This window comes from Nitratireductor sp. XY-223, from assembly GCF_004959855.1.
Taxonomy (GTDB): Bacteria; Pseudomonadota; Alphaproteobacteria; order Rhizobiales; family Rhizobiaceae; genus Hoeflea_A.
In genome coordinates this window covers 168037-224539 of sequence record NZ_SPNT01000007.1, presented here as the reverse complement: position 1 = coordinate 224539, position 56503 = coordinate 168037, and the positions used below count along the sequence as shown (strand labels likewise).

The 56503-nt window shown below is 63.1% G+C and carries 57 protein-coding genes (2 of these 57 running past the window's edge); 41 read left to right on the top strand and 16 right to left on the bottom strand.

What is annotated here, in order from left to right; genetic code table 11:
• From E4M07_RS21880 to E4M07_RS21870, 3 genes are all read left to right on the top strand, one after another.
• Window positions 1-408 carry the 3' portion of an SIS domain-containing protein gene (locus tag E4M07_RS21880; RefSeq protein ID WP_136660525.1) on the top strand. Its footprint begins 360 nt before the window's first position, so 408 of the gene's 768 nt are visible here — the last part of the coding sequence; its start codon lies beyond the left edge, outside the window; it ends in the stop codon at window positions 406-408.
• Window positions 409-420: 12 nt separating this feature from the next.
• On the top strand, window positions 421-1866 hold the full coding sequence (locus tag E4M07_RS21875; RefSeq protein WP_136660524.1) for an aldehyde dehydrogenase family protein: 1446 nt from the start codon (window positions 421-423) through the stop codon (window positions 1864-1866).
• A gap of 146 nt (window positions 1867-2012) precedes the next feature.
• Window positions 2013-2792, top strand: a complete 780-nt coding sequence (locus E4M07_RS21870) for an IclR family transcriptional regulator (protein WP_169054339.1) — start codon at window positions 2013-2015, stop codon at window positions 2790-2792.
• Window positions 2793-2795: 3 nt separating this feature from the next.
• Here E4M07_RS21870 and E4M07_RS21865 read toward each other — a convergent pair whose 3' ends face one another.
• Together E4M07_RS21865 and E4M07_RS21860 are read right to left on the bottom strand one after the other, a co-directional pair.
• Complete coding sequence (locus E4M07_RS21865) at window positions 2796-3860, bottom strand: Gfo/Idh/MocA family oxidoreductase (RefSeq protein WP_136660522.1); 1065 nt, start codon at window positions 3858-3860, stop codon at window positions 2796-2798.
• Window positions 3857-4309: a MaoC/PaaZ C-terminal domain-containing protein gene (locus tag E4M07_RS21860; RefSeq protein WP_136660589.1), complete on the bottom strand. Its 453-nt coding sequence runs from the start codon at window positions 4307-4309 to the stop codon at window positions 3857-3859. The genes E4M07_RS21865 and E4M07_RS21860 overlap by 4 nt, the downstream gene beginning before the upstream one ends.
• 131 nt (window positions 4310-4440) lie before the next feature.
• Here E4M07_RS21860 and E4M07_RS21855 point away from each other — a divergent pair, with 131 nt between their 5' ends.
• The 16 genes from E4M07_RS21855 (at window position 4441) to E4M07_RS21780 (ending at window position 18913) form a co-directional block, all read left to right on the top strand.
• The gene (locus tag E4M07_RS21855; protein ID WP_136660521.1) at window positions 4441-5016 is read left to right on the top strand and encodes a MaoC family dehydratase; all 576 of its coding nucleotides are present in this window, start codon (window positions 4441-4443) and stop codon (window positions 5014-5016) included.
• Window positions 5009-6148: an ABC transporter substrate-binding protein gene (locus E4M07_RS21850; protein ID WP_136660520.1), complete on the top strand. Its 1140-nt coding sequence runs from the start codon at window positions 5009-5011 to the stop codon at window positions 6146-6148. Before E4M07_RS21855 ends, E4M07_RS21850 begins: the two co-directional genes overlap by 8 nt.
• Entirely contained in the window at window positions 6145-7365 is a 1221-nt protein-coding gene (locus E4M07_RS21845) for a CaiB/BaiF CoA-transferase family protein (RefSeq protein ID WP_206057343.1), read from the top strand. Before E4M07_RS21850 ends, E4M07_RS21845 begins: the two co-directional genes overlap by 4 nt.
• 32 nt (window positions 7366-7397) lie before the next feature.
• Window positions 7398-8729, top strand: coding sequence for a sugar ABC transporter substrate-binding protein (locus E4M07_RS21840; protein WP_136660519.1), 1332 nt, complete (start codon window positions 7398-7400; stop codon window positions 8727-8729).
• Window positions 8730-8799: 70 nt separating this feature from the next.
• Complete coding sequence (locus E4M07_RS21835) at window positions 8800-9723, top strand: sugar ABC transporter permease (RefSeq protein ID WP_136660518.1); 924 nt, start codon at window positions 8800-8802, stop codon at window positions 9721-9723.
• On the top strand, window positions 9723-10580 hold the full coding sequence (locus tag E4M07_RS21830) for a carbohydrate ABC transporter permease (protein WP_136660517.1): 858 nt from the start codon (window positions 9723-9725) through the stop codon (window positions 10578-10580). The genes E4M07_RS21835 and E4M07_RS21830 overlap by 1 nt, the downstream gene beginning before the upstream one ends.
• Window positions 10581-10583: 3 nt before the next feature.
• A complete protein-coding gene (gene ugpC, locus E4M07_RS21825) occupies window positions 10584-11678 on the top strand; it encodes a sn-glycerol-3-phosphate ABC transporter ATP-binding protein UgpC (protein ID WP_136660516.1) in 1095 nt (364 codons plus the stop codon).
• On the top strand, window positions 11678-12790 hold the full coding sequence (locus E4M07_RS21820) for a mandelate racemase/muconate lactonizing enzyme family protein (RefSeq protein ID WP_136660515.1): 1113 nt from the start codon (window positions 11678-11680) through the stop codon (window positions 12788-12790). The genes ugpC and E4M07_RS21820 overlap by 1 nt, the downstream gene beginning before the upstream one ends.
• A 3-nt stretch (window positions 12791-12793) precedes the next feature.
• Complete coding sequence (locus E4M07_RS21815; protein ID WP_136660514.1) at window positions 12794-13123, top strand: L-rhamnose mutarotase; 330 nt, start codon at window positions 12794-12796, stop codon at window positions 13121-13123.
• On the top strand, window positions 13116-13766 hold the full coding sequence (locus E4M07_RS21810; RefSeq protein WP_136660513.1) for an RraA family protein: 651 nt from the start codon (window positions 13116-13118) through the stop codon (window positions 13764-13766). Before E4M07_RS21815 ends, E4M07_RS21810 begins: the two co-directional genes overlap by 8 nt.
• Before the next feature lie 2 nt (window positions 13767-13768).
• Entirely contained in the window at window positions 13769-14881 is a 1113-nt protein-coding gene (locus E4M07_RS21805; protein WP_136660512.1) for an enolase C-terminal domain-like protein, read from the top strand.
• A 4-nt stretch (window positions 14882-14885) separates the two neighbouring features.
• Window positions 14886-15248: a UxaA family hydrolase gene (locus E4M07_RS21800; protein ID WP_136660511.1), complete on the top strand. Its 363-nt coding sequence runs from the start codon at window positions 14886-14888 to the stop codon at window positions 15246-15248.
• Window positions 15245-16435 (top strand): UxaA family hydrolase, encoded by a 1191-nt coding sequence (locus E4M07_RS21795; RefSeq protein WP_136660510.1) that lies wholly within the window; start codon window positions 15245-15247, stop codon window positions 16433-16435. The genes E4M07_RS21800 and E4M07_RS21795 overlap by 4 nt, the downstream gene beginning before the upstream one ends.
• A 9-nt stretch (window positions 16436-16444) precedes the next feature.
• A complete protein-coding gene (locus E4M07_RS21790; protein WP_136660509.1) occupies window positions 16445-17182 on the top strand; it encodes an SDR family oxidoreductase in 738 nt (245 codons plus the stop codon).
• A gap of 12 nt (window positions 17183-17194) precedes the next feature.
• On the top strand, window positions 17195-18040 hold the full coding sequence (locus E4M07_RS21785; protein ID WP_136660508.1) for a fumarylacetoacetate hydrolase family protein: 846 nt from the start codon (window positions 17195-17197) through the stop codon (window positions 18038-18040).
• Between the two features lie 27 nt (window positions 18041-18067).
• Window positions 18068-18913 (top strand): amidohydrolase, encoded by an 846-nt coding sequence (locus E4M07_RS21780; protein ID WP_136660507.1) that lies wholly within the window; start codon window positions 18068-18070, stop codon window positions 18911-18913.
• A gap of 39 nt (window positions 18914-18952) precedes the next feature.
• On the opposite strand, the gene E4M07_RS21775 is transcribed toward E4M07_RS21780, so the two are convergent.
• Window positions 18953-19984, bottom strand: coding sequence for a LacI family DNA-binding transcriptional regulator (locus E4M07_RS21775; protein WP_136660506.1), 1032 nt, complete (start codon window positions 19982-19984; stop codon window positions 18953-18955).
• Between the two features lie 214 nt (window positions 19985-20198).
• On the opposite strand from E4M07_RS21775, the gene E4M07_RS21770 reads away from it, so the two are divergent.
• The 9 genes from E4M07_RS21770 (at window position 20199) to E4M07_RS21730 (ending at window position 29542) form a co-directional block, all read left to right on the top strand.
• Window positions 20199-20987, top strand: a complete 789-nt coding sequence (locus E4M07_RS21770; protein WP_136660505.1) for an SDR family oxidoreductase — start codon at window positions 20199-20201, stop codon at window positions 20985-20987.
• A 16-nt stretch (window positions 20988-21003) separates the two neighbouring features.
• A complete protein-coding gene (locus E4M07_RS21765) occupies window positions 21004-21879 on the top strand; it encodes a MurR/RpiR family transcriptional regulator (RefSeq protein ID WP_136660504.1) in 876 nt (291 codons plus the stop codon).
• 138 nt (window positions 21880-22017) lie between these two features.
• Complete coding sequence (locus E4M07_RS21760; protein ID WP_246660548.1) at window positions 22018-22746, top strand: SDR family oxidoreductase; 729 nt, start codon at window positions 22018-22020, stop codon at window positions 22744-22746.
• Window positions 22747-22782: 36 nt separating this feature from the next.
• Window positions 22783-23952 carry a Gfo/Idh/MocA family oxidoreductase gene (locus tag E4M07_RS21755; protein WP_136660502.1) on the top strand — a complete coding sequence of 390 codons (1170 nt, stop codon included), beginning with the start codon at window positions 22783-22785 and terminating at the stop codon, window positions 23950-23952.
• Between the two features lie 28 nt (window positions 23953-23980).
• The gene (locus E4M07_RS21750) at window positions 23981-24895 is read left to right on the top strand and encodes a sugar phosphate isomerase/epimerase (protein WP_136660501.1); all 915 of its coding nucleotides are present in this window, start codon (window positions 23981-23983) and stop codon (window positions 24893-24895) included.
• 53 nt (window positions 24896-24948) lie between these two features.
• Window positions 24949-25974 carry an ABC transporter substrate-binding protein gene (locus E4M07_RS21745; protein WP_136660500.1) on the top strand — a complete coding sequence of 342 codons (1026 nt, stop codon included), beginning with the start codon at window positions 24949-24951 and terminating at the stop codon, window positions 25972-25974.
• Window positions 25975-26028: 54 nt separating this feature from the next.
• Window positions 26029-27594: a sugar ABC transporter ATP-binding protein gene (locus tag E4M07_RS21740; protein ID WP_348640531.1), complete on the top strand. Its 1566-nt coding sequence runs from the start codon at window positions 26029-26031 to the stop codon at window positions 27592-27594.
• Window positions 27591-28565 carry an ABC transporter permease gene (locus tag E4M07_RS21735; protein ID WP_136660499.1) on the top strand — a complete coding sequence of 325 codons (975 nt, stop codon included), beginning with the start codon at window positions 27591-27593 and terminating at the stop codon, window positions 28563-28565. Before E4M07_RS21740 ends, E4M07_RS21735 begins: the two co-directional genes overlap by 4 nt.
• Complete coding sequence (locus E4M07_RS21730; protein ID WP_136660498.1) at window positions 28562-29542, top strand: ABC transporter permease; 981 nt, start codon at window positions 28562-28564, stop codon at window positions 29540-29542. Before E4M07_RS21735 ends, E4M07_RS21730 begins: the two co-directional genes overlap by 4 nt.
• Before the next feature lie 3 nt (window positions 29543-29545).
• On the opposite strand, the gene E4M07_RS21725 is transcribed toward E4M07_RS21730, so the two are convergent.
• Window positions 29546-30643 carry a hypothetical protein gene (locus E4M07_RS21725; protein ID WP_136660497.1) on the bottom strand — a complete coding sequence of 366 codons (1098 nt, stop codon included), beginning with the start codon at window positions 30641-30643 and terminating at the stop codon, window positions 29546-29548.
• The gene (locus E4M07_RS21720; protein WP_246660547.1) at window positions 30640-31656 is read right to left on the bottom strand and encodes a LacI family DNA-binding transcriptional regulator; all 1017 of its coding nucleotides are present in this window, start codon (window positions 31654-31656) and stop codon (window positions 30640-30642) included. Before E4M07_RS21720 ends, E4M07_RS21725 begins: the two co-directional genes overlap by 4 nt.
• Before the next feature lie 213 nt (window positions 31657-31869).
• Here E4M07_RS21720 and E4M07_RS21715 point away from each other — a divergent pair, with 213 nt between their 5' ends.
• From E4M07_RS21715 to E4M07_RS21690, 6 genes are read left to right on the top strand one after another with little or no spacing between them, the layout of a single operon-like run.
• Complete coding sequence (locus E4M07_RS21715; protein ID WP_136660496.1) at window positions 31870-32949, top strand: fatty acid desaturase family protein; 1080 nt, start codon at window positions 31870-31872, stop codon at window positions 32947-32949.
• 30 nt (window positions 32950-32979) lie between these two features.
• Entirely contained in the window at window positions 32980-33297 is a 318-nt protein-coding gene (locus E4M07_RS21710) for a MocE family 2Fe-2S type ferredoxin (protein ID WP_136660495.1), read from the top strand.
• 3 nt (window positions 33298-33300) lie between these two features.
• Entirely contained in the window at window positions 33301-34521 is a 1221-nt protein-coding gene (locus tag E4M07_RS21705; protein ID WP_136660494.1) for an FAD-dependent oxidoreductase, read from the top strand.
• Between the two features lie 10 nt (window positions 34522-34531).
• Entirely contained in the window at window positions 34532-35338 is an 807-nt protein-coding gene (locus E4M07_RS21700) for a 3-methyl-2-oxobutanoate hydroxymethyltransferase (protein WP_136660493.1), read from the top strand.
• Window positions 35339-35371: 33 nt separating this feature from the next.
• Window positions 35372-36448, top strand: coding sequence for a Gfo/Idh/MocA family oxidoreductase (locus tag E4M07_RS21695; protein ID WP_136660492.1), 1077 nt, complete (start codon window positions 35372-35374; stop codon window positions 36446-36448).
• 8 nt (window positions 36449-36456) lie between these two features.
• A complete protein-coding gene (locus tag E4M07_RS21690) occupies window positions 36457-37560 on the top strand; it encodes a Gfo/Idh/MocA family oxidoreductase (protein ID WP_136660491.1) in 1104 nt (367 codons plus the stop codon).
• A gap of 11 nt (window positions 37561-37571) precedes the next feature.
• On the opposite strand, the gene E4M07_RS21685 is transcribed toward E4M07_RS21690, so the two are convergent.
• The 5 genes from E4M07_RS21685 to E4M07_RS21665 all read right to left on the bottom strand — a co-directional run bounded on the left by E4M07_RS21685 (window position 37572) and on the right by E4M07_RS21665 (window position 42853).
• Window positions 37572-39164 (bottom strand): ATP-dependent DNA ligase, encoded by a 1593-nt coding sequence (locus tag E4M07_RS21685; RefSeq protein WP_136660490.1) that lies wholly within the window; start codon window positions 39162-39164, stop codon window positions 37572-37574.
• Complete coding sequence (locus E4M07_RS21680) at window positions 39161-40180, bottom strand: ligase-associated DNA damage response exonuclease (RefSeq protein ID WP_136660489.1); 1020 nt, start codon at window positions 40178-40180, stop codon at window positions 39161-39163. Before E4M07_RS21680 ends, E4M07_RS21685 begins: the two co-directional genes overlap by 4 nt.
• A gap of 163 nt (window positions 40181-40343) precedes the next feature.
• On the bottom strand, window positions 40344-41384 hold the full coding sequence (locus E4M07_RS30020; protein WP_136660488.1) for a cupin domain-containing protein: 1041 nt from the start codon (window positions 41382-41384) through the stop codon (window positions 40344-40346).
• 88 nt (window positions 41385-41472) lie between these two features.
• The gene (locus E4M07_RS21670) at window positions 41473-42180 is read right to left on the bottom strand and encodes a type 1 glutamine amidotransferase (protein WP_136660487.1); all 708 of its coding nucleotides are present in this window, start codon (window positions 42178-42180) and stop codon (window positions 41473-41475) included.
• A gap of 7 nt (window positions 42181-42187) precedes the next feature.
• Window positions 42188-42853, bottom strand: a complete 666-nt coding sequence (locus E4M07_RS21665; RefSeq protein WP_169054338.1) for a GntR family transcriptional regulator — start codon at window positions 42851-42853, stop codon at window positions 42188-42190.
• 164 nt (window positions 42854-43017) lie between these two features.
• Between E4M07_RS21665 and E4M07_RS21660 the strand changes: the two genes are divergently transcribed.
• From E4M07_RS21660 to E4M07_RS21650, 3 genes are read left to right on the top strand one after another with little or no spacing between them, the layout of a single operon-like run.
• Entirely contained in the window at window positions 43018-43962 is a 945-nt protein-coding gene (locus E4M07_RS21660; RefSeq protein WP_136660485.1) for a glutamine amidotransferase, read from the top strand.
• On the top strand, window positions 43959-44651 hold the full coding sequence (locus E4M07_RS21655) for a glutamate synthase (protein ID WP_169054337.1): 693 nt from the start codon (window positions 43959-43961) through the stop codon (window positions 44649-44651). The genes E4M07_RS21660 and E4M07_RS21655 overlap by 4 nt, the downstream gene beginning before the upstream one ends.
• Window positions 44636-46057, top strand: coding sequence for an FMN-binding glutamate synthase family protein (locus E4M07_RS21650; protein WP_246660546.1), 1422 nt, complete (start codon window positions 44636-44638; stop codon window positions 46055-46057). Before E4M07_RS21655 ends, E4M07_RS21650 begins: the two co-directional genes overlap by 16 nt.
• Window positions 46058-46239: 182 nt before the next feature.
• On the opposite strand, the gene E4M07_RS21645 is transcribed toward E4M07_RS21650, so the two are convergent.
• A complete protein-coding gene (locus E4M07_RS21645; RefSeq protein WP_136660483.1) occupies window positions 46240-48519 on the bottom strand; it encodes a hypothetical protein in 2280 nt (759 codons plus the stop codon).
• A 198-nt stretch (window positions 48520-48717) separates the two neighbouring features.
• Between E4M07_RS21645 and E4M07_RS21640 the strand changes: the two genes are divergently transcribed.
• Both E4M07_RS21640 and E4M07_RS21635 read left to right on the top strand, forming a co-directional pair.
• Window positions 48718-49203, top strand: coding sequence for an NAD(P)H-dependent oxidoreductase (locus E4M07_RS21640; RefSeq protein WP_136660482.1), 486 nt, complete (start codon window positions 48718-48720; stop codon window positions 49201-49203).
• A gap of 35 nt (window positions 49204-49238) precedes the next feature.
• Window positions 49239-49940 carry a glutathione S-transferase gene (locus E4M07_RS21635; protein WP_136660481.1) on the top strand — a complete coding sequence of 234 codons (702 nt, stop codon included), beginning with the start codon at window positions 49239-49241 and terminating at the stop codon, window positions 49938-49940.
• On the opposite strand, the gene E4M07_RS21630 is transcribed toward E4M07_RS21635, so the two are convergent.
• The 5 genes from E4M07_RS21630 to E4M07_RS21610 form a co-directional block, all read right to left on the bottom strand.
• Window positions 49937-51091 (bottom strand): ATP-dependent 6-phosphofructokinase, encoded by a 1155-nt coding sequence (locus tag E4M07_RS21630; protein ID WP_136660480.1) that lies wholly within the window; start codon window positions 51089-51091, stop codon window positions 49937-49939. The two genes, E4M07_RS21635 and E4M07_RS21630, sit on opposite strands and share 4 nt — an antisense overlap.
• 95 nt (window positions 51092-51186) lie before the next feature.
• Complete coding sequence (locus E4M07_RS21625) at window positions 51187-52062, bottom strand: SMP-30/gluconolactonase/LRE family protein (RefSeq protein ID WP_136660479.1); 876 nt, start codon at window positions 52060-52062, stop codon at window positions 51187-51189.
• A gap of 9 nt (window positions 52063-52071) precedes the next feature.
• Entirely contained in the window at window positions 52072-53247 is a 1176-nt protein-coding gene (locus tag E4M07_RS21620) for an enolase C-terminal domain-like protein (RefSeq protein WP_136660478.1), read from the bottom strand.
• A 16-nt stretch (window positions 53248-53263) separates the two neighbouring features.
• A complete protein-coding gene (locus E4M07_RS21615) occupies window positions 53264-54025 on the bottom strand; it encodes an SDR family NAD(P)-dependent oxidoreductase (RefSeq protein ID WP_136660477.1) in 762 nt (253 codons plus the stop codon).
• A complete protein-coding gene (locus E4M07_RS21610; protein ID WP_136660476.1) occupies window positions 54022-54804 on the bottom strand; it encodes an SDR family oxidoreductase in 783 nt (260 codons plus the stop codon). The genes E4M07_RS21615 and E4M07_RS21610 overlap by 4 nt, the downstream gene beginning before the upstream one ends.
• A gap of 182 nt (window positions 54805-54986) precedes the next feature.
• Here E4M07_RS21610 and E4M07_RS21605 point away from each other — a divergent pair, with 182 nt between their 5' ends.
• Window positions 54987-55967, top strand: a complete 981-nt coding sequence (locus tag E4M07_RS21605; RefSeq protein WP_206057341.1) for a substrate-binding domain-containing protein — start codon at window positions 54987-54989, stop codon at window positions 55965-55967.
• A gap of 50 nt (window positions 55968-56017) precedes the next feature.
• Window positions 56018-56503, top strand: partial view of an ABC transporter permease gene (locus E4M07_RS21600; protein WP_246660545.1) — the 5' portion only. It continues 519 nt past the right edge of the window; 486 of the gene's 1005 nt are visible here — the first part of the coding sequence; its start codon is at window positions 56018-56020; the stop codon falls past the right edge of the window.

Genomic DNA, 56503 nt, shown 5'->3' with positions numbered 1-56503 from the left:
TCCCATTCCGGCCTCAATGCGGTGACGCTCGACATCGCGGTCGGGGCCAAGGCGCACGGCATGAAGCTCATCGGCGTGACCTCCGTGCCGCATTCCTCGTCGACGCCGTCGCGCCACTCCTGCGGCAAGCGGCTGTTCGAGCTGGCGGATGTCGTGATCGACACCGGCGTGCCGATGGGTGACGCCGGCATTTCCATCGATGGCCTGAAATACCGGGTCGGCGCGACGTCCACCTCGATCGCCATCGCCGTCGGACAGGCGATCAATGCCGCAACCGCCGAGATCATGGTCAAACGGGGCTGCGAGCCTTTCGTCATGGTCAGTCCCAACACGGCCGAGAAGGCCGAGGCGGACCAACAGAACGACCGCAATTACGCGGAGCTCTGGCGACGCCTGAAAATGCGCTAGGACGCTTTCATCATGGATCGTGGTTTGTTCATCGACGGCGCATGGCGCTTTCCCGAGGCCCTGGAGCGTTTCGACATAACCGATCCGGCCTCAGGGGAACCGGTTGGCTCGACGCTTCTAGCCGATGCGGAAACCGTCGACTACGCCGTCGCCGCGGCCGAGACGGCGGCTCCTGTCATGGCAGGACTACGGGCCGAGGAACGGGCCGCCATTCTTGAAAGGGCCGCAGACCTCATCGAAACGCGTGTCGAGGATATGGCGGTGCTCCTGACCCGCGAGCAGGGCAAGCCGGTTGCGGACAACCGCAAGGAAATTCTGTTCGGCGCGAAGGTGCTTCGCTACTATGCGGCCGAGGCGCTGCGCATCGGCGGTTCGCTGCGGCCGGCCATGGCAGCGGAGATCAAGAACATCGTCTCGTATCACCCCGTCGGCGTGGCCGCGGCGATCGTTCCGTGGAACTACCCGGTCGACCTCTATTGCTGGAAGGCGGGTCCCGCCATCGCTGCCGGTTGTCCGCTTATCGTCAAGTCGCCGCCCGAGACGCCGCTGGCGATCGGCATGCTGGTCGACTGTCTCAACGAGGCCGGGGTGCCGGACGGTGCGCTCGCCGATCTGCCCGGGCACGGACCGGTCGCCGGCGCGGCCCTTGCCCGCCATCCAAGGGTTCGCGTCATCTCTGCGACCGCGTCGATACCCGCCGGCCAGGACATCATGCGCAATGCAGCCGGGAACCTGAAGAAACTGTGCCTGGAACTGGGTGGCAACGCGCCGCTCGTCGTCATGGCGGACGCCGATCTCGAGGCGGCGGCCCGGGCCGCGCACCGGCGCGCCTTCTCCAACATGGGACAGATCTGCATCACCGTGAACCGCATCCTGGTGGACCGGCGCGTGCACAATGAATTCGTCGCGATCCTTGCGGATCTCGCCGAGGGCACGCAGCTCGGCCACGGTGTCGATGCGGGGGTCGAATACGGGCCGGTCCTCAACCAGTCCGTCATCGCCCGTGTGGAAGCGCATCAGCGCGACGCCGTCGACAAGGGCGCGCGGCTTGCTGCTGGAGGCAAGCGCCCGGCCGGCGAGACCTATGACAGCGGTTTCTTCTATAGGCCCACGGTCATCGACGATGCGCCGGCCGACAGCCTGCCGATGACGAGCGAGACCTACGGCCCGCTGGCCGCCGTTGCCGCGTTCGACACGGATGCGCAGATGATCGCCATGGCCAACAGCCTCGAATACGGGCTGGCGGCCTATCTCTACGGCGCGGACCTTGAACGGCTCTGGGGCGTTGCCGACCGGCTGGAGTTCGGCGGCGTCGGCATAAATGTCAACGATGTCAGCGAGCTGCAGGCGCCGTTCGGCGGCTGGAAGATGAGCGGCATCGGCCGTGAACTCGGCCCCGAGGGACTGGACGCCTATCTCGAGCCGAAACTCGTCAAGATGCGCGTGCGGCGTGCCTGACGGCCGCTGAACGTGTGACAGGGCCACCATCTTCGCCGTCGCGCCGGATTGGCTGTTTCGCGATGCGTATCCCTTGATCCTGCCGGAGTTAGCCTAGACAATAGCGACTCAGACAAACGGGTATGCATGCCGGCACGGACGCAGCAATGGATAAGGCCGTCAAAAAACAGAACTATTCGGCTCCGGCACTGGAGAAGGGGCTCGATATCATCGAGCTTTTGTCGGACCAGGAGACGGGGCTCAGCCAATCGGAAATCGCCCGTGCGCTCGGCCGTTCGGTGAGCGAGATCTTCCGCATGCTGGTCGTCCTGATGGAGCGAGGCTACGTTGCGCAGGAGCCGCTCAGCGACCGCTACGTGCTGACGACATTCCTGTTTGAGATCTCCCACCGCATCCCGAAAATCCGGCGCCTTACGGCCTTTGCGGGCCCGTTGATGCGGGCGATGGTCAATACCGTCAAGCAGTCTTCCCATCTGGCGATTCTGACGTCCGACAGCGTGCTGGTCGTCGGCCAGGTGGATTCGCCCGGCAACAACAATATGACCGTGCGCCTCGGTGCCAAGATCGATCTCTGGTCGGCATCGTCCGGGCGGGTCATCCTGGCCTATCTTCCCGCGGAGGAGGTGGACGAGTATTTCAGCGCCGTTCCGCTGCCGGCCGGCATGAGCGAAAAAGTGGTGCGCGGGGATCTGAAGAAGATAAACGAGCAGGGACACGAGGTGCGCGACAGCTTCGTCGTGCGCGGTGTCGTCAACGTTTCGGCGCCGGTGATCGACCATTCCGGCCGTGCCGTTGCGGCGCTGACGATCCCGCATATCGAGAAATACCACGACACGCTGACTTTCGAGGACTGCCGCCAGGAACTGGTCCGCACGGCGGCGGAACTCACGAAGAGCCTCGGCGGCGGGGCGTTCGTTCCCGAATAGTGGTCAATCGAGCAGCAGCGGTGTCGGCGCCGCCTGCGTGGCCTGGAAACAGGCCTCGACAAGCGCCATTGTCTCGTAGGCGTCCTCGACCGAAGCGAACAGCGCGCTGTCTTCACCCGCGTCGAAGCGCTGCACGTTGCGCATGGTGCCCATGAACGCATCGATGAACCAGCTTCCCTCGAGCGGCACCTGCTGCCAGTCGCCGCCGTTGGGGCAGTACCAGAACTCGTCCTCCTCGCCGTTCGGATAGTCGAAACAGACGCCGAGCTTGACCATCAGGGTCCCCTCGGTTCCCTCGATGCGGAACCAGGCCGACTGGAACTTGCGGCCGCCCTGGTGGTTATGGTTGATCGACATCAGGCCGCGCAGCCTGTCGCCGTAATCGAGGATGACGGAGGTTCGGGTCTGGGCAAAATCCTCGGCCCGCGGATCGCCGATGCTGCGGGCAAAGACGCCCTGTGGATTGCCGGCCAGGGCGCGGATCGTGTCGAGATAGTGGATGGAATGCACGGCGATTTCCACCCGTTCCATCGGAATGAGAAACGGGAACAGTGTCCACGGCGTGAAGATGTTCAGATGGACCTCGATCTCCAGCAGGTCGCCGATCAGCCCTTTGCGGATCGCATCCCTCGCGGCCATCATCATCGGCGAAAAGCGCAATTGGAAATTGATCGCGGCCTTGAGTTGCCTGTCGCGGCAGATCTGCCGGATAGCGCGCGCCTGGTCCTGATCGGCGCCCATGGGCTTTTGGATGAGCACCGCCGCGCCGTCGGGAAGCCCGGGCAGGATGTCGGCGATCACGTGGGGCGGCGTTGCGATGTCGTAGACCGCATTCGTGCCGTTGGCCGCCACGGCGTCCGACAAGGTGGCGTAAACGGCCGGAATGGCGTAGTCGCTTGCGAGCGCTTCGGCCCGGGCCGGATCGACATCCGTAACGCCGCTGACCGACAGTCCGGCCTTGGCGTAGGCGGGCAGGTGGGCATCGCGGATGATGCCGCCTGCGCCGATGATGACGATCGGCTTCGGCGCCGACGGGGCCGGCCAGGACTGGTTCAACTCGGCGATCATTTGTCATCCTCCCGCTTTTCCACGAGCAAAACATGCTCGCAGTACATTACCGTCGTTCCATCCTGCTTTCTGGTTTCGCAGACTTCCACCACTTTGCCATATCCCGGACGTTTCGGATCGTCGGTTTTGGAGCCGATCGACACCGTGGTCCGGATCGTATCGCCGGCATAGACAGGCGTTGGAAAGCGCAGGCGCTCGTACCCGTAGGTGAAGGCACGCGGATTGATCTGCGTTGCCGTCAGGCCGATGCCGATGGCGAAGGTCATTGTCCCGTGCGCCACGCGCTGGCCGAAGGGTTGTGTCTTGCAGAATTCGGCATCCATGTGATGCGGAAAGAAATCGCCGCTGTGTCCGGCATGGAAGACGATATCGGCCTCGGTGATCGTCCGCGCAAACGTCGTCCTTGAGTCACCGACGGCGTAGTCTTCAAAGTACTGTTCCTTTTCCATTTTTCCTCCGGTCGGCAGCAACAGGGAAGCGGGATCGCTTGTGAATGGGTATTTTATATATAGAAAAGAGTTTGACAAATAAAATTTATCGTGGATCATAAAGAGACACAACGAAAGACCGGGGAGGGGAAATGGCTGAGATTGGTATTCATGCGCGGGCCCTGCCAGGACTTCCCAAGGACCACTGCGATATCCCGGTCTGGAATGCCGAGAACTGGTACTTCGAGGACTTCGAGGTCGGCGACAAGATCCGCTCGATCCGGCGCACGATCTCCGAAGGCGAGGCGATGCTTTTCAATTCGCTGGTGCTCGACATGCATCCCTATGTCGGCGACCAGGGCTTTGCCGAGAAGGAGGGCGTTTTCGGGAAACGGCTGGTGGCCGGCGCGCAGGTTTTCTCCTACGGGCTGGGCCTGGCCGCGACCAATTGCCTGAACTCGTTTTCCTACGGCTACGACCGGCTCCGCTTCATCGCCCCGGTCTTCATCGGTGACACCATCTACACGATCCGCGAGAACCTCTCGAAAGAGGTCAAGAACGAGGAGATGGGCAAGGTGCGCGTCAGCTACTCGGTCTTCAAGGGCGATGGCGAGATCGTGCTTTACTGCGAACATCTCATGACCGCGCTCTACCGCGATCCGGCGGCCTTTGCCGACGAAGCCGCCAGCCTTGCAGAGAAGAAGAAACAGGTCACCGCCAATGGGTGAGGCAATCCAGCTTCGCGGCATGACCTGGGACCACAGCCGCGGATACGATCCGATGGTTGCGACGTCGCGGGAATTTGCGGCGATGCATCCTGGCGTCTCGATAACCTGGGAAAAGCGCTCGCTTCAGGCATTTGCGGACCGTCCGATCGAAGCGATGGCCGGCGAATACGACTTGATGGTCATCGATCATCCGCATGTGGGCGAGGTCGCCCGTGGCGGAAATCTGCTGGCGCTCGACACGCTCGGCAGGGCAGGGGAACTCGAAGCCCTGGCGGCCCGCTCGGTCGGCGCCTCGCACCGTTCCTACGCGTTCGACGGGCACCAGTGGGCGCTGGCGATCGACGCCGCCACGCCGGTCGCCGCCTATCGATCGGACCAGCTGGGCACGGCGCCGACGCGATGGAACGAGGTTGTGGAACTCGCCCATGGCGGCCGGGTCGCCTTCGCGCTCATTCCGATCAACGCGTTGATGACCTTCTTCGGCCTTGCCCGGAATATGGACTTTGCCGTCGCGGAGGACCCCGATGTTCTCATCGAACGGGAACACGGCGAGCAGGTACTCGAACTGATGCGAGAAATCGTCGGCCTGATGGACCCGCGCTGCCTGTCGCTCGATCCCATCGGCATACTCGAATGGATGGGCCGCACCTCGGACGGGCCGATCTACGCGCCTTTCGGCTACGGCTACACCAATTACAGCCGCCGCGGCTACTGCCGCTTTCCCATCACATTCACGGATGCCCCCGGTATCGGCGACAACGGCCCGCGCGGCACGGTGATCGGCGGTACGGGCATCGCCGTTTCCTCCGTGTCCGCCAACGGAGAAACCGCTGCCGACTACGCGTTCTGGATCGCCGGCGCACAGTGCCAGACCGGCCTTTACTTCGCCTCCGGCGGGCAACCGGCCAACGCGGCTGCCTGGGAGGATGACGGCTGCAATGCAGCCGCCCGCGATTTCTTCCGCAACACCCGCAAGACCCTTGAGGCAGCGTGGCTGCGCCCGCGTTATGACGGCTATATGCGCCTGCAGGATCATGCCGGGGACATCGTTCATGAATGCCTGCGCGGCGATATCGACGTCCGCACCGCGCTCGACCGCCTGCAGGCAGCCTATCTGGAGAGCCGGTCATGAGAGACCTGCCGCAGGCCGACCGGCCGCTCAACGGATTGACCGTGGTCGATTTCAGCCAGTTCCTTTCCGGGCCGGTGTGTTCCCTGAAACTGGCGGACCTGGGTGCCCGTGTCATCAAGGTGGAGCGGCCGGGTGTCGGCGACCTGTGCCGCTACCTCTATCTCACGGATACCGACATCGACGGGGACAACACGCTCTTTCACGCGATCAACCGGAACAAGGAGAGCGTGACGGCGGACCTGCGCAACGAGGACGACCGGCAAAAGCTGGTTGACCTATTGAAATCGGCGGACGTGATGATCCAGAATTTCCGGCCAGGTGTGATCGAGCGGCAGGGTTTCGGCTACGAGGATGTACGCAAGATCAATCCCGCCATAATCTACGGATCGATCTCCGGCTACGGCGAAGACGGCCCCTGGAAGGACCTGCCCGGTCAGGACCTCTTGGCCCAGGCGCGGTCCGGGCTCTTGTGGCTGACCGGCAGCCGCGACGATCCGCCGATGCCCATGGGGCTTGCGGTCGCCGACATGATGGCGGGCAATGCTCTCGCCCAAGGTGTGCTGGCGGCCCTGGTCGGGCGCGGAATAACCGGCAAGGGCGCCAAGGTGGAAACCAGCCTCTTCGAGGCGATGATCGATTTCCAGTTCGAGGTGCTCACCACCCATCTCAACGACGGCAACAGGCCGCCCGAACGCAGCGGCTTCAACGGGGCGCACGCCTATCTCGGCGCACCCTACGGAGTCTACGAAACGGCCGACGGTTATCTCGCCCTAGCCATGACCCCGTCGCTGAAAGCCCTGGCAGAGCTCATCGGTGTCGACGGCCTCGAGCACCACTTCGACGACAAGAATGCGCTCCTGACCCATCGCGACGAGATCAAGAGGTCCATCGCAGAGCGCCTGAAGCTCAAGACGACGGCCGACTGGCTGGCCGTCCTGCAGCCGGCGGACATCTGGTGTTCGGAGGTTCTCGACTGGCGGGACATGCTTGAGAGCGAGGCCTACCGCACGCTCGATCTGGAACAGACCATCCGGCGCAACGCGAGTCTGGAGCTGACTGCGGTGCGCTCACCGATACGCATCAACGCCGCCACCCTGAAATCGCCTGTGGCCGCACCGGTTCTCGGGCAGCACAACGACACGGTCTTCGAGGCGGGACCGGTCCTGGCGGACAGCGAAACCGGCGGCGGCAGAACGTCCGCCGGAAAACAAAACTGACGGGTTCAAACGATCGTACCAAGGAGGAAACGATGACAAAGGCAGGATTGAAACTACTGGCCGCGGCCACGGCTCTACCGTTGCTGATGGCCGGCGCCGTCAACGCCGAGGATATCGATTACGGCAATTTCGACGGCTACACGCTGCGCGTCAAGCTGATCGGCGGCGCCCAGTACGAGCCGCTCTACGCCGAGATCGAGAAGTGGGAGGAAATGACCGGTGCCAAGGTCGATGTCCTGTCGCGCAAGAACCACTTCGAACTCGACCGCGAGATCAAGCAGGACATAGCCGCCGGAACGCTCGACTGGTGCGTCGGCTCCAATCACCCCAGCTTCGCGCCGCAATACGGAACCATCTATATCGACCTCAACGGTGTTATTCCGAAGGAGACGCTTTCCGAGTTCCAGGAGCTTGCGCTGGCAAACTCGACCGTCGACGGGCGCCTCGTGCAACTGCCGCGGCATTCGGACATCTCCAATCTCTACTACAAGAAGTCTCTCTATGCGGACCAGGGCAACAAGGACCGCTTCAAGGAGAAACACGGCTACGATCTCGCGCCGCCCGAGACCTGGGAACAGTTCAAGGACCAGGCCATTTTCTTCGCCAACGCGCCGGAATTCTTCGGCACGCAATATGTCGGCAAGGACGAGGCGATCACCGGCCGCTTCTATGAGTTGCTGATCGCGGAAGGCGGCCAGCTCTTCGACGAGAACTGGAACCCGACCTTCAACTCCGAAGCGGGCGTGCGCGCGGTCCAGTGGTTCAAGGACCTTTATGACGCAAAGGCCGTGCCGGCCGGTGTCCTCAACTATCTCTGGGACGACACGGGGCTGGGTTTTGCATCGGGCACCGTCGCGCTCAATCTCGATTGGGCGGGCTGGGCCTCCTTCTTCAACGATCCGGCGAATTCCAAGGTCGCCGGGGATATCGGCCTGGTGCGGGCGCCGGTCGGATCCGGAGGCAAGCGCAGCGGATGGTCCGGCAGCCACACGTTCTCGATCACCGAGACCTGCGACAACAAGGAAGCCGCGGCCTCATTCGTTTCTTTCCTGACCTCGCATGAGCGGCAGATGATCGAAGCCCGCAAGGGCCTGCTGCCGACCCGCGGGAAGGTCTGGGAGGAGGCCATTGCTGAGTTCGACGGAGCCGGCAACGACTTCATGGTGACGGTCTTCGAGACCTACTCGCAATCGATGTCGGAAGACGCCTTCACACCGCCGCTCATTCCCCAGTGGATCGAAGTGTCGAACGAAGTCTGGCCGCGCCTGCAGGCCGCCATCCTCGGTGAGATGTCACCGCAGGAAGCACTCGACGAAGCCGCTGAATCGGCGCGTGAGATTATGGAAGATGCGGGCTATCTTTAATGTCCTCCCAGTCGGATGGCGGCCTCTCGGCCGCCATTCGGCACCAACCTCCGAGCCGACGGGAAGGACGATGGCAAAGATAGAAAAACGACTTCCCTTCTGGCAGCGCGAGAGTTTCACGCCGTTCGTTCTGCTCTTTCCGGCCATCCTCACGCTTGTGCTGGTCGTTTTGCTGCCGCTGCTCTTTTCACTCTACACAAGCTTTACCGGCTACCGGCTGATCCGACCGGACAGCCTCTATAACTTTGTCGGTTTCCGGAATTACGAGCGCATTTTCACCGATTGGGACTTCTGGGTCGCTTTCGGCCGAACGGTCCTGTTCCTGACCATTGCCCTGAACCTTGAATTCCTGTTCGGCCTCGGCATTGCGCTGCTGATCAACAGGATCACCTGGGGACAGCGCACCCTGCGCACGATCATGATGTTCCCGATGATGTTTTCGCCGATCCTCGTCGGCTACCAGTTCAAGTTCATCTTCAACGACAATATCGGCGTCTTGAACAACGCGCTGCAGTCGCTCGGACTGAGCGACGGCGCCATTCCCTGGCTGGTCGACAAGCACCTGGCCATGGGGTCGATCATCGTCGCCGAGGTGTGGATGAGCACGTCGATCTTCGCCATTCTTCTGCTCGCCGGGCTCTTCGCCATGCCGCGCGACCCGCTCGAGGCGGCCAAGGTCGACGGCTGCAACCCGTGGCAGGTGTTCCGCCATATAACGCTGCCCTTCCTGATGCCGTTCGCCTTCATCGCCATGACGATCCGCTCGCTCGACGTGGCGCGCGCCTATGACATCGTCGATGTCATGACCGGGGGCGGGCCGGCGGGGCGCACCGAACTCTTGTGGACGCTGATCGCCCGCGTCGGCTACGACAACTCGCGCATGGGACAGGCCAATGCCATGGCCTACGTGTCGATCCTGCTGTCGATCGCATTCACCTACTATTTCTTCAGGAAGCTGATCGCCGCGCGCCGCTACATGGGGGGAGCCAACTGATGAGTTCCGCCCTCAAGAAAAGGATCGGCAAGGCCGTTACATGGGCGCTGACGTTCCTGCTCATGCTGATCATCTGCATGCCCGGCCTGTGGGTCGTGCTGACCGGCTTCCGTCCGAACCGCGAGGTTCTCGCCAAGCCGGCAGTCTGGATCCCGGAGGAGCTCAGCCTCAACAATTTCGCCCAGATATTCGGTTTCGGCGCCGAGCAGGTGGCGATACCGGTGCCGGCCTATTTCACCAATTCCCTGATCATCGCGCTGACCAGCACGGCCATCGCCATTCTGATCGGCATGTCCGGCGGCTACGCCTTCGCCCGCTTCCGCTTCCGCTTCAAGGACGGCATTTTCCTCGGCCTGATGCTGTCGCGCACGGTGCCGGGCATCGCCCTGTCGCTGCCGGTCTTCATGATCTGGAGCCGGATCGGGCTCATCGACACCAAGCCGGGGCTGATCATCGTCTATGTAGCGCTCAACATCCCGTTCACGATCTGGCTGATCGACGGCTTTTTCCGCCAGATCCCCAAGGAAATGTCGGAGGCCGCACAGGTCGACGGCTGCACGCGCTGGCAGGCTTTCTGGAAGATCGAATTCCCCCTGGCGCGCTCCGGCATCGCCTCCGCCGCGATCTTCGCATTCCTCACCTCGTGGAACGAATATGCACTTGCAAGTCAGCTGACCCGTTCGACGGACAGCAAGACGCTGCCGGTCGGCCTGATGGATTTCACCGCGCAGTTCACGATCGACTGGGCCGGCATGTCGGCAATGGCCGTGATCATCATCGTACCGGCGCTGATCCTGACTTTCATTGTGCAGAAGCATCTCATAAGCGGCCTGACATTCGGCGGCGTGAAGGGATAATTGATGGCTGAAATCAAGCTACAGAACGTTGTCAAGAAATACGGCCAGCTCGAGGTCGTGCACGGCATCGGCCTCGACATTGCGCACAACGAATTCGTCGTGCTCGTCGGCCCGTCCGGTTGCGGAAAGTCGACCACGTTGCGGATGATCGCGGGCCTTGAGGAGATTTCCGACGGAACGATCTCCATCGGCCCGCAGGTGGTCAACGAGCTGCCGCCGCGCAAGCGCAACATCTCGATGGTGTTCCAGAACTACGCGCTCTACCCGCATATGAGCGTACGGGAGAATCTCGGTTTCGGCCTTAAAATCGCCAAGCAGCCGGAAGCGGTGGTCGCCGACCGGGTCCGCGAAGCCGCCGAGATTCTCGGCCTGGAGGAACTGCTCGAACGCACGCCGGCGGAACTCTCCGGCGGACAGCGCCAGCGCGTTGCCATGGGCCGCGCCATCGTCCGCCACCCCGAGGCCTTCCTGTTCGACGAACCGCTTTCCAATCTCGACGCGAAACTGCGGGTGCAGATGCGCACCGAGATCAAGAAGCTGCACCAGAGGGTCAAGACGACGGTGGTTTACGTCACCCACGACCAGGTCGAGGCGATGACCCTTGCCGATCGTATCGTCGTCATGAAGGACGGCTGGATCGAACAGGTCGGAACCCCCATGGAGGTGTTCAACCATCCGCTCAACACGTTCGTCGCCAGCTTCATCGGATCGCCGCCGATGAACCTCATCGACGCGCAGATCACGGGCGACAAAATCAGGCTGTCCGACGGCACGCACCTGCCGGTCCCCGAGCGGCTGGAAAACCATGTGCGCGAAGGACAGGAGGTCGTTTTCGGCCTGCGCCCCGACGATCTGACGCCCCAGGGGCACGGCATCGCGGAAAACGGCCACAGGGCGTCTGTGGAGCTAACCGTCGAACTTGCCGAACTGCTCGGAACGGAAACGATCCTCTACACCCGCATCAACGGCAGCGAGGTGCTCGGCAAGATGTTCGATCCGCGCGACGTTTCGCCGGGTGAGCGGATGACGTTCAACATCTCCCTCGACAAGGTCCATCTCTTCGACGCGCAGACGCAGAAATCCGTGAGGCTCGGCTGATGGCGCGGATCGAAAGGGCAGAACTAGTCATGGTCGACCTGGCGCCGAAGGTGGTTCGCAAGGATGCGATCCAGACCTTTGTCAGCCAGGAAACGCCGATCCTGACCATCACCGATGCCGACGGGGCCACTGGGACGGGCTATTGCTACACGATCGGCACCGGCGGCGGCGCGGTAATGAGCCTGCTCGGCGAAACCCTGCTGCCCGCGCTGATCGGGCGCGAGGCGGAGGAGATCGAGGCGATCTGGCGCGATCTTCTGTTCCTGACACATGCGACCGCGGTCGGCGCCGTCACGTCGCTCGCTCTCGCAGCCATCGACACGGCGCTGTGGGACCTGCGCTGCAAACGGGCATCGCAACCGCTATGGCGGATGGCCGGCGGTGCACAGCATTCGGTGCCGCTTTATTCGACCGAGGGCGGCTGGCTCCAACTGGCGACCGAAGCGCTGGTGGAGGACGCCATCGCCATGCGCGAGCAGGGTTTCAGTGGCTCCAAGTTCAAGGTCGGCAAACCGTCGGCCGCACAAGATCGCGCGCGCCTGACGGCGGTGCGCGAGGCGGTGGGCGAGGAGTACCGGATACTGACGGATGCCAACCAGTGCTTCTCGTTGTCGGAGGCGATGCGCCGCGCCGACATGCTGGCCGAACTCGATATCGGCTGGTTCGAGGAGCCGTTGCCGGCCGACGATATCGGCGCCCACGCCGCCCTTGCGGGCCGCTCGCGCGTGCCGATCGCCGTCGGCGAGAGCCTCTACTCGGTCAGCCAGTTCAAGGACTATCTGCAACAGGGCGCCTGCTCGATCGTCCAGGTCGATGTCGCACGGGTCGGCGGCATAACGCCCTGGTTGAAGGTGGCCCACCTGGCGGAGGCATACAACGTGTCGGTCTGCCCGCATTTCCTGATGGAACTGCATGTCAGCCTGGTCTGCGCCGTGCCCAATGCACCGATCCTGGAATATATCCCCCAGCTCGACGAGATCACCGTTTCCCGCATCGAGATCAAGGGCGGACGGGCAAGCCCGCCTTCGGCCCCGGGGATCGGGATCGACTGGGACTGGCCGGCGATTGCGGCGATGGCCGCGGGCGAGAAGCGCGTTTACACCGGAGGATAGACGATGCAGAGAATGGGAATGGTCATCGGATTGAACGCCGACCGGATCGACGAGTACAAGCGCCTTCATGCTGCCGTCTGGCCGGAAATCCTCGCAAAGATCAGCGAATGCAACATCACCAACTATTCGATATTCCTGAAGGAGCCGGAAAACCTGCTGTTCGGCTACTGGGAATATACCGGAAGCGATTTCGAGGCCGATGCCGCGCGCATGGCAGCCGATCCGAAGACCCAGGAATGGTGGGACGTGTGCATGCCGTGCCAGGTGCCGCTGGAGACGCGCAAGGACGGTGAATGGTGGGCGATGATGGAGGAAGTGTTCCATCATGACTGACCCGCGCATCGAAAAATACAGGCAGTGCTATACCGGCGTCATCCATGACGTGATGCGGGCGAACGGGCTGCGCAATTTCACGCTGCCGCCGCGCATTGCGCCGCTGCAGCCCGAGATGACGCTGTGCGGTCCCGCCTTCACCATCGAAGGAAGGATGGACGACACCGCGGACCCGCATGAAACCCTGCTGGCGTGGACCGGTTTGCTGTCGAAATGCAGAACCGGTCACATCTGGACGGCACAGCCGAACACCCATCTGGTCGCGCAAATGGGCGAATTGTCGGCCGAAACCCTGCACGGGAAGGGCGTTCTCGGCTGCGTCCTGGACGGTGCGCAGCGCGACGCCAATTTCATTCTGAAGCTCGGCTTCCCCTGTTGGCGCACGCACCACACGCCGCGCGACATCGTCGGCACCTGGCTGCCGAAGGCCATCGATGTGGAGATCATGTTCGACGATGTGCTCATCCGCCCCGGCGACTGGCTGCATGGCGACCGGGACGGCATGGTGCGCATACCGGTCGAGCATCTGGACGAAGTCCTCGAACAGTCCGTCGAAGCGATGCAGACGGAAAACCTCGTCAGGAAGGCAATCCTCGACGGTGTCGATCCCCAGCAGGCCTATCTGCGCCACGGGAAGTTCTGACCATGAGGATCACCGGCCTCGACCTCCGCTGTTGTCGTTTCGAGCAGGCAGTCATCGCGCGTGAGGCCACGCGTGACGGCATTGCCCATGAGGGGCTGGAATTCCTGGTATTCACCGTGAAAACGGATGAAGGGCCTTCCGCGTCCATGTTCGGCTTTGCCGGGCGCTCGGCGCTGGGTTCCGGTCATCTGGCCGCCGCGTCCCTGCGGCCGTTCGTGACCGGGCGAAACGCCCTGGATCGCGAGGCCATGTGGCATGACTGGCGCACGGCCGACCGCTGGTGGCACCATCTGCCGATCTACCTTTACGGTCCCCTCGACTGCTGCCTCTGGCTGCTGGGATCGATGGCGGCCGAGCAGCCGCTGTGGCGCTATATCGGCGGCGCGCGCGGCGAAATCCCGGTCTATGCCTCGTCCCTGGTGCTTGCCGATGCCGCCGCCTATCAGGAAGAGGCGCGCACCGTTCGCGATGCCGGCTTGCGTGCCTACAAGATCCATCCGCCCGGACGTTCGCTCGAGGAGGACATCGAGATACACCGGGCGGTCCGGGAGGCGGTCGGACCCGGATTCGCGCTGATGTCCGATCCGGTGGCGGCTTATACGCTCGAGGAGGCAGTCCGGTTCGGCCGCGAGCTGGAAGCGCTCGGCTATCTCTGGCTCGAAGAACCCCTGCCGGACGAGAATTTCAGTGCCCTGCGGGAACTGACGCGTCGTCTCGACCTGCCGGTGGTGGGAACGGAAGTCATCGCCAAGCATCCTTATTCCGTGGCCGAGTGCATCTCCTCGCGCGTGGTCGACGCGGTGCGCGCCGACGTGTCCTGGACCGGCGGTATCACCGGCGCCCTGAAAACGGCGCGCCTCGCCGAGGCCTTTCACATGAACTGCGAACTGCACACGACGATTTTCCACCCGCTGGAAATGGTCAATCTGCATCTGTGCGGCGCGGTGCGCAACAACAGCTATTTCGAGTTGCTGTGGCCGATCCCGCAGTTCGAATTCGGGTTGGCCGAGCCGCTGCCGGTCGAGGACGGAATGGCGCGCATGCCGACGGAACCCGGCCTTGGCGTTGCGCTTGACTGGGACTTTATCGACAATTGCACGATTGCACGGCTGTAGACGAATGGGCAGGATTGAAACGGTTACGGATCGGCTGAAAACGGATAGCAGGCTGCTCATCCTGTCTCCGCGCGACAATGTGGCCGTAGCCAGGGAGGCGATATCGGCCGGTGAGACGCTCCTGGTCAGCGGCCATGCGATTGTCACCGACATACGCATCGGCATGGGCCACAAGATCGCACTCCTCCCCATCGGAGCGGGCGAAAAGGTCCTGAAATACGGTGTTCCGATCGGCTCCGCGACGGCCGATATCGCCGTCGGCGACCATGTTCACCTGCACAATATCAGGAGCGATTACACGCCCACCCATTCCCTTGACGCGGCGCGCGCGGACAATGAGCGGGAAAGCAATGGAGAAGACCGATGACGTTTTCAGGTTTTCAACGTGCCGATGGCCGCAAGGGGATCCGCAATGTCGTGGCGGTCGCATATCTTGTGGAATGCGCCCACCATGTCGCCCGGGAAATCGCCTATCCCCACCTCGAACAGGCGCATCTGATCGGTTTTCCTGGCTGTTTTCCCAACGAATACGCACAGAACATGATGGAACGGCTGTGCACCCATCCCAATGTGGGCGCGGTTCTGCTCGTGTCGCTCGGCTGCGAGAGCTTCAATCGCTACCAGCTTGAAAAGACGATTTCGCAAAGCGGCCGGCCGGTGTCCACGCTGGTCATCCAGCGCGAGGGCGGCACGCGCGCAACCATCGAAAAGGGCCGGGAATGGGTCGCGCAGGCCCTTGAAGACCTGGAAGGCGCAGAGCGCGTGCCGATGGACATCGGCGATCTTGTCGTCGCCACCGTCTGCGGCGGTTCGGACGGAACCAGCGGCATATCGGGCAATCCGGCCGTCGGGCGTGCTTTCGACCGGCTCGTTCACGAGGGCGCGACCTGTATATTCGAGGAAACCGGCGAACTGATCGGCTGCGAGGAGATCATGGCCGACCGGGCCGCGACCCCGGAACTCGCGGACGAACTGCGCCGGTCGGTGCACAAGGCGGCACGCTACTACGCCGAGCTCGGCTATGGCAGCTTTGCCGCCGGCAATGCGGACGGCGGCCTGTCGACGATCGAGGAAAAATCGATGGGCGCCTACGCCAAGTCCGGCAGTTCGCCGATATCGGGTCTGATAAAACCGGGCGACCTGCCACCCCGGGGCGGGCTCTATCTGATGGATATCGTTCCGGACGGCGACGTGCGCTTCGGTTTCCCCAATATTTCCGACAATGCCGAGATCGTCGAGATGATGGCCTCCGGCGCGCATCTCACGCTGTTCGTGACCGGACGCGGCTCCGTCGTCGGATCGGCGCTTGCCCCGGTTATCAAGATTGCCGCGAATCCGGCCATGTACGAGCGGCTGAGCGAGGACATGGACGTGAATGCCGGCAGGATCCTGACCGGCGAGGCGAGCCTCGACGACGTGGGTTCGCTCATATTCGACCTTGTCCTGGGCGTCGCTTCGGGAGAAAAGACGAAATCCGAGGCACTCGGCCACACGGAATTCATTCTGACCTACAAGAGTTTTGAGCCGATTGGTCCGGCCTGTTTACCGGTTTAGCGAGGGCTTATGGGAAGACTTGACGGAAAGACCGCACTGGTTACGGCCGCGGGGCAGGGGATCGGACGGGCCTCCGCGCTGGCTATGCAGACCGAAGGCGCGCGTGTTTTTGCCACCGACATCAACGAAGAGGCCCTGTCCGCATTGAAGGCCGAAGGTCTCGAGGCCTTTCGGCTCGATGTACGCGATCCCCAATCCATCAACCAGGCGGCCGAAAAAACCGGCCCGCCGGACGTTCTTTTCAACTGCGCCGGCTATGTCGCCAACGGAACCATCCTCGACTGCGACGAGGATGATTGGGACTTCTCGTTCGATCTGAACGTCAAGGCCATGTACCGCATGATCCGGCGTTTCCTGCCGGACATGCTGGAAAATGGCGGCGGCTCCATCATCAACATGTCGTCGGTGGCCTCGTCGGTTATCGCCGCTCCCAATCGCTTCGTCTATGGCGCCTCGAAGGCGGCGGTCATCGGCCTGACCAAGTCGGTCGCCGCCGACTTCATCGGCAGCAATATCCGCTGCAACGCGATCTGCCCGGGAACGGTGGAATCCCCGTCGCTGGAGCAGCGCCTTCGCGACACCGGCGACTATGACAAGGCAAGGTCAGACTTCGTGGCGCGCCAGCCCATGGGCCGAATCGGGTTGGCCGAGGAGATTGCCGCGCTGGCGGTCTATCTTGCTTCTGACGAATCCGCCTATACCTCCGGCGTGGCACATGTCATTGACGGTGGCTGGGCGAATGTCTGACAGGAGAACAAAGTGAAGCTTTTGAGATTTGGAGAAACCGGCCGGGAAAAACCCGGCCTGCTGGACGCTCACGGTGTTGTGCGTGATCTGTCCTCGGCCGTGGACGATATCGCCGGCGAGACGCTTTCCGATACCGGCCTGGCGCGCTTGCGCGGGCTCGATACGGCGACGTTGCCGGCCGTCGACGCGCCGGGTCGGCTCGGACCCTGCGTCGCGGGAACCGGCAAGTTCATCTGCATCGGGCTCAACTATGCGGACCATGCCGAGGAGGCCGGCATGGACGTGCCGCCCGAACCGGTGATCTTCATGAAGGCGACGAGCGCGATCTGCGGACCGAACGATCCGATCCACATCCCGCGCGGCTCCGAAAAGACCGACTGGGAGGTGGAGCTCGCCGTCGTCATCGGCAGCCATGCAAAACATGTCTCCGAGGTCGATGCACTCGATTATGTAGCCGGCTATTGCCTGACCAACGACGTGTCGGAGCGGGCCTATCAGATCGAGCGCGCCGGCCAGTGGACCAAGGGCAAGTCCTGCGACAATTTCGGGCCGATCGGCCCGTGGCTCGTGACCCGCGACGAAATTGCCGACCCGCAGGATCTCGCCATGTGGCTGACCGTCAACGGCGATACCAGGCAGAACGGGTCGACCCGCACGATGGTCTACGGCGTTGCCCATGTCGTGTCTTACCTTAGCCGGTTCATGAGCCTTCATCCCGGCGATGTGATTTCCACCGGAACGCCGCCCGGTGTCGGAATGGGCCTCAAGCCACCAACCTATCTGAAAGCCGGCGACGTCGTCGAACTCGGCATTGAAGGGCTTGGCACGCAAAGGCAGGAGTGCGTCAACGACAAATAGGCGCTTTTGGCTCTAGGGAGGAACGCAATGACACCGCTTGTCGACACACATCAGCATCTCGTTTATCCGGATGTGGCCGGTTACGGCTGGACCGCAGGCATTCCTGCTCTAGCGGACAATGCATTTCCGCTCGAAGTCTATCAGGAACTTGCCGAAGGGAGTGTCGGCGCGACCATCTTCATGGAAACCGGTGTCGATGATGCGGACTATCAGGCGGAAGCCCGATTTGTCGCCGAGCGTGCCAAGCAGCCGTCAAGCCGCATCGTCGGACTGATCGCTTCCTGCCGGCCGGAGACCGACGAGGGCTACGAAGCCTGGCTCGATGAGTGCGGTGACCTCAATGTCGTCGGCTTTCGCCGCATTCTTCACGTGATGCCCGATGAATTGTCTCAGTCGGAGAGCTTCCGTCGCAACGTCCGTGAAATCGGCAGGCGCGATCTTGTATTCGATATGTGCTTTCTGGCCTCCCAGTTGCCCATCGCCCTTGAGCTGGCAAAAGCCTGCGACAACACGAGCCTCGTGCTCAACCATTGCGGCGTGCCGGATATTGCCGGCGCGGGGCTCGATCCGTGGCGCGCCCACATCTCCAAGCTCGGCGCGCTGCCCAACGTGACCTGCAAGCTTTCCGGGATCCTTGCCTATTGCGCGCCGGGCGAAGCCTCGCTCGACACGATCAGGCCCTATGTGGATCATGTCCTCGCGACCTTTGGCGCAGACCGCATCGTGTGGGGCAGCGACTGGCCGGTCGTGAACCTGGCCAACGGGTTGCCTGACTGGCTCACGGTCACCCGCAAGATCCTGGATGGCCTGTCCGAGGACGAGGCCGCCCGCATTGCCGGGGAAAACGCCAGGCGGGTCTACAAGGTCGCCTAGCCCGGCCGGAAGAATTGGTGACCTGCCGGTCTGCCCGCTCTAACCGGCGGGCGGCGCGGTGCTTTTACGGACCTCCAGCCAGGGATCGAGCGGCGCAATGTCCAGGTCCGGCTGGTTGCCTTCGATCAGCTCGAGAAGGTGGCGCGCGGCGCAGGAGCCGACCGCGCGGCGCGGCTGGTGCACCGTGGTGAGGGCCGGCACGAAATGCGCGGCAATGTCGATGTCGTCGAAGCCGACCACCGAAACGTCGTCGGGCACCGTCACCCCGGCTTCGTGCAACGTCGAAATGAAGCCGAAAGCGCTGCGGTCGCTGGCGCAGAACACCGCGCTCGGCCGGTCGCGCAGTTTCAGCCACGCCTCTGCGGCGTTCTTGCCCGTTTCCAGCGAATAGTCGCCGGTGAACACCCAGGCCCCTGCCGGATCGATATCGGCCCGCGCCAGCACGTTCTGAAACCCTTCCAGCCGGTCGCGGCCGGGCTTGTGGGTCAGCAGGCCGGTCACGTGGCCGATCTCGCGGTGCCCGAGTTCAAGCAGGTGCGAAACGGCGAGGCCGGCGCCCATCAGGTTGTCGACGATGGAGATCGGAACAGTCGGGTCGTCGCTCCACTCGCCGGCGGTGACGACCGGCGGCAGGGCAAGGTTCGCCGCGCGCATCTCCGAGATGGAGATGTCCCCGTCAAGGATGACGATGCCGTCGAAATTGTTCTGGCTGAAATAGCCCTGCAGCTTGGACCGCGACATGGATGGCTTGCGGGTATCGGCGATCAGCACCTTGATGTCCTGATCGGCGCAGACCGTTTCGATCCCCTTCAGGATGTTCGAGAAATGGGAGTTTCCGATATCCGGGACCAGTGCGACAATGGTGCCGGTCTCCTGGCGCCGCAGGTTTCGCGCGGCGTGGTTGATGACGTAGCCGGTCTGCCGGACCGCCTCGGCGACTCGCTCGCGGGCCTTTTCCGAAACGCGCTCCGGCGCCGAAAGGGCGCGGCTCACCGTTGCGGTCGACACATTGGCCGCCCGCGCGACATCCTGAACGGTCGGATTGTGTTTTTCCTGCTCGGGTTTCGGCATCTTCGAATGTCCGTGCGGTGGTCCTGATTCCGTTGTCAGACGATAGATCAAACCGGGCGTTTTTCGCAACGGATGCGTTCGGCTCCGGTTCCCGGCACAGCCGCCGGTTTGCTTTTGCCGCCGCCCGCGACTAGCCTTTTGTATCTCGTGACCGGGGCTTTCGTGTCCCGCTCACCCGATGCATGTCGGCGTCCTGCCGGCATGGGAGGAGCGTGTGAAGATCGATCTGGACGGCAAGACTGTTGTCATCACCGGCGCCGCGCAGGGCCTTGGGGCAGAGGTGGCGAACGCGGCCGCCATGTGCGGTGCGCAAGCCCTGTTTCTGACCGACCGAAACGAATCCGCCGGCCGGGACATCGCCCGTGAACTGGCGGCGCGGGGGCATCAGGTTGAATTTCATGTTTCGGATCTCGGCGAACCCGATGCACCGGCTGGGGTCATTGACGCAGCGCTTGCGCGCTTCGGGCGGGTTGATTGCCTGGTCAATGCCGCGGGCCTCACCGACCGCGCGGCGCTCACCGACGGAAATGTCGAGACCTGGGACCGCCTCTATGCGGTCAATGCGCGGGCCCCGTTTTTCCTCATGCAGGGTGCGATCAACGACATGCTGCGGCGGAAATCCGCCGGGGCGATCCTCAATATCCTGTCGATGAACGCCCATTGCGGCGCACCCGACCTTGCCATTTACGCGTCCACGAAGGGCGCGCTGGCCACGCTGACGCGCAACGCGGCCAATGCGCATCTGTCAGACCGCATACGCGTGAACGGCATCAATGTGGGTTGGTGCGAGACGCCCGCCGAGCGCGAAATGCAGGCGAGCATCCTCGGCAAGGGCGACGAATGGCTGGCCGCCGCGGCGCGAAACCTGCCTCTCGGGCGTCTCCTGCAATCGGACGAGGTGGCGCGCCTGGCCGTTTTCCTGTTGAGCGACAGCGCCGGACTGACGACCGGCGCGCTGGTTGACATGGAACAGGCGGTGGTCGGGGCTCCGGCCCAGTCTTAGATCCTTGGGGAACGCGATGCCGAAGAAGAAGAACGGGGAACAGGCGGTTGCGCGGATCGAGGACTATGCAAGCCTCGTCGAGGCGCTGGTCGAACGGCAGGGGAGCCTGAGCAAGCGGCTCAACCAGGTCGCCCAGTTCTTTCTCAACAATCCAGAGGATGTCGCCATCTACAACATTGTCGGCCTGTCGAAGATGGCCGGGGTGCCGCCGGCGAACATCACCCGCTTCGCCAAGGAACTGGGGTTTTCCGGTTTCGCCGAGTTGCAGGATGTTTTCCGGCAAAGGCTTGTCGGACCGCGCATGACCTACGCGGACCGCATCAAGGCACTCGGCGAATACGGCAATCTGGACGAGGATGGCGGTCTCGACCTTGAGCAGCCGCGCATCGTCTTCGGTACTTTTGTGCAGACGGCGGTCGAGTCGCTGCTGCGCCTTCGCGACGATATCGACAATACCGAGCTCGAGGCATTCGTCGACGCGCTGATCCGCTCCGACGCGGTCCATATCGCCGCGGCGCGGGGCGCCTACGGCATCGGCGCCTACTCGTTCTACGGCTTTTCCAACGTCGGAAAGCGCGTGCACCTGATCGACAATCTGGGTGCGATGCGCAATGAGCAGATCGCGTCGATCGCCGACAACGACATCCTCCTGGCGATCACCTTCGACGACTACACGCCCGAAACCGTCGAAATCGCAAGATCCGCGGCCGCGAGCGGCAGGCGGGTGCTGGCCATCACCGACAACGAGCTGAGCCCGGTTGTGCCGCTGGCCGAACGGGTGCTCTACGTCAAGGAAGCCCGCCTCGGGCATTTCCGTTCGCAGGTGCCGGCGCTTGTCCTGTGCCAGTCGATCATCGTCAGCCTCGGCCGCCGGATAGACCGTCGCAAGTGAGCCGGCCGCAGCATTTGCATTGCGCCATACCGGGAAAGCGCCGGGATTCTAGTTGCAGATTTTCATAATCTCGTTTTTGAAAATAATCTTGCATTCGAAAAAAGGCCGTGGGACAGTGTGCCCGGGAGGACAGTGCCGGTGGATCCGCATCGCACTTTCGATTTTTCGGGCAGGGAAGTCCTGGTCGTGGGCGCCAGCCGTGGCGGAATAGGCTCGGCCATCGCCTCGGCCTTCAAGGCCGCCGACGCGCATGTCAGGATCACCGGCGTCGAGCCGGAGCCGGTCGAGGAAGACCGCGGCCGCCACCCCTATGTTCAGCTGGATGTGACCGATCAGGACGCCATCGATGCCCTGACCGATGCCACGCCGCGCCTCGATATCCTGGTGAACTGCGCAGCCATCACCGCCCGCGGCGAGGAGATGCGCCCTGAATTCTTCGAGGAGGTCGTCAAGGTCAATCTGCACGGCACGTTTCGCGTCACTTCGGCCTTCCTGCAGAGGCTGAAGCAGAGCAAGGGCTGCGTCATCAACATCGCGTCGATGTACAGTTCCTTCGGAAGTCCGAAAAACCCGGCCTACGGCGCCAGCAAGGCGGCGGTGCGGCAGTTGACCCGGTCCCTCGCCATCGCCTGGGCCGAACACGGAATCCGGGTCAACTCCGTGTCGCCCGGCTTTGTGGTCACGGAACAGTCGGCACGCAGCCGCACCGATCCGGACCATGTCGCCGCCGTCAATGCGCGCACGCCGATGGGGCGCTGGGGCCAGCCCGAGGACATCGCCGGACCGGTCCTGTTCCTGGCCTCGCCGGCGGCCGCATTCATCACGGGAGCGTCGATAAATGTTGACGGCGGATATTCCGTTGCGTGAAACTCGATGTAAAAGCGTTAGGGGGCTTAACGTCTTATGAGCACGTCGCAGCCATTCAATCCGGGCGACTACGGCGCTGCGGTCATTGGCACGGGTTTCATCGGCACGGTTCATGCCGAGGCCCTGCGGCGGCTCGGCGTCAGGGTAACCGGTCTGCTGGGCAGCAGTCCCGAGCGGGCGGGGGAACGGGCGCGGCAGATCGGCATCGCAAAGGCCTATGACAGCCTCGAGCAGCTCCTCGAAGACCCGGCGGTCAATGTCGTTCACGTGACGTCGCCCAACCGTTTTCACTTTGAACAGGTCAAGCAGATCCTGGCGGCCGGCCGGCATGTGATCTGCGAAAAGCCGCTCGCGATCTCGTCGCAGGAATCGGCCGAACTGGTTCAACTGGCCGCCGACAGCGGCCTGATCGCTGCCGTCAACTACAACATCCGTTTCTATCCGCTGAACCAGCATGCGCATCAGATGGTGCGTGACGGCGGTCTCGGCGAGATCAGGCTGATCACCGGCCACTACCTGCAGGACTGGCTGCTCCTGGATACGGACTGGAACTGGCGACTCGATCCGAAGGAGGGCGGCGCGCTGCGCGCCGTCGGCGATATCGGCACCCACTGGATCGACCTGACCGGTTTCATATCCGGCCAGAAGGTGACCTCGGTCTTCGCGGAGCTCACGACGTTCCTCAAGACACGCCAGCAACCCGTTGGTCCCGTTGAGACTTTCTCGCAAGGCGGCGCTGGCGAGACCGTCGAGCGGCAGATCGAGACCGACGACACGGCGCTCATCCTGCTGCGCTATGAAAACGGCGCGCGGGGTTCGCTCACGGTGAGCCAGGTCAGCGCCGGCCGCAAGAACAGCCTGCAGTGGGAAATCGACGGCTCGCAATCGGCTGCGAGCTGGCATTCGGAGACACCCGATCACCTGTGGGTCGGCCACCGCGGGAAGCCGAACGAGATCCTGCAGCGGGACGCATCGCTGATGAATCCCTCGGGCGCCGCGGCTGCGGCTCTGCCCGGCGGGCATGTGGAGGGTTTTGCCGATACGTTCTATGCGCTGTTCCGCAATGTCTACAGCGCCGTGGCCGCGGGCCGTGCGCCGGCGGATCCGCTCTATGCGACCTTTGAGGACGGACACGAGGAAATGCTGATCTGCGACGCGGTCCTGCGCAGCGCAAGGGAAGGCCGCTGGGTCGACATCGGATCATGATGGCGGATCGGCAACAGGGAGAGGCTGCATGAAACTGGGGCTTTTGACGGCACCGTTCCCCGATACGCCGCTGATGGAGGTGGCGGACTGGTCTGTTTCCAACGGATTCGAGATGCTCGAAATCGCCTGCTGGCCGGTCTCGAAGGGCCCGACACGGCGCTATGCGGGCACCACCCATATCGATGTCGCGGCAATCGACAAGGCACAGGCCCAGGACATCAGGGCCGAACTGGAATGCAAGGGCCTGTCGGTTTCCGCACTCGGCTACTACCCGAACCCGCTGCATCCCGACCAAGATCACCGCGACACGGTCATCGCCCATCTCAAGCAGGTGATCGTCGCGGCCGGATGGATGGGGCTGCCGGTGGTCAATACCTTTTGCGGCGGCGATGCTTCGAAGCACCTGGACGACAACTGGGACGACGCGCTCAGCGTCTGGCCGGACATCATCGCCCACGCCCGCGACAACGGCGTCAAGATCGCGTTCGAGAACTGCCCGATGATCTTCAGCTACGACGAGTGGCCGGGTGGGCACAACATCGCCTATTCGCCCTATATCTGGCGCCGCATCCTGGAGGCCTGGGGCGACGACGTCGGCATGAACTACGATCCTAGCCACCTGGTCTGGCAGATGATCGACCAGACACGCTTCATCGGCGAATTCGGCCCGCACATGCTGCACGCCCACGCCAAGGACCTGATGATCGACCGTGACGGGCTTTACGAGCGCGGCATCATGTCGGCCGGCATGGGCTGGCAGGTTCCGCGCCTTCCCGGCCTCGGCGACGTCGATTGGGGCGAGATATTCTCCGGCCTCTATCGCGCCGGCTATGACGGGCCGATGATCATCGAACACGAGGACCGCAATTTCGAAGGAACGGATGAACTGGTCAAAAGGGGATTTCTGCTCGCGCGCGACGTCCTGCGCCCCTACGTCAAATAACAAGAATGGCGTGAGCAAATGCGCTTCGGCGGCTTAATCAAGGAGGAAACAACATGAAACGACTGCTATCCGGTGTACTGCTCGGTGCTTTTGTGGCGGGCATGTCCACGACGGCCCTGGCCAGCGACTATACGATCGGTGTCTCGAATACCGTTCAGGGCAACGGCTGGCGCGAGGAAATGGTCTGCGCCATGAAGGCCCAGGCCAAGGCTTCCGGCAAGGTGAAGTCGCTCAACATCGCCCACCGCAACACGGATGCGGCCGGTCAGCTTGAGGACATCCGCAACCTGATCGAGGCCGGCGTCGATGCGATCGTGGTCAATCCGGCGAACCCGGAAGGCATCAATGCCGCGATCAAGGAAGCCACCGACAAGGGCATCGTCGTGGTGGCGGTCGACCAGGCGGTGACCGAACCGTCGGCCTATGTGCTGTCCAACAACCAGGAAGAATACGCCTATCTCGGCGCCAAGTGGCTGTTCGAGGAAATCGGCGGCAAGGGCAGCGTGGTCTATATGCGCGGCGCCGCCGGCGCCGCGGCCGACGACGACCGCGACAAGGGCTTCAAGCGGGCGCTTGCCGAGTATCCGGACGTCAAGGTGGCGCACGAGGTGTTCACCGGCTGGCAGCAGGACCAGGGAAAGCAGCAGATCCTGGACTACATCGCCACAGGCATACCCTTCGATGGCGTATGGACCTCCGGGATCGACAACGTGATCGTCGATGCGTTTGTTGAATCCGACGTGCCGCTGGTGCCGATCGTCGGCGCCGACAATGCCGGCTTTGTCGGACAGCTCAACTCCGTGGACGGCCTCGTCGGCGCGGCGGTGACCAACCCGGGATCCGTCGGCGGTGCCGGCGTGACCCTCGCCATCCAGCTTCTCGACGGCGACAAGCCGGACGCACAGACTGTCTTGGTCGATCCGCAGCTCTGGGAAAACAAGACCGACGAAGGCAAGGCACAACTGGCTGCCGCAGCCGACCCGTCGCTCGATCCCGAGTGGCCGGTGAGCATCATGATCCCCGGCTGGACGACATACAGCAAGGACGACATTATTGCTTGCAAAGGGCCGGGTGAATAATCACCCGGCACCTCCACCGGCGGCGGTGCCTTCGGACCTCCCGGGCGCCGCCGCATGGTTCCAACCATCCTCAAGGGGGATATCCGCAGCATGGCGAATGAGCCGCTCCTAGAGGCCTCCGGTGTCGTCAAGAGCTTCGGCGCCGTGCTGGCTTTGCGGGACGCGTCCATGCAGGTTGCGGCCGGCGAAATCGTCGCGCTGATGGGGGCGAACGGTGCGGGCAAGTCGACGCTCGTCAAGATCCTGACCGGCGCGATCCGGCCGGATGCGGGGCAGATCAGGATCAGGGGAAGGGACCACCGGGTCCATTCGCCGGCGGAGGCGCGGCAGACCGGGCTGGTCCCGGTCTATCAGGAGCCCTCGCTGATACCGGACCTTGATGTCGCCGCCAACCTGCGTCTCAGCGAAACCCCCGTCGAGCCCTTTCTGAAATGGGTGGAGGAACTCGGCATCAGCGGACTTCGCCTGGACGAGCCGGTCCACCGCCTGCCGCTTGCGACCCTGCGCATCCTCGACCTGGCGCGCGCGCTCGCCAGCGAACCGGACGTGCTGCTGCTCGACGAGATGACGGCTGCCCTGCCGACCGACCTCGTCGAGCGGGTTCTCAAGGTCGTCCGCAGGCAATGTGAGCTGGACCGGTCGGTGATCTACATCTCCCACCGTTTTTCAGAGATCTCGAGCCTCTGCGATCGCGCGACGGTGCTGCGCGACGGCCTGACCGTCGGCACGGTCGATGTCGGTCCTGGTTCCGAGGAGCGCATCGTCGAGATGATGCTCGGCGCACCGGTGAAATCGACGGAAGAAATCGTTCGCGCAACCGGTCAGTCCCTGCCGGTCCAGACACAGGAGACGCCACGCCTCCGGGTTCGCAACCTTTCATCCGGAACGAAACTCTCCGACGTCTCCTTCGAAATGCGGAGCGGGGAGGTTCTCGGTGTCGTCGCCCTGGAGGGGCAGGGGCAGGACGAACTCTTTGAGGTGTTGGCCGGGTTCGAGCGCCCCACCGGCGGCCATATCGAGATCGACGGCAGGGACGTGCGCTTCCATCACCCCGCCGATGCCATCGCCGCCGGCCATGTCTACGTGCCGGGCGACCGCGCGGACGCGCTTTTGATGCAGCGCTCGGTGCGGGAAAACATCGCGCTGCCGTTCTACGCGCGGCCCGCCCGGTGGGGGAACATCAACATGGGCGCGGAAAAGACGCGCGTCGACGGCGCCATCGACCGGCTGCAGATTGACACCCGGGCGCAAGGCGAGGTTCAGCGCCTGTCCGGCGGCAACCAGCAGAAAGTGACCATCGCCCGGTGGATCGCCGCCGGCGTGCGCACGCTCCTGTGTTTCGATCCTACGCGCGGCATCGATATCCGTACCAAGCGCGAGATTTATCCGCTGCTGCGGGAACTGGCGGCACAGGGATCGTCCGTCCTCCTATACACATCGGAGCTCGAGGAGGTGCAGCTCGCCTGCGACCGCGCCGTGGTGATCTTCAACGGGCGCGTGGTTGACATTATCGATGCGCAGGATGCCGATGAGCCGACCCTCATGCGCGCCGCCTACGGTCTCACCAATGGCAGCGCAGGTGAGCGGGCGGGCGACAACGCGGAGGAACCGCGGCCGTGATCCGTTTTCTGCGCAGCCACTACTGGTTGACCGGCCTTTTCGCGATCCTCGCGCTGCTGCTGGTCCTGACCAAGATCATACAGCCGGAATACGGCGCTTCGGGCCTGGATTCACTGGCCCGCGCGGCGTTGCCCTTCGCCTTCGCCGCCGCCGCGCAGACCGTCGTCGTGATCGCCGGGGGCATCGACCTCTCGATTGCGTCCATGATGGCGGTCACCAGTGTCACGGCGGCCGTGATGATGGACGGTTCCAGCGAGCAATACGCCATATTCGTGGTTGTCTTCGTCCTGTGCCTGGGTGCCTTGATGGGCACCATCAACGGGCTTTTGATCGTGCTGACGCGGGTGCCCGACATCGTCGTCACGCTGGCGATGCTCTTCGTCTGGGAAGGCGTGGCGCTGATGATCCTCAAGGCGCCCGGTGGCGCCGCTGCCGAATGGCTCAAGGGGCTGCTGGTCGGGCCGCTGTCGATTCCGGGCATTCCGGCGAGCGTCACGGTCTGGTTTCCCAAATCCCTGATTCTGCTCGCCGTTTGCCTGATGGTGGTCTGGATACCGTTCCGCCGTTCGCGCTTCGGCTTGTCGGTCTATGCAATCGGCAGCAACAGCCTCGCGGCGTTCCGGACCGGTGTTGCCGTCAACCGGGTCAAGGTCGGCGCCTATGCGATGGCCGGCCTGTTCGCGGCGATGGGCGGCCTCGTGCTGACGATGAGCACCGGCATCGGCGCGCCGATACCCGGACCCTACCTGCTGGCCAGCGTCGCCGCGGTCGTCCTGGGCGGCGTGGTGCTCGGCGGCGGGCGCGGCGGATTGCTTGGCCCCATCGTCGCCGTCTTCATCCTGCGCCTGGTGCGCACCGACCTGACATTCCTTGCCGTCGATCCGAACATCACCACGATCGTGGAGGGCACCATCATGGTCGTCGTCGTGATGATCGGCGGCCTGCTTGCCGTGAGGGGGCGACGATCATGACCATGCCGGCGCAGGACGACCTCAGCATTGCCAAGCGCGTCCGGCGGTTCCTGCGGGACCATCCGCTGGTGCCGCTCGTGGTGCTGCTGATCGGGCTTGTCGTCGTCCTCGAGATCATGCGTCCGGGCATCTTCAACGAACGCTGGATCGGCAACACCATCAAGTTCGCCATTCCGCTGGCGATGCTCGCCGCGTGTCAGACGCTCACCATGCTGACCGGCGGCATCGATCTTTCCGTCGGCATTGCCGCGACCATCAGCGCCTTCGTCGTGGCGACACAGGTGGCGATCCTGGGAACGCCCGGCGCCATCGCGGTTTCGCTGATTCCGGCCGTCATGATCGGCATCGCCAACGGCATCGGCGTCGGGCTTTTCCGCGTCCACCCGCTGATCATGACCCTCGGGACCGGACTGATCGGCACCGGTTGCCTGCAGGTCTATCAGCGCACGGTGATCGCCACCGGCTCCAGCGTGCCGGAGATCCTTGCCTGGCTGGGGACCGGGCGGACCTATGGCGCGCCCAATTCGCTCCTCGTCTTCCTGCCGCTGGCGGCGCTGATCATCTATGCGCTGCGCCGCACCGGTTTCGGCCGGCTGCTCTATGCGATCGGCGAGAACGAGGATGCCGCGCGCCTCGCCGGCGTGCGGTCCTGGCAGGTCATCCTGGCGCTCTATGCGCTGTCCGGCCTGATTGCCGGTATCACCGGGCTCATCTATGTCGGCCTCATCAAGGCCCCGTCGCTGTCGCTGGCCGTGCCGCTGCTCCTGCCGTCGGTCGCCGCCGCGGTCATCGGCGGCACCTCCATTTTCGGCGGCCGCGGCACCTATTCCGGCACCATCGTCGGCGCGCTGATCCTCACCGTGCTCACGACGATGCTGACGGTGCTGCAGATGCCGGAGGGCTCACGGCGCATCATGTTCGGTCTCATCATCCTGGTGGTGACGGCGGTTTATGTGCGCATCACCGAGGATTCCTGACCGTCACAAGCCGAAGAACGCGCAGTCGAAGGGCAGGGTAATGCTGTCCCCGCCCGCATCGACGATCGTAAGGTCCGAATGTCCCGCTTTTATGTCGGCGACCTCGCTCCAGCCTTGCGGCGCGGGTAGGGCACCGAACCCGTAGCGGATGTCGGTTTCCCTGGCCTCATCAAGAACGAGGCCCGTCGCCAGACCCTGCGGCGACAACGCGCCGGTGCTTTCGAAACGCCCGCTGGCGTGACAGCCCGTGGCCGTCTCCTCGATGCCGAGCACGCATGTGTGCCGGCCGAGCCAGGGTGCGTAACTGCGTCCGCCATTGCTCATCCACAAGACGGTTTCCGGCAGGCGCCGCGCATCCTTGAGCGCAAAGAACAGAAAGCCGTCCTTTTTGGCGAGCGCTGCCGACCAGCCGATCGCCGCATCCGCCTCGGCCAGGACGACCGTATCCTCGTGGCCGCTTTCGAACGGGTATGTGGCGGCATCGCGGATAGTGCCGTCCGCCATCTTGATCTGCGCCAGTGATCCGGAGCGCTGCGGATAGGCAAGCAAGGACCGGCCACGCTGCGGATCGGGTTCGGGCGCGTCGTTCGGCGTCACGCAGAAGCGTTTTTCCGAGAAGCTCAGGCGGGCGCCGCCGGGGACCCGGATCATGGCGTGGTGACCGACGGGCAGATGACCCTGTCCGCCGCGGAACCGGTGACGCTGGTAGAGGAAGGGGTGGCCGGGGCGAAGCGACAGCTCCTTGATGACCTCGGCGCCCTGAACCTCTTCCTGAAGGCGGTAACTTGCGGTGAGACAGCCGTCGGTTCGGATTTCCTTGCCCGTCGCCAGCCAGCGACCGTTGGCCGTCCAGCCGTGGATCGGCGTTCCGGGCTGCTTGCCGAACGGCGCGCAGAAAAAGTCGCCGGCCAGCCGCCGCTCGACCAGGTCGACTATGTCCGGCAGGCCTTCATCCGTTGCCGCCCAGGGTGCCTTGTGAAGCGGTCGCAGCGCCGCCGCGCCCGGAGACGGTTCAATGACCATCTCGTCAATGCGGCCGCCCTGCGGATCGAACTGGATCGCCATCCCGCTGACCGCAATCCGTTCCAGGCCGGGTCTCATGGCTCCACCGGAATGTTCTCGGGAAAGATCGCCTGGATGCGAATGGCCGGCATCCGTTCCGGCGCGAGGCCGTTCTGCCCGGCGACAAGCCTCTCGATCACCTGTTCGGCGATAACCGAAGTATCCTCGTCGATGACGGCGTCCATGACGCCGTCCATCAGATAGCCGCGCGTGTCGGCCGACAGGCCATGGGCAACGAAAACGACCGAACCGGCGCGGCCATTGTCAATCAATGCCCGTGCGACGCCGGGCTGGCCGGCTCCGATACAGTAGATGGCGTCAAGGTCCGGCTGCGCTTTGAGGATGGCGGCGGTTTCCCGGTAAGCGATATCCACATTCTCGTGGATCTCGCGTTCCGCAACGATTGTCAGGCCGCTGAAACGTTCGCGCAGCACGCTGCGAAATCCCATCTCCCGTTCCTCGTGGCCGTGATAGGCGCGCGCGCCGAGGATCAGCGCCACATTTGCCGTCTCCTTGCACAGCAGTCGCCCGGTCAGGTGGCCGGCCAGCCGCCCGGCCGCCCGGTTGTCGACGCCGGCATAAAAGGTCCGCGGAACGTTTCTGATGTCGGATGCGATCGTCGCGATAGCAATGCCGCGCTCGCACAGCCGGCGCACGGTCGCGCGCACCCTGTGATGGTCGAGCGCGATCAGTCCGATGGCGGTGCTGGTTTCGGCAAGGCGGTCCAGGGTGGCGGCAACGTCCTCGGCATCGATATTCGCCAGGTGATGAATGGCAACCCGCACATCCTTGCGGCGGCGCGCATGGGCCTCCAGCTCGTCGATCAACTGCGACATGAACGCGTTGCGGCTGTCTGGAATGACGAAGTCCAGGGTGATTGCGTCGGCCCGCGCATCGGGACTCTCGCCCGCCAGTTCCGCCGCGACGGACAGCACATGCCGCCGTGTATGCTCCTGCACGCCGGCCCGGTTGTTGATGACCCGGTCGACGGTCGCCTTTGAGACGCCGGCCTTCTCCGAAATCTCCCTCAGTCTCGGGCGTCGCGCTGCCAAACGAAAACCTCCGCAGTTCCTTGCTGCAAACCGTATTAGCGCATTTCTCTACGCTTGATAACCTCAAAATGAGGTAATTATTGGAGAATCATCACTATTGTTGCGAATTCCAGATCAAATTGAGGACTAGTTGCATCAATTATTCTTGACACGCTTCAAAATCGGTCCTTAGCTAACGCAGTTGGCATCAAATTGAGGCGACGATAGGCACCGATGGAACCGACGCCGCGCGATTACAGCCTTGTGGGACGCGACAGCGAGCTGGCCGAGAAAAACGGCCTGGCCTCTGCGGAGTGGTACTCTTGCTCCATCGACCGCAAGACGATGAAGGGCCTGATGCGCCGCTCGGACGGTCCGGCGCTGCGCGACACGGCGATCTGGATCGCCGCCCTGGTGCTGTCGGGCGCGGGCGGCGTCTACTTCTGGGGCACCTGGTGGTGCGTGCCGTTCTTCCTGGTCTACGGCGTCCTTTATGGCTCGTCCTCCGACAGCCGCTGGCACGAGACGGGTCACGGCACCGCCTTCCGCACCCGCTGGATGAACGACGCGCTCTATTATGTCGCGAGCTTCATGATCTTCCGGGAGCCGACCATCTGGCGCTGGAGCCACACGCGCCATCATACCGACACGATTATTGTCGGGCGCGACCCGGAGATCATCGCGCCGCGGCCGCCCGATATCAAAACACTGCTGCTCAACCTTCTCGCCATCCGCAGCAGCTTCAACACGGTGCGGGCGCTCCTCATGCACGCAGGCGGGCGGATGAGCGACCAGGAAAAGGCCTTCGTGCCCGAAATGGAGCGCTGGAAGGTCTATCTGATCGCCCGCATCTATCTGGCGATCCTGGCGGCCGTCGCCCTTGCTTGCCTCGTCATGCAATCGATCCTCCCGGCGATGCTGATCGGCCTGCCGACGATCTATGGCGGATTCCTGACCGTGTTCTTCGGCGTTACCCAGCACGCCGGGCTTGCCGAGGACGTGCTCGATCACCGGCTGAATTCGCGCACCATCTATATGAATCCGGTCTTCCGGTTCCTCTACTGGAACATGAACTACCACATCGAGCATCACATGTTTCCGATGGTGCCCTATCACGCGCTGCCGCGGCTCCATGAGCTCATCAAGGACGATTGCCCGGAGCCCTATCCGAGCACCATCGCCGCCTATCGGGAAATCATCCCGACGCTTCTGAGGCAGGTGCGCGATCCGTCCTATTTTGTCGAAAGGGTCCTGCCGGAAGGCGCCAAGGCCGTGCCGTACAATCACGGCACGCAATTCAAACCGGCCGAATAAGAAGGGCCGGAAACAAAGAGGGAGGCTGGCTTGGAGGAGCGTTGGATCGACGCCTGTGCGCTCGACGACATCGAGGAAGAAGACGTTATCGGATTTGAGCATGGCGGCCAGGCCTACGCGCTCTACCGCACGCTGGACGACCGGTATTTCTGCACGGACGGCCTGTGCACGCACGAAAAGGTGCATCTGTGCGACGGGCTGGTCATGGACACCATCATCGAGTGTCCGAAGCACAATGGCCGGTTCGATTTCACCAGCGGCAAGGCAAAGGGCGCGCCGGCCTGCATTGACCTGAAAACCTACGAGACCGAGATACGCGACGGTCGCGTGTTCATCAAAGCGGACTGAACGATGGAACAACCGGCAATGATCATCATCGGATCGGGGGAGGCGGGCGGCTGCGCGGCGGTCGCGCTGCGCGAGGCCGGCTGGGCCGGCCCGATCACGCTGTTCGGCGAAGAGCGGCACGGACCCTATGAGCGGCCGCCATTGTCCAAGGAACTGCTGACGGACACCGAACCGCCCAGAACCAGGACAAGCGCGGAGGCAAAGCGCTTCGCCGAACTCGGAGTTATCCTGAGACCGAACACCCGGGTCGCCGAAATCAGCCCCGAGCGAAAGCTGATCCGGCTCCAGTCCGGGGGATCGGTACCTTATGAGAATCTGTTGCTGGCGACCGGGGCGCGGGCACGGCTGCTCAAGGTGCCGGGCAGCGAATATGCCCTGACATTGCGTTCGTTCGAGGATGCCTGGGCGTTGCGGCACCTGCTTGGCGCCGGCGGCCACGCGATCATTGTTGGCGGCGGTTTCATCGGCCTGGAACTCGCAGCCAGCGCCGTGAAGCTCGGCGGGCGGGTTACGCTTCTGGAAAGCCGGGAACGGCTGCTCGCCCGCGCGGTGCCGTCCGCCCTTGCCGAACGGATCCGCCTGGAACACGCCCGTCGCGGCGTCCTCTTCCATTTCGGGACGGCACTCAGCCGTATCGAGAGAAGGGCCGTCATCCTCGACAATGGCGAGCGCATTTCCGGTGACGTCGTCGTTTGCGGTGTCGGCGCGGAACCCGAAACCGCGCTTGCCCGAAAGGCCGGATTGCGGATCGACAACGGCATCGTCACCGATGACAGGCTGCGCACCTCGGATCCCTCGATCTATGCCTGCGGCGACTGCGCCGCGAGCATCCATCCGCAATTCAGCGACAAGCCGATGCGTTTCGAAAGCTGGCAGGTCGCCCGCGAGCAGGGCGCGCTGGCCGGGCGCAACATGGCGGGTGCCGATGAGCGGCAAAGCATCGTCCCGTGGTTCTGGTCGGAGCAGTATGACCTTCATCTGCAGATTGCCGGGCTGCCCGATCTCGGCGAAACGATGGTCGAGCGCATCTTGACCGACGAGACGCAGCTGCAGTTCCACCTTGACCACGGCGGCCGGCTCGTCGGCGCCGCGGCCCTCGGGAAACTGTCGGATCTTGCGCGCGACATGCGGGTCGCGCAGATGCTGATCGCAAGGAACGCGACGCCGGATCCTGCCGCACTCGCCGCCACCGGGCGGCGCCTCAAGACGCTGCTGGCCGCATAGGGGAGCCGCGATGCACGACGCCGCACCGACAGTCGCCGATATCCTGGCCCTCAAGGGCCGGCGGCAGCTCACCAAACTGCGGGTGGAGAGCCTCGACGAGGCCGCTGCCGCGCACGAGGCCAGGATCGACATGCTGTCGGTTCCGCCGGAACTGATCACCCAGGCCGGCTTTCGCGAGGTTTGTCCGTCGCCCTTTGTCGTCGGCGGGCTCGAGCCGGGCCTCTTCGTCACCGAGGAAGACTATCTTCGCATTTCCTTCAGGCTGCTCAGCGCTGGAGCCAATGCCGTTTACTGCGGCGCCAGCCTGCCAATCGTCAGGCGCCTGCGCGACGAGGGGATACCCGTGGTCGGCCATGTCGGCCTCATCCCGTCGCGCCGCACCTGGACCGGCGGATTCAAGGCCGTCGGCAAGACCTGCGACAGCGCCTTGATGGTCATGGGGCAGACAAGGGCGCTGGAAGAGGCGGGCGCATTCGCGGCAGAAATCGAGGTGGTGCCGCCGGCCGTCGCCGAAGCGATCTCGAAACGCACATCCATGCTGATGATCTCCATGGGTGCGGGCGCCGGGTGCGACGCCCAGTATCTCTTTGCCTGCGATGTCCTCGGCAGCCACGACGGACATTATCCAAAGCATTCAAAAGTTTACCGGGATTTCTTTGCACAGCAGAAGCGACTTCAGAACGAGCGCATCGCCGCGTTTCGCGACTATGCGCGGGACGTCGCCGACCGGACATTTCCCGAAAAGAACCATCTGGTTGAAATGGACGAACAGGAACTTTCACGGTTTCTGGAGACGATCGACGCTTCGACACCATAATACTGAGGTGGCTCCGGTCACCGGGGAGGAACAATGACCAAATGGCGGGTTGCGGGCATCAATTTCGATCACATGCACATGGGCGATCTGCTGCGCCAGGTCTTTGACCATCCGGATGCGGAAATTGTCGGCGTTTACGACAAGTCGCGCGAGCGGATGGCCCAGGCGATCGCCGATTTCTCGATCCCAGAGGAGCGGGTCTTCACCGATCTCGATACCTGTGTGGAGCAAACGAAGCCTGATCTCGCGATCCTTTGCGCCGCAACCGCCGAGCACGCCGACCATGTCGAGCAACTGGCAAGGCACCGGGTTCACATCCTGGTCGAGAAACCCTTCGCGGCGTCCGTTGCCGATGCCCGCCGTATGCTCGCCGCCATGGAAGGCACGGGCATGAAGATGGCGATCAACTGGCCGCTTGCCTGGGTCGAGAGCCATGTCACATGCAAGCGGCTGATCGACGAGGGCGTCATCGGCGATCTCGTCGAGGTGCATTTTTACGACGGCAACCGCGGGCCGCTCTATCACCTGGCCGACAAGGTGGAGGTCAGTGCCGAGGAGGTGGAGCGGCTGAAGCCGGAATCGTGGTGGTACAAGCGCGCTTCCGGCGGCGGCAGCCTGCTGGACTATCTCGGCTACGGGGCGACGCTCGGCACCTGGTTCCAGAACGGCCGGATTCCGATCGAGGTCACCTCGGTCGTCGACGAGACGCCCGGCATCGAGGTCGACCAGCACTCGGTCACCGTCTGCCGCTATCCGCACGGCCTTTCGAAGATGGAGACGCGCTGGGGCACTTTCACCGATCCCTGGACCATACAGCCGCAGCCGAAATGCGGTTTCGTCGTGGTCGGATCGGAAGGCACGATCGCCAGCTACGACTACGAGGACCATGTCACCGTGCAGACCCGGGACAAGCCGGAGCCGACGCCCGTTCCGGTCGACGCGCTGCCGCCCGGCCGGCGCGGGCCGATCGAATATGTGCTCGGCTGCCTCGAGCGCGACGAGCCGGTCGGCGGTCCGCTCGATCCGGCCCTGTGCCTCGATGCGCAGCGCATCGTCGATACCGCCGCGCTGTCGGCTGAGCAAAAACGCACGCTGGGGCTGGTGCCGTGACCGACAACATGACCGATACAGATACCTATGCCCTGACCGCAGCGAAGGCGGAGCAGGTGGCGGCGCCGGAGCTCGCCTACCGCCCGCCGCGCCCGTCGGACTATCGCCCGCGCATCGCCCTTGTCGGTGCGGGCGGGATTTCCGCCTCGCATCTGGACGCTTACCGGACGGCCGGTTTCGATGTCGCCATCATCTGCAGCCGCACCCTTGCCCATGCCGTTGCCCGGCGCGACGAGTTCTTTCCCGAAGCCATCGCCTCCGACAGTTACGATGACGTGCTGACCGATCCCGCCATCGAGGTGGTCGATATCACCCCCCATCCGGCCGAACGCGTGGCGCTCGTCGAAAGCGCACTGGCGGCCGGCAAGAACGTGCTTTCGCAGAAACCTTTCGTGCTTGATCTCGATACCGGAGAGCGGCTTGTGCGCCTTGCCGGCGAAAACGGTGTCAGGTTGGCGGTCAACCAGAACGGCCGCTGGGCGCCCCATCTTTCCTATATGCGCGAGGCCGTGAGGACCGGTATCATCGGCGACCTGATAAGCTGTCATATCGGCATTCACTGGGATCACAGCTGGATCAAGGGCACGGCATTCGAGGCGATCGACGACCTGGTCTTCTATGATTTCGCCATCCACTGGTTCGATTTCCTTGTGAGCATTGCGGGCGAGCGCGCGCGTTCCGTGTTCGCGATGAATGCGCGCGCGCCGGACCAGCAGGCGGCGCCGCCTTTGCTGGCCGAGTGCCTGGTACGGCTGGACGACGGCCAGGCCTCGCTGGTTTTCGATGCCGCAACGCGTTTCGGGCCGCAGGACACGACCTACATCGCCGGAACCGAGGGCAGCCTGATGAGCACCGGCCCCGACCTCGGCCAGCAACGGGTCACACTGACGACGGAAGCAGGCTGGGCCGCTCCCGAACTGGTTGGGCAGTGGTTCAACGACGGATTCCGGGGCGCCATGGGCGAGTTGCTCTGTGCCATCGAGGAGGATCGGGAGCCGCTGAACGCGGCTTCGGGAAACCTCCGGAGCCTGGCCCTCGCGTTCAGCGCCATCGAATCCGCGCGCACGGGACGGGAAACGGATATCGGGTCGGTGCGGCGGTTGCCGGATTGAGCCGGATGCCATCAGCCGGCATTTGCCTCAAGAAACCCGAACAGCTCTTCGATGGTGCCGGCCTCGTCGGCGGGCTTGTCGCGGCGCCATCGCCGCATGCGCGGAAAGCGCAGCGCAATGCCTGACTTGTGGCGCTTGCTGTTCTGAATGCCTTCAAAGGCGATCTCGAACACCAGGACCGGTGTGACGCGCCGCACCGGCCCGAACCGCTCCAGCGTGTTGCGCCGCACCCAGTTGGTGATCTCGTTGAATTCCGCATCGGTCAGACCCGAATAGGCCTTTGTGAAGGGCACCAGCTCGCCGTCCTTCCACACGGCGAAGGTGAAATCGGTGTAGAGGTTGGCACGCCGGCCATGCCCGCGCTGGGCATAGATCATCACCGCATCCACGGTCATCGGATCGACCTTCCACTTGAACCAGTCGCCCTTGCGCCGTCCTGTATGGTAGACGCTGCTCCTGCGTTTCAGCATCAGGCCTTCGCTGGCATGGGCGCGCGACTGTTCGCGTTCGGCCGACAGGGACTGCCAGTCATCGAATTCCAGCATCGGAGACAGGTGCAGCACCGGCGCGGCCGCGTCTGCGACGATCTCCTCCAGGCGCGCCCGGCGTGTCTCAAAAGGGATTTCCCTGATATCGACGCCCCGGTCCTCCATGACGTCATAGGCCATGAGGATGACCGGCGCGTCCTTCAGCAGCTTCTTGCCGACCGTCTTGCGCCCGATGCGGGTCTGCAGGGACTGGAAATCCATGGGTCGGCCGTCGCGCCACGGCAGGATTTCGCCGTCGAGGACCGTACCGTCGGGCAACAGCTCCGCCAGCGCATGGAACTCCGGGAACCGGTCCGTCACCAGTTCCTCGCCGCGCGACCAGACGAAGACCTCGCCGTTGCGCACGATCACCTGTCCGCGGATGCCGTCCCATTTGCGCTCCGCCAGCCAGTCGGCGGGCTCGCCCAGTGCGTCGACATCGTCTTCCACGGCATAGGCGAGACAGAAAGGGTAGGGGCGCGAGTGATCGTCATTGACGTCGCCCGACAGAATCAGGTCGTCATAGGTGGTGTTCTGCGGGGTCCAGTCGCCCATCAGCCTGTGCGCGATGACGGCCTCATCGATGCCGGTCGCCTTCGACAGGGCCCGCGACATGAGCTTTTGCGACACGCCGACGCGAAAGCCGCCGGTGATCAGCTTGTTGAAGAGGAAACACTCGACGCGGTCCAGGCGGCGCCAGGCGTTGGTCACGGCTTGCTTGCGCTCGTCCTCTTCGACGCTGCTGAGCCCGACGATCAGGTTGATCCACTCGCTCAGCGAGACGTCTTTTGCGTCGCCATGTTCCGGCAGGACGAGCGCGATCGTCTCGGCAAGGTCGCCGACCACCGGGTAGGCTTCCTCGAACAGCCAAAGGGGAATGCCGGCAGCTTCCGCGGCCCATTCGCGCAGCATCGTCGTATTGACTGTCCGGCGCGGCCGGCGATGGGACAGGAGCGCAATGGTCCAGAGTTTGTCGTCATCACTGGCGGCTTTGAAGAACTCCGAGAGGGCGGCAACCTTGACGGTCGTCTTTGTTGTGCGGTCGAGCGCCGTGAAAAGTTCCGCGAAGTCCCTCATGCGGACGTCCTTTCGCCTTCCGCCGGCTCCTCGAGATCATCGCCGCGGAACTCGGTCTCGACAATGCGTGCATCGTATCCGCGCTCCTCGAGCCAGCGCCTGAAGATCTCCGTGTAGCCATGCGTGACATAGATCCGCTCGGCGCCGGTGGCGGCAATCGCCTCGTTCAGTTCGGTCCAGTCGCAGTGATCGGAAAGCACGAAGCCGCGGTCCACGGCACGCCGGCGCCGCACGCCGCGCAGCGCCATCCAGCCGGAAGCGAACCCGGTCGAAGCCTTCGGAAACCGGCGCATCCAGTTCGAGCCGAGCGCCCCCGGCGGCGCGATGACAAGGGCGCCGGCGTAATCCTTTTTTTGCTGCTCGTCGGTCACCTGCGTGGTTTGCGGAAGGGAAAGTCCCTGCGAGCGCAGAACCGCGTTGGTGTTTTCCACCGCGCCATGGGTGAAGATCGGCCCGATGCCATCGTCGATTCCGGCCAGCAGGCGCTGCGCCTTTCCAAGCGAATAGGCACCCAGCACGCTGGTTCGGCCGTCGGCGGCATTGTCCCGCCACCAACTGTTGATGTCGGAAAGAACGTCCACTTGCGGGCGCCATTTGAAGACCGGCAGTCCGAAGGTGCATTCGCTGATGAATGCGTTGCATCGGACCGGCTCGAAGGTCTCGGACAGATTGTCTGGCGTGACCTTGTAGTCGCCGGAAACGACCCAGACCTCACCTTTGTATTCGATCCTGATCTGCGCCGAGCCGGGAATATGGCCGGCCGGATGAAACGAGACGGAAACCCCGTTTATCGTCCGCGTCTCGCCGAATTGCACCGTCTGCAATGCGATGTCGCCGAGCCGCAGGCGAATGACGGGCGCCGCGGCTTCGGTGCTGAGATAGGCGCCGTGACCGGGCCGCGCGTGGTCGGCGTGCCCGTGCGTGATCAGCGCCCGGTCGACGGGTTTCCACGGGTCGATGTAGACATCCGCGCGGCGGCAATAGATGCCGCGATCCGTAAACTCCAGCAAAGCCATTTGCGAAACCCGGTCAATCTGAAGACAACACGTCCTTGCCGGACGTAACATGGAACGCTGCCTGCTGTTCGGCAAGCGCGAAGCGCCGGAGGGCGCTGCAGCGAGGGGATCCAGGCCTGGCCGCCGCCGCGGGTGCTATGTCAGGATCGGTGAGTGCCTTGCTCTAGATGCGACGCGCTTCCCCGAAACTGCCGCTGCCCGCAGGCATTGAAGGCTCCAGTACAACAACCTCGCAGGTCTCCGTCAGGGCGACCGGGCAATGCTCGACGCCATGCGGCACGACGATGAACTCGCCTTCCTCGACGATTTCCTCGCGGTCGCGGAACCGCACGAGCAGGCGGCCGCGATGCACCAGCAGCAGCTTGTCCTCGCGGGCGTTGAAGTGCCAGTTAAAGGCGCCCTCGAACCGGGCGAGCTTGATCTGCATTTCGTTGACCTGTCCGGCGACGCGCGGCGACCATGGTTCGGGTATGCCGTCGAAGGCGGTGTCGAGGTTCTTCTTGCCGAAGGGGGACAGGTGCCCATTGAGTTCGGCGACATCCCGGACGATACCGGCGAGCTGCGCCTCAAGGCCTTCCCCTTCAGCCGGGTAGGCGCCGTCCAGCGCGGCCGTTCCGATCGTGAAGCCGGCGGCGCCCGCCTCGCGCACGGCGGCGATGCGCTCCTTGCTGGCGATGGAGCCGGCAACGATGACCGGTTTTTCGGCCGCCGCGCACACCGCCGCGATCAGTTCCGGCACGTCGGCGGTCGGCGAGCGGTAGGCGAGCAGATCGAGCCCGCTCACGCCGTCGCGCGATGCAAGGTCGCGGGCGCTCTCGGCGATTTCCGCGATCGTTCCCTCAAGAACGCTCGGATGGCCGACGATGCGGCCCGGGAACGGGTAGTATTCGGTGCCTGATCCTTCGAGGACGGGCAGCACGTCGTCGACGCGCGTGCCGCCGAGCAGCACATCGACGCCGATTTCGACGGCGGCGCGGGCCGAAGCGACCTCGCTGTCGCGGTCGAGCGAAACGACTTCCAGATAGGATGTCGCGCCCTTTGCCTTGATCGAGGCGTTGAGGGCCTTCAGCGCGTTGACCGGAAGACCGACATCCTTGAAGCCGATATGGCGCACGCCGAGCGAAAGCGCGGTGCCCAGATGCTCCGCGGCCTCCGGCACGGTCTGGTCGTTGCGGGTAAGCATGAAGATGAAGCGCAGGCCCATCGGGGCACCTCTTTTCCGGTTCCGCCGTGTGGATTCAGTTAAACGGTGGACGCTGAAAATAGCAATCGGCCAATTCGAGGATTATGGCTCAGCGCGGCAGTTCGAAGAAGCGCACCATCCAGCCGGCGAAGACCTCGCCCTGGTCATTGCCCTTGATCGTCTCGCGTGCCTTCTCAACCGCCTCGGGCTCGGCGAGATCGGCGACGACCTCCACGAGATCGGACATATAGCCCGGTGTAATCTCGGGATGATGCTGCGTGGTGAAGATGTGCTGGCCGATCGAATAGGCGCCCACCGGCGCGATCGGGCTGCTGCCGAGCACCATGGCGCCGTCCGGCAGCGCGAGAACCTGTTCCTTGTGGGCCGAATAGAGGCTCAGTTCGGCGTGAGGCGGATCCATCCAGCGCGTGTGGCGGATGTAGCGCGTCGGCTCGATGCCGAGCCCCCAGCCGTCCGGATTGGCGCCGACCCGTCCGCCGAGCGCCGCGGCGATCGCCTGGTGCCCGAAACAGGCGCCCACGGTCGGTATTTTCAGCCGGTCGAGTTCGCGGATGAATTCCTTGAGCCGGACGATCCACGGATCGTCGTCGTTGACCGAGGAGGGGCTGCCGGTGATCACATAACCCTGGTAGTCGGAGGCCGCGTCCGGAAAGACATCGTCCTTGACGGCAACAGAAACATAGGTCCAGCCGGGCCGATGCTGCGCCAGCAGCGCGCGGAACTTCTCGCCGTCGTCCGGATGGTTCTTTGAAAGATCCGTATCGTCGTTGTCGGCAAGCAGGATGGCGATGCGCATGGGCGGTTCAGTCCTTCACTTCCAGGGCTTCGATCTGCAGCTCCAGGCCGTGGGTGATGTGGTCGATGATGGCGTCCATTGCGAATGTCGGGTTGCCGGTTTCGATCGCCTCGACGAGCCGGATATGGTCGCCGAAGGAAGCGGACAGGTCGATCTTCTCGATCACCGCAAAGAGATTGTAGGACACGCCGCGGTTCCAGATGTTGTCGAACATCTCGATGAGGTAACGGTTGTCCGTCAGCTCGACCATGCGCCGGTGGATCTTGCGGTTGGCCTCGAAATAGGCGCGCACCGAAGACGAGGATATGTTCTCCTCCCGCTCGATCGTCTCGCGCAGGTCCTTGTTCTTGCCCGGATCGTTTGCGACCGCGAGGATCCGCACCGCCTGGCCTTCGATGGCCGCGCGCGCCTGGTAGAGTTCCTTGACCTCGCTGTTGGTCATGCGGTGGATGGAGAACCCGCCGCGTGACGAGGAGGTCAGGATACCGTCCTGCTCGAGACGAAGCAGCGCCTCGCGCACCGGCGTGCGGCTGATCTGCATTTCCTCTGCGAGCTTTTCCTGGACCAGCCGTTCTTCGGACGATATGGCCCCGGACTGGATCGCCTCCAGCAGTTGATCGTAGACAATGTCGGCGAGCCTCTGCCGTTCATGCTTGATTTTCTTCAGCGCCATAGGCGGTGCCTTTCCCTCAGCTAATTGGCCGCCCTTGAGTCGGGCGCGCTTCGTATACCGTATCCGAAAAACAGAAAAAATACCTGAATCGGGTTCGGTGCGGTTGCATCCAACATGAATACTGAATACAGTATACACAAAAAAGCGAGTTGAGGGAGAATTCAATGTGCGGAATTGCCGGGCGAATCCTGGCATCCCCCGGCCGGGTCGGCAACGATCTCGTCGAACTGATGGATGCGCAGGAACATCGCGGTGCCGATAGCACCGGCTTCGCAATCTATGGAACGCCACGCGACACGGGCTATGTCCTTCGCGGCATGGGCTTCGATAAAAAGGGCCTCGACGCCGATATGGACCGGTTCCGCGAAATCTTGCGCGAGCACGGCTCCGACTATCTGGAAGAGCCGGCCTTCGTGACCGACGAAAATCCCCATTATTGCGTGCGCATGGTGATCAGCGATCCGCGCGACATCGCCGCATGGATCCGCGATGCCGATACGCTGACCGATCGTTTCGAGGTCCAGTCCTGCGGCCGCTCGCTCGAGATCGTCAAGGATATCGGTGGGGCCGAGGCGGTTGCCGACAAGCACGGGGTCCGCGATATGGTCGGCACGCACGGCCTCGGTCACGCACGCCTGGCGACGGAAAGTTCCGTGCTGCCGAATGCCAGCCACCCGTTCTGGGCGCGGCCCTTCAGCGACGTCGCCATCGTCCACAACGGTCAGATCACCGATTACCACACCTGGCGCGAGCGGCTGGAGCGCAAGGGCTACCGGTTCCTGACCCACAACGACAGCGAGCTCATCGCCGTCTGGGTCTCCGACCAGATCAATCAGGGCCTGACCATGGCGCAGGCCCTGCAGAAATCGATCCCCTCGATCGACGGGGTCTTCACCTACATGATCGCCCGCCCGGAAGGCATCGGTTTCGCCAAGGACCGGTTTGCCATGAAGCCGCTGGTGGTGATCGAGCAGGCCGGCGAGCTTGCTGCCGCGACGGAGGAACAGGCAGTGCGGCGTGTCTTTTCCGACGAATGCGACGTCATCAACTATGACGGGCCGAGCCTGACCGGCATCTGGACCGTCGGCAACCGGAGGATGGCGGCGTGAGCGCGCTTGTCATAGAGGCGGGCAGCCGGCACATCCGCGAGATCAACGACGAGATTCAACAAGCCGCCGCCGAGGGCAGGGAGGTGGTCGTCACCAACACCCTGTCGCGCCACAATCTCGGTATTGGCCTGCCGAGGGGCGCCCATGTGCGCTTCGAAGGCAGCGTCGGCTACTATTGTGCCGGGCTGAACGACGGCGCGGTGATCGAGGTCGAGCGCAACGCCGGCTGGGGCCTTGCCGAGGGCATGGCGAGCGGCCATGTGAGCGTCGGCGGCTATGCCGGCATGTCGGCGGGCGCCGCGATGACCGGCGGAACCATTCACGTGAAGGGCGACAGCGGGCCGCGCTGCGGCGTCGCCATGAAGGGCGGCAACATTATCGTCGAGGGCAAGATCGGCTACCAGTCCGGCTTCATGGCCCATTCCGGCAAGATCATCGCGCTGGGCGGTGCCGGGCATTCCTGCGCCGACGCGCTGTGGGAGGGCGAGGTCTGGGTCGCCGGCGAGGTGGAAAGCCTCGGCGTCGATGTCGAAGTGGTCGAGCCGACGGCCGAAGAAGTCGCCGAGGTGGACGCGATACTGGACCCGCTCGGGCTGGTCGACACCTCAAGGAACTGGCGCAAGATGATCTCCGGTCAGCGCCTTTGGTATTTCGAGAGCCGGGACGCGAACGCATGGCTGATGATCTGAACGAAACCTACACTTACCCCTTCGACATGCCGAGCGAGGAAGCCGTCGGCTTCTCCGACGGCGCCATTCCCGGCCGGCCGGCGGGCATACCGTCATCCTACGCCGAGGGCGGCTCGACACGCTGGACGCCGGAGGCGATCTCCGAAGTGCATGCGCTTGCCCAGCTCGGCCGCTACCAGGTGCGAGGCTACAACACCTTCAACAAGCGCATGCCGACCTTCGACGATCTCACCTTCGTGCCGGCGACCATGACCCGCCTGCCGCTGGAGGGCTATCGCGAGAGCTGTGACACCACGACGGTGCTCGGCGGAGGGCGCGGCATCGTTGAAAAGCCGGTGGAACTGAAGATCCCGATCTACATCGCCTCGATGTCCTTCGGCGCGCTGTCGGCCAACGCCAAGGCGTCGCTCGGCTACGGCGCATCCAAGGTCGGCACCATGACCTGCACGGGCGAGGGCGGCATGCTCGAGGAGGAGCGCGAAGCCTCGCAGACCCTGCTTTACCAGATGTCGCCGGCGCGCTACCGCATCGACCTCGACCATATCCGCCGCGCTGACGCGCTGGAGATCGTCGTCGGGCAGGGGGCGAAGCCCGGCACCGGCGGGCTGCTGCTCGGCATGAAGGTGAGCGAGCGCATTTCCCAGATGCGCACGCTTCCCGTCGGCGTCGACCAGCGCTCGACCATCCGCCATCCGGATTTCCTCGGCGCCGATGACCTCGCGGTCAAGGTCGAGGAACTGCGCATCGCAACCAACTACCAGGTGCCGATCTTCCTCAAGATGGGCGCGACGCGGCCGCGCTACGACGTCGCCATCGCCGCCAAGGCCGGTGTCGACGTCGTCGTCGTCGACGGCGCCGAGGGCGGCACGGGCGCGTCGCCCGAGCTTCTGCTCAATCACACGGGCATTCCGACAATGAGCTCCATCCGCGCCGCCCGCGAGGCGCTCGACGAATGCGGCATGACCGGCAAGGTCAGCCTTGTCGCCGCCGGCGGCATCCGCTCCGGCGTCGATGCTGCCAAGTGCCTGGCGCTGGGTGCCGACGCGGTGATGATCGGCAACGGCGCGATGATCGCGCTCGGCTGCAACTCGCCGCGCTACGAAGAGGACTTTGCGAAGCTCGGCACCGCGCCGGGCGCCTGTCACCACTGCCACACGGGCCTTTGCCCGGTCGGCATCGCTACGCAGGACCCGGAGCTGGAAGCGCGCATGGACCCGCATGCCGGGGCCGAGCGCGTCGCCCGGTACCTGACGGCGATGACCATGGAAATCACCGCGCTTGCCAAGGCCTGCGGCAAGTCCTCTGTGCATAATCTCGAGGTCGAGGACCTTCGGGCCATGTCTTTCGAGGCCTCTGCGTTCACCGGTGTCAAGATGGCCGGCATCGACCGTCCGTTCGACTGGTGAACGCTCCTCCCGCCGGCAGCCTGTGCTGCCGGTGACAAGCAGAACGGGCGGCCCTCCGGCCGCCCGTTGACGTTGCAGGTAGTAAAATGCTGGGTAACGGGCGTGTTGCTGTGCACGAGCAAGGGGGCGCGATCTTATCTACTCCCGCACATTTCGCGTATTTAGACAGGCTTGGTGCACTTTCAGCCTTTTCTGGCGAGGACGGCTCTAACGAGCTCGATCGCTTGATCAGTGGGTGTGTTGGCACGACCGAATTCGACCTTGTCGGCTGCCAGGCTGTCGGAGAGTCTTGTCAAGTCATCTACGCTGACGCCACCACCTCCCAGAGATATGAGTTCCAAAACGTCAGCACGGGAATTGTGAAAACCTGCGAGCCGGAGATTATAACGGTAAAGGCCCGCAAGTGTCGCAAGCAGGAAGAGCAGCAGGATACCCGGCGGTACTTGTGTTGCTAAAGTCTGCCACCACTTACCTTCCTCGCGTTCCAGTTCTGCACGCCAGGCCTGGGTACAGGCAAGCGTAACTGCATCTGGATTTTGCTCGCTCGTGGATCTGCCAGAAGCCATCGTGACTGAACCATTGACCGTATTCGCAGGAACAGTTTTATCAGTTTCTTCGCTGGTTCCATCTTCTGGCAAATCGTTAGCGTCTGCTTTGCCGCCACGACACACATGCATGAACTGTTCAAACCGCTCCCGCTGTTGGTTCAGCGGAAACAATCCCGTCCAAAGTCCACTGATATCATCATTTACTTGATCGAGTTGCAGGCTTATTGGCCTGCGTTCGCCTGCTATTTGAGAGAATTGCTCTCCAAAATCTCGTGCAATCAGAAGATCACGCACGGACTTGGGTAAGTCGTCCATTGCTTCGAGGATTTTGTCCTCGTCCGATAGTTCTCTGCTTTCATATTTCTCAAAATATGGGCTGGGAAATTCGACTAGCGTTCCTTCACTGCCGTGGATCAAGAACCTGTCATCTCCGACCGGTTCAACGCCATGGAAGAAAACGCTATCAGACCAACCGCCCTTTAGAGACCAGATTTTATTAGCTCTGGCATCGTAGCGGACCAATGTTCCATCTCCTCTGCTGGAGAGCTCGTAACCGTGAATTAGGAAAACCCCATCGGCAACCTGATCAATGCCCAGAAAGATAATCCTGTCAGACCAATCGCCCCTGAGAGACGCAGCCTTGTTGGCCGACACGTTATAGCGAACCAGCGATCCTTCAGTTCCGTGGACTAGAAACACTCCATCGCCGACCTGTTCAATGCCCAGAAAGGCAGCGCTATCAGACCAATCACCGTTTAGAGATTCAGCTCTGTTGGTTGCTGTGTCATAGCGGACTAGCGATCCTTCACCTCCGTGGATCAGGAAGACGCCATCGCCGACCTGTGTAATGCCTTGGAAGACCACACTGTCGGGCCAGTCACCCTCCAGAGGCTCAGTATTGTTGGTTGCCGCATCATAGCGAATTAGCGATCCTTCACTTCCGTGGACCAGGAACACCCCATCGCCGACCTGCTCAAGGCCCCGAAAGTTTACACTATCAGACCAATCACCCTCTAGGGAATTAGCCTTGCTGGTTGCCACATCAAAGCGAACCAGCGATCCTTGATTTCCGTGGACCAGGAACACCCCATCGCCGACCTGCTCAAGGCCCCGAAAGTTTACACTATCAGACCAATCACCCTCTAGGGAATTAGCCTTGCTGGTTGCCGCATCAAAGCGAACCAGCGATCCTTGATTTCCGTGGACCAGGAACACCCCATCGCCGACTTGTTCAATGCCCTGGAAGTCAACACTGTCATACCAATCACCCTTTAGAGGTTCTGCCTTGTTGGTTGCTGCGTCATAGCGGACCAGCGATCCTTCATTGCCATGGATCAGGAACACCCCATCGCCCACCTGTTCGACACCCCGAAAGTTTGCACTATCAGACCAATTACCATCTAGGGACTCAGCCTTGCTGGTTGCCGCATCAAAACGGACCAGCGATCCTTGGTTTCCACGGACTAGGAAAACCCCGTCAACGACCTGTTCGATGCCCCGGAAGTTTACACTGTCAGACCAATCCCCCTTTAGAGACTCATTTGTTTCCAATCTGAGGACTTCAATTAGGCGGTTCCATAACTCGCTCCGGCGATCGTCCAAATGTTCATCTGATATTTCGAGGGCCTGCTTCGTATCCAGCAGTGTCAGCCGTCGACCGTCCAGATATTGGTTGAAGAAAGGTAGCGCGAGATAGAAGAACAGGCCTGCAATAACAGTCAAAAGAAGGAAAAATAGGACAATCCGAGATGTTAGCGCTGCACGTCTCGCTCGGCGCCGTAGAAGGGAAATTAGTGCTCCTACAGACTGGCTGCCCTTCAGCTCAGCGGTCAGTGCTTCCTTTTCCGCACGCTGATAAAGCGTCTTCAAAGGATCTGAGTCCTGCTGTGCTGCTCCTCCCCCACCGTCGGACATAAGGCCATTACCTTAAATACAACGAACATGAACTCATAGTAATTGGCGTAAACTCCAAAATACAACCAAAAATATTTTTGCAACTCGATGCTCGCAATAAGCGTGCGCGGTATTCGATTGTCACGCGATGTGAATTGTTGGCATTGGCGTTCGCCCGCCCTAATGTCTGCAGGCAGGAAGATGCGGAACTGGTGCGGGATGGCGGAACTTCTCATAGTCTATCATTCAAAGACGGGCGGCAGCCGGCAGATGGCCGAAGCCGCGGCCGAGGCGGCGCGCGAGGAGACGCGGACCGACCTGAAGACGGCGGACAGGGCAGGGCCGGACGACCTGCTGCGGGCCGACGGCTACATCTTCTGCGCACCGGAGAACCTGGCGGCCATTGCCGGCGTGATGAAGGATTTCTACGACCGCTGCTACTACCCGGTCCTCGGCCGCATCGAGGGGCGCCCCTACGCCCAGATGGTCTGCGCCGGCTCGGACGGCGAGAACGCCGCGCGCCAGACCGCCCGCATCGCCACCGGCTGGCGGCTGAAGGAGGTGCAGCCGCCCTTGATCGTCTGCACCCACGCGCAGACACCGGAAGAGATTCTCGCCGAAAAGACCATTCCGGAAGAGCAGCTTGCCCTGTGCCGTGACCTCGGCCGGGCGCTCGCCGCCGGCCTCGCCATGGGCGTTTATTGACCGCGGCAAGCGGATCCGATGTGAAGGACCAGGACATGACCGACTATACGCTTTACTACTGGCCGATCGCGTTTCGCGGTCAGTTCGTGCGCTCAGTGCTTGCCCATGTCGGCGCCACCTGGGACGAGACGGATTTCAACGCAATCAGGGCCCTCAAGAGCAAATCGCCGGCCGAACAGCCCGTCCCGCATATGGGACCGCCCGTGCTGACCGATCATGCGGCCGCTCTGTCCTTCTCGCAGATGCCGGCGATCCTGCACTATCTGGGAAAAAAGCACGGCCTGATGGAAGACGATCCCGCCAGCGAGGCGATGACCGTCAAGATCGTCGCCGACGCCAATGACGTGCTTTACGAGATCACGCTGTACAACGGCGCCCAGATGTGGACCGGGGAGAGCTGGCGTGACTTCGTTCCCCGATTGGAACGCTGGATGGCGATGTTCGAAGAGACGGGCCGTCGGCACGGCATGACCGCGGAGGCGGGATATCTTCTGGGTACCGACAAGCCGGGGATCGCCGATCTTGCGACCTGCAGCCTCTGGGGCACCATGACGGAGAAGCTGCCGTCGCTCCGGCCGCTTCTTGAGAAGGCGGCTCCCGCAATCGCTGGCCTGTGCGACCGGATTGCCGCATTGCCGGAACAGGCGGAACTGCGCGCCCGCAGCGACGCCGAATACGGCGAGTTGTATTGCGCCGGCCAGATCGAGGCCTCGCTCCGCAAGGTGCTCTCCGCCTAGCGCAGATACATCGGTATGCCCTCGACCCGCGCGATCTTCGGGCGGTACTGGTCGATATCGTAGAGCCCGTCGACGTCGACCCGGTGCTCGCCCTGCGTGCTGATGTCGGCGGGCTGGGTGCTGTAGCAGCCGTCGCGGATGGCCATCATCAGGCCGCTCTTGCCCTCCTCGATGAGCTGCACGCACATGGTTCCGTAGTTCTTCGCAACGATCAGGTCCACCGCGTCGGGTCCGCCCGACCGCAACAGGTAACCGAGGTTCTGGACCATGATATTGGTGCCCGTGAGCTGCTTGATCCCGGCGGCGACGCGCTCGCCGATGCCGCCCAGCTTCTTGTGGCCGTAGGCGTCCTCTTCGCCGCTTTCGATGATGTCTTCATTGATGATGCGGGCGCCCTCGGAGATGACCGAAATGGTGTAGTTCGACGATTTGCGCGCCCGGTCCGCGGTCAGCAGGTCGGCAAGGCGCTGGAGATCGAAGGGAACCTCGGCGATCAGCGTGCGGTCGGCATCGGCGAGATAGCCGCCGGCAAGCGCCGTCAGCCCGCAATTGCGCCCGAACAGTTCGACGATCATGTTCCGCTCGTGGCTGCCGGCCGACGTGCGCAGCCGGTTGATCATCTCCACGGACCGCGTCACGCATGTGGAAAAGCCGATGCAGTAGTCTGTGCCGAACACGTCATTGTCCATCGTCTTGGGGATGCACATGGTCTTCATCCCCTCCTTGTGTATGCGGGCCGCGTAGGACAGCGTGTCGTCGCCGCCGATGGCGATCAAAAGGTCCATTTTCATGGCGTTGAGCACCGCAAGCACGTGCTCGGTGATGTCGACGCGGCCCTGCGCGTCCGGCTCCCGGTCCACGGCAACGAAAGCGGGGATGTCTTCCGGCTTCATCCGCGACGGATTGGTCCGCGACGTGTGGATGAACGTGCCGCCCGTCCGGTCGACGGCGCGCACCTGTTCGGATGTGAGTGCCATGTGCATATCCGGCGTTGCCGACGGATCGCTCGCGTCGGTGTTCACCGGGCCGGCCCATCCGCGCCGGAATGCGGTAACGCGCCAGCCCTTTCGTTCCGCTTCATTGACGACGGCCTTGATTGCCGCGTTCAGGCCGGGCACGTCCCCGCCGCCGGTCAGAATTCCCAGATGCACGCCTCATCCTCCTATCGCTCGGACCCTTCCGGATCATAGGTGCGATTGCCGATTACTCAAAGGCTTAAGGAGGAGGAGCGGCGTTCTTGAAACGGTCAGTGATGCCGGAAGACGGCGGGCGCCGTGCCAGGCGATTTGCCGGAAAGGGCGAACAGGCTTCCGGAAAGCGGGTGCGCCGCCAGAACATCCGGTTCCATGAGGATGCGCCCGGTCGTGACATAGAGTTCGTCAAGACCGGCGCCGCCGAAGCCGACGCTGGTTACGATTGGGCTCGGCAGCGCGATTTCCTCCCGCAGGGCGCCATCCGTGCCGAAGCGGCGCACGCAGCCGCCGGTGACGACCGCTGCCCACAAGTCCCCCTCGGCATCCACGCATATTCCGTCGGGTAGACCGTCGCCCTCGTTGAACTTGACGAACAGTGTCTTGCTGGCGAGCGCGCCGGTCTGCGGGTCGTGATCGAAGCGATAAATCTCGCCTTTCATTGTCTCGTTGACATACATCGTTCGCCCGTCGCCGGAAAAGGCCGGCCCGTTGGCGACGATATAGCCGTCGTCCTTTTTCTCGACGCTAAGGTCCGGCGCGACGCGGTAGAGGCATCCGGTCGGCTCCGTGAAATCGAAGTCCATGCTGCATACCCACAGGCTGCCGTCCGGTGCGACGACACCGTCGTTAAAGCGGTTCTGCGCCGGTTCCTGCGGGAATTCCACCACCGTCTCGAAATTCCCCGTCGGACGGTCCAGCCGCACGATCGAGCGGCGGAATAGGGCGAGCACATCGCCGTTGCCGTGGGCGACGGTGCATCCCACCGTTTCAGGTGTCTGCCAGGTCTCTTTGCGGCCGGTCGCAAGGTTCAGGCAGAAGATCTTCTGGCCCAGTATGTCGACCCACCAGATTTCATTCGTTGCCGGATCGTAGCGCACGCCTTCGCCGAGTTCCGCCTCGGCCTGCCAAATGCATTTCGGTTCGCTCATCCGATCCTCCTACCAGTCGACTATGGTGCCGTCGGCCATGACGGCGTTCTTCGTTTCCAGGCTTTCCGCCTGGAACGGGTGTTTTTCGGCTTCGCGCTCGTCGATTTCGATCCCGAGGCCGGGACCAGCCGGGATCTCCCAGTATCCGTCGATCATGTTGATGGGGTTGCGCGAGACGACGTCGTTGAACCACGGAACGGCGCCGCTCATCTCCTCCTGGATGACGTGGTTGGGGGTTGCCGCCGCGAAATGGGCCGCAGTCGCGCTGGCCACCGGGCCCGCCGGGTTGTGGGGTGCGATGCCGATGCCCAGAACCGCGGCGCGCTCTGCGATCCGCCGCCCGTCGGTCAGTCCGCCGCAGTGGCAAAGGTCCGGCTGGATGATATCGACCGACAGGGCTGTCAAGACGGCCTCGAACTCATCCGGCTCGATCAGCCTTTCGCCGCTGGCGACGGCGATCGGAGAATGCTCCTTGATGAAGGCGAGACCGGCATGGTTGCCGGGCTGGATCGGCTCCTCGACGAAGGTGATGTCCGCGTCCTCGACGGCACGGATATAGGCAAGCGCCACCCGCGGAGAGGCGGCCCGCCCGTGAAAATCGATCATGATCCTGAAGTCCGGCCCGACGGCCTCGCGCAGGCCGAAAATGGCGTCGGCAAAGGCGGTCACATCCTCGCTGGCGCTGATGTAGTGGGAGTAGGGTACGTTGACGATCTTCGCCGCGCGGTACCCCCGTTGCTTCAGTTCCGCGCAGTGCCGGGCGAGTTTTTCCTGCGAGAAACTGTGATAGACGGCGTCCATCTGCCCCATGCCGAGATGCGTGTAGACGCTGATGCGCTCGCGCACCTTGCCGCCGAGCAGCCGCCAGACAGGCGCGCCGAGATCTTTGCCAAGCACATCCCACAGGGCCGTCTCGATGGCGCTGGCCGCGCTCTGGCCGATCGTTCCGAGACGCCAGAAACTCTGTTTGCGCATGATTTCGCGGCAGCGCGTGATGTCGCGCGGATCTTCCCCGACCAGAAGGTCGCTCAGGTCCTCGACCGCCGCGACCACCGAGCGCGTCTTCCACTCGAGTGTCGCTTCGCCCCATCCGTGCAGCCCGTCCTGATCGGTCTGCACCTTGACGAAGATCCAGTTGCGCATGCCCGCATGCACCACAAGGCAGCCGATTTTACTGATTTTCACCCCTGTCCTCCTGCTTTCAGATATTGGGATAGAGGCTGCAGCCGCCATCGACGGTCAGCACCGAACCGGTCATGTAGGCGCTGAGATCCGAGCACATGAAGGCGAACGCGTTGGCGACGCTTTCAACCGGCTGGAGTTCGCCCAGCGGAATGGCGACGGAGGCGCGCGCCCGGTATTCGGCGTTTTCGTTCCAGGTTTTCAGCGCCATTCCCGCCGCGACGATGCCCGGTGCGATGGCATTCGCGCGGATGCCGCGGCCGGCAAGTTCCCGGGCAAAACCCCGCATGAGTGCATTGAGGCCCGCCTTGCTGGCGGCATAGGGCGTGATTTCCGGCCAGGGATGATCGTGCACCCACGATGTGGTGAAGATCAGCTGTCCGGTGGCCCCTGTATCCAGCCACTGCTTGACCGCCGCCTGGGCAAGCACGAAGGCGCCGCGCAGATTGACCTGCATCAGCCTGTCGAAATCGTCCGCATCGTAGCCTTCTATCGGTGCGACGCCGACCAGCCCCGCGTGGCAACAAACGACATCGGGCATGCCGAGACGGGCGGCGATGTCCTTGAGCGCCTCCTGGCAGGAGGGAATGTCGGCCGTGTCGCATTGCCAGTAGTCGAGCCGCCCCGGCTGCAGGTCGAGCGCTGCCGCGGCCTCGTCGGGTGTCAGAATGTCCAGTGCGGCCACCCTGGCACCCAGATCCGTCAGGTGTTTCGCAATGACGGTTCCCAAAGCGCCGGCGGCACCGGTAATGACGATTGTCTTGTGTTCCAGATTGATCATTGGGCCGGCTCTCCCGGTTTTTCCGCGTACAGCTCGGAACGAATGCCCCCGTCGATCAGAATGTCGGAACCGGTGATGAAACCGGCCTTGTCTGAGGCCAGGAAATAGACCGTTTCAGCAACCTCTTCCGGCCGTCCGAGGCGGCGCAGCGGGTGGTGGTCTGCCCATTCACGGCGCAGGTCCTCCGGGTCGCGTCCCTCGAAAGTCTGCGCTGCGATCTGCACCAGCGGGGTGTCGATCGTTCCGGGCGAGACCGACACGCAGCGGATATTGTCCCTGGCGTGATCGATCGCCACGGTCCGCGTTAGCGCCATGACGCCGGCCTTGGAGGCGGCATAGGCGGATGTGGTTTTCTGGCTCGCATGCCCGAGGATGGAGGCGGTGTTCACGATCACGCCGCCGCCGGACTTCTTCATCTCCGCGACCGCCCGCTTGCAGGACAGGAACTGCGCCGTGAGATTGACCCGAAGTGTCAGTTCCCAGTCTTCGAGGCTGAGCCCGTCGACCTCGCCGTAACGGGCGATGCCGACATTGTTGAAGACGACATCGATCCTGCCGCATTCGGCGACGGCCAGGTCGAACAGCGCCGAGATTTCGTCCGCCTGCGCCACGTCGCAACGGGCGAAGGTAGTTCGATTCTCCCGGGCCAGTGCTTCGCCTTCGTCCGCCAGCACGTCTCCAACAAAAACGCGGGCGCCGGATGCGGCAAACCGCCTGGCCACCGCGGCACCGATTCCGCGGGCCCCTCCGAATATGACAATGCTCCTGTTATCGTCCACAGGTTTCCTCCAAACCTATATGATAGCTTTGGCAAATATGCAGAAATCCGTGCTGATTTCAAGCCTGTACATTAGCTTATATGCAAATTTCGGCCAAAATCGGCTCGAAATTCTTACAGTATTGACATAACCTATCAGATAGGTCATATCTGCGCCACTCGGCAATCCGAAGGGAGGAGATTATGTCACTAATCAGGACTATCGCCGGAGCGACGCTAGCGGCGGCAACAGCGGTTTCGGTCATGGCAACGTCGCAGCCGGCGGCGGCCGAATCTTTGACGATCGTGTTCACGCATCATTCGTCGGTCAGCAATTCATTCTGGCGCGGGGTTCGCACGGGTTTCGACCAGGCCTGCGAAGACTACAACGCCGACTGCCAGATGCTCTTTACAAATACGGAAGGGTCGATTCCCGACCAGATCAACAACATCCGCACGGCGATTGCCCGCCAGGCCGATGCGATCGTCACGGCCATTGCCAATGACGAGGCGATCTGTCCGGTGATCAAGGAGGCAAGCGACCGCGGCATCATTGTTCTGGCTTCCAATGTCGACGCGGTCTCGGGCGAGGACTGCGGACGGCTCTCATACTTGGGGCAGAATTTCGTCGATGCCGGCGAGGTGCTCGGCCGCAACACGGCCGAACTGTTCCCCGCGGAAGGACCGATCCGCATTCTGCTCGGCATTTCTGCGCCGGGTCAGACCTGGTCGGAAGAGCGCGCCAAGGGCATCGAGAATGCGATAGCCGCATACAAGGCCGCCAATCCCGACCGCGAGGTCACGGTCGAGCGTATCGATTCCGGCACCGACCTGGCCGTCGCCGCCGAGCGTGTCATCGCTTATTACGACGCGCATCCTGACCTTACCGCCTATTTCGACATGGGGTTTTGGGAAGCATCGGTCGCGCGCGTGCTCGAGGAGCGCGGTGTCGAGGCTGGCAAGGTTCTCCTTTCGGGCTTCGATGTCATTCCGGAAGTCGTCGAATACATGGACAAGGGCTACATCCAGACCGTCGTGAACCAGGGGCCGTACCTGCAGGGCTATCTGCCCGTGGTGCAGGTGCATCTGATGAAGAAACAGGCACAGCCTGCCTGGAGCGTCGACACCGGCCGCGGTGTGTTCACCCCTGAAACGGCCCGCGCGGCCCTGGAAACCTTCAAGTAAGGACGTGAGAGCTGCCCCGGCCGAGCCGGGGCGGCCGCCACGGAGACAAGATGTCCGTTATGAAAGCCGACACCTACGCGGCGCGGGAGCCGTCCCGGAATGCCCTGGTATTCCTCGCCCGCCCGGAGACGCTGAGCGTTCTCCTGCTGTTGCTGACGATCCTGATCTTTCAGGTGCTTAGCGGCGGCATCGTCCTGACCGCCTACAATGTCAGCAATGTCCTGACGGTGCTTCCCGAGATCGGCCTTGTTGTCATCGGGATTACGGTTCTGATGATCGCCGGCGAATTCGACCTGTCCGTCGGGTCCGTCTTTGCGCTTGCGCCGATGATGGCTTTTTCGCTCGCGCAACTCGGCTGGCCGACGGATCTGACCATCCTGCTGGCAATCGCCGCGACGCTGGCCGTTGGTTTCGTCAACGGCTACGTCACGCTGCGCTTCAATCTGCCGTCCTTCATCACCACCCTCGGTATGTTGTTTGTCGTCCGCAGCATCACGGTGACGATATCGGGCGGATTTCCGCCGACATTCGCCCAG

Excerpts from the sequence above, each read along its gene's own strand:
- E4M07_RS21765 (WP_136660504.1), top strand. The coding sequence starts at position 21,004 with ATGCCGAAGAAGAAGAACGGGGAACAGGCGGTTGCGCGGATCGAGGAC.
- E4M07_RS21715 (WP_136660496.1), top strand. The coding sequence starts at position 31,870 with ATGGAACCGACGCCGCGCGATTACAGCCTTGTGGGACGCGACAGCGAG.
- E4M07_RS21745 (WP_136660500.1), top strand. The coding sequence starts at position 24,949 with ATGAAACGACTGCTATCCGGTGTACTGCTCGGTGCTTTTGTGGCGGGC.
- E4M07_RS21830 (WP_136660517.1), top strand. The coding sequence starts at position 9,723 with ATGAGTTCCGCCCTCAAGAAAAGGATCGGCAAGGCCGTTACATGGGCG.
- E4M07_RS21650 (WP_246660546.1), top strand. The coding sequence starts at position 44,636 with ATGGCTGATGATCTGAACGAAACCTACACTTACCCCTTCGACATGCCG.
- E4M07_RS21640 (WP_136660482.1), top strand. The coding sequence starts at position 48,718 with ATGGCGGAACTTCTCATAGTCTATCATTCAAAGACGGGCGGCAGCCGG.
- E4M07_RS21625 (WP_136660479.1), bottom strand. The coding sequence starts at position 52,062 with ATGAGCGAACCGAAATGCATTTGGCAGGCCGAGGCGGAACTCGGCGAA.
- E4M07_RS21705 (WP_136660494.1), top strand. The coding sequence starts at position 33,301 with ATGGAACAACCGGCAATGATCATCATCGGATCGGGGGAGGCGGGCGGC.
- E4M07_RS21685 (WP_136660490.1), bottom strand. The coding sequence starts at position 39,164 with ATGAGGGACTTCGCGGAACTTTTCACGGCGCTCGACCGCACAACAAAG.
- E4M07_RS21740 (WP_348640531.1), top strand. The coding sequence starts at position 26,029 with ATGGTTCCAACCATCCTCAAGGGGGATATCCGCAGCATGGCGAATGAG.
- E4M07_RS21725 (WP_136660497.1), bottom strand. The coding sequence starts at position 30,643 with ATGAGACCCGGCCTGGAACGGATTGCGGTCAGCGGGATGGCGATCCAG.
- E4M07_RS21690 (WP_136660491.1), top strand. The coding sequence starts at position 36,457 with ATGACCGATACAGATACCTATGCCCTGACCGCAGCGAAGGCGGAGCAG.
- E4M07_RS21790 (WP_136660509.1), top strand. The coding sequence starts at position 16,445 with ATGGGAAGACTTGACGGAAAGACCGCACTGGTTACGGCCGCGGGGCAG.
- E4M07_RS21755 (WP_136660502.1), top strand. The coding sequence starts at position 22,783 with ATGAGCACGTCGCAGCCATTCAATCCGGGCGACTACGGCGCTGCGGTC.
- E4M07_RS21860 (WP_136660589.1), bottom strand. The coding sequence starts at position 4,309 with ATGGAAAAGGAACAGTACTTTGAAGACTACGCCGTCGGTGACTCAAGG.
- E4M07_RS21850 (WP_136660520.1), top strand. The coding sequence starts at position 5,009 with ATGGGTGAGGCAATCCAGCTTCGCGGCATGACCTGGGACCACAGCCGC.
- E4M07_RS21780 (WP_136660507.1), top strand. The coding sequence starts at position 18,068 with ATGACACCGCTTGTCGACACACATCAGCATCTCGTTTATCCGGATGTG.
- E4M07_RS21660 (WP_136660485.1), top strand. The coding sequence starts at position 43,018 with ATGTGCGGAATTGCCGGGCGAATCCTGGCATCCCCCGGCCGGGTCGGC.
- E4M07_RS21840 (WP_136660519.1), top strand. The coding sequence starts at position 7,398 with ATGACAAAGGCAGGATTGAAACTACTGGCCGCGGCCACGGCTCTACCG.
- ugpC (WP_136660516.1), top strand. The coding sequence starts at position 10,584 with ATGGCTGAAATCAAGCTACAGAACGTTGTCAAGAAATACGGCCAGCTC.
- E4M07_RS21695 (WP_136660492.1), top strand. The coding sequence starts at position 35,372 with ATGACCAAATGGCGGGTTGCGGGCATCAATTTCGATCACATGCACATG.
- E4M07_RS21870 (WP_169054339.1), top strand. The coding sequence starts at position 2,013 with ATGGATAAGGCCGTCAAAAAACAGAACTATTCGGCTCCGGCACTGGAG.
- E4M07_RS21775 (WP_136660506.1), bottom strand. The coding sequence starts at position 19,984 with ATGCCGAAACCCGAGCAGGAAAAACACAATCCGACCGTTCAGGATGTC.
- E4M07_RS21835 (WP_136660518.1), top strand. The coding sequence starts at position 8,800 with ATGGCAAAGATAGAAAAACGACTTCCCTTCTGGCAGCGCGAGAGTTTC.
- E4M07_RS21795 (WP_136660510.1), top strand. The coding sequence starts at position 15,245 with ATGACGTTTTCAGGTTTTCAACGTGCCGATGGCCGCAAGGGGATCCGC.
- E4M07_RS21815 (WP_136660514.1), top strand. The coding sequence starts at position 12,794 with ATGCAGAGAATGGGAATGGTCATCGGATTGAACGCCGACCGGATCGAC.
- E4M07_RS21615 (WP_136660477.1), bottom strand. The coding sequence starts at position 54,025 with ATGATCAATCTGGAACACAAGACAATCGTCATTACCGGTGCCGCCGGC.
- E4M07_RS21700 (WP_136660493.1), top strand. The coding sequence starts at position 34,532 with ATGCACGACGCCGCACCGACAGTCGCCGATATCCTGGCCCTCAAGGGC.
- E4M07_RS21635 (WP_136660481.1), top strand. The coding sequence starts at position 49,239 with ATGACCGACTATACGCTTTACTACTGGCCGATCGCGTTTCGCGGTCAG.
- E4M07_RS21810 (WP_136660513.1), top strand. The coding sequence starts at position 13,116 with ATGACTGACCCGCGCATCGAAAAATACAGGCAGTGCTATACCGGCGTC.
- E4M07_RS21665 (WP_169054338.1), bottom strand. The coding sequence starts at position 42,853 with ATGGCGCTGAAGAAAATCAAGCATGAACGGCAGAGGCTCGCCGACATT.
- E4M07_RS21865 (WP_136660522.1), bottom strand. The coding sequence starts at position 3,860 with ATGATCGCCGAGTTGAACCAGTCCTGGCCGGCCCCGTCGGCGCCGAAG.
- E4M07_RS21605 (WP_206057341.1), top strand. The coding sequence starts at position 54,987 with ATGTCACTAATCAGGACTATCGCCGGAGCGACGCTAGCGGCGGCAACA.
- E4M07_RS21750 (WP_136660501.1), top strand. The coding sequence starts at position 23,981 with ATGAAACTGGGGCTTTTGACGGCACCGTTCCCCGATACGCCGCTGATG.
- E4M07_RS21845 (WP_206057343.1), top strand. The coding sequence starts at position 6,145 with ATGAGAGACCTGCCGCAGGCCGACCGGCCGCTCAACGGATTGACCGTG.
- E4M07_RS21800 (WP_136660511.1), top strand. The coding sequence starts at position 14,886 with ATGGGCAGGATTGAAACGGTTACGGATCGGCTGAAAACGGATAGCAGG.
- E4M07_RS30020 (WP_136660488.1), bottom strand. The coding sequence starts at position 41,384 with ATGGGCCTGCGCTTCATCTTCATGCTTACCCGCAACGACCAGACCGTG.
- E4M07_RS21645 (WP_136660483.1), bottom strand. The coding sequence starts at position 48,519 with ATGTCCGACGGTGGGGGAGGAGCAGCACAGCAGGACTCAGATCCTTTG.
- E4M07_RS21855 (WP_136660521.1), top strand. The coding sequence starts at position 4,441 with ATGGCTGAGATTGGTATTCATGCGCGGGCCCTGCCAGGACTTCCCAAG.
- E4M07_RS21730 (WP_136660498.1), top strand. The coding sequence starts at position 28,562 with ATGACCATGCCGGCGCAGGACGACCTCAGCATTGCCAAGCGCGTCCGG.
- E4M07_RS21875 (WP_136660524.1), top strand. The coding sequence starts at position 421 with ATGGATCGTGGTTTGTTCATCGACGGCGCATGGCGCTTTCCCGAGGCC.
- E4M07_RS21670 (WP_136660487.1), bottom strand. The coding sequence starts at position 42,180 with ATGCGCATCGCCATCCTGCTTGCCGACAACGACGATACGGATCTTTCA.
- E4M07_RS21820 (WP_136660515.1), top strand. The coding sequence starts at position 11,678 with ATGGCGCGGATCGAAAGGGCAGAACTAGTCATGGTCGACCTGGCGCCG.
- E4M07_RS21805 (WP_136660512.1), top strand. The coding sequence starts at position 13,769 with ATGAGGATCACCGGCCTCGACCTCCGCTGTTGTCGTTTCGAGCAGGCA.
- E4M07_RS21680 (WP_136660489.1), bottom strand. The coding sequence starts at position 40,180 with ATGGCTTTGCTGGAGTTTACGGATCGCGGCATCTATTGCCGCCGCGCG.